The 57,671-nt window shown below is 64.1% G+C and carries 42 protein-coding genes and 4 tRNA genes (2 of these 46 only partly in view); 35 read left to right on the forward strand and 11 right to left on the reverse strand.

The annotated features are described in order from the left end of the window. The 8 genes from SR858_RS11735 to SR858_RS11770 all read left to right on the forward strand — a co-directional run. Nucleotides 1-1,215 carry the 3' portion of an Hsp70 family protein gene (locus tag SR858_RS11735; RefSeq protein WP_019920979.1) on the forward strand. It extends 48 nt beyond the left edge of the window, so the window shows 1,215 of its 1,263 coding nt (coding positions 49-1,263); its start codon lies off the left edge, out of view; its stop codon occupies nt 1,213-1,215. Continuing rightward, nucleotides 1,208-1,843, forward strand: a complete 636-nt coding sequence (locus SR858_RS11740) for a 3'-5' exonuclease (RefSeq protein WP_019920980.1) — start codon at nt 1,208-1,210, stop codon at nt 1,841-1,843. Before SR858_RS11735 ends, SR858_RS11740 begins: the two co-directional genes overlap by 8 nt. Before the next feature lie 110 nt (nt 1,844-1,953). Then, a complete protein-coding gene (locus tag SR858_RS11745; RefSeq protein ID WP_019920981.1) occupies nt 1,954-3,372 on the forward strand; it encodes a tetratricopeptide repeat protein in 1,419 nt (472 codons plus the stop codon). A 166-nt stretch (nt 3,373-3,538) separates the two neighbouring features. Next, nucleotides 3,539-4,180 carry a methylamine utilization protein gene (locus SR858_RS11750; RefSeq protein WP_019920982.1) on the forward strand — a complete coding sequence of 214 codons (642 nt, stop codon included), beginning with the start codon at nt 3,539-3,541 and terminating at the stop codon, nt 4,178-4,180. Between the two features lie 10 nt (nt 4,181-4,190). Further along, nucleotides 4,191-6,611, forward strand: a complete 2,421-nt coding sequence (locus SR858_RS11755; RefSeq protein WP_019920983.1) for a putative bifunctional diguanylate cyclase/phosphodiesterase — start codon at nt 4,191-4,193, stop codon at nt 6,609-6,611. 101 nt (nt 6,612-6,712) lie between these two features. Beyond that, nucleotides 6,713-8,860: a prolyl oligopeptidase family serine peptidase gene (locus SR858_RS11760; RefSeq protein ID WP_084669865.1), complete on the forward strand. Its 2,148-nt coding sequence runs from the start codon at nt 6,713-6,715 to the stop codon at nt 8,858-8,860. A 72-nt stretch (nt 8,861-8,932) separates the two neighbouring features. After that, complete coding sequence (locus tag SR858_RS11765) at nt 8,933-10,465, forward strand: ATPase domain-containing protein (protein WP_019920985.1); 1,533 nt, start codon at nt 8,933-8,935, stop codon at nt 10,463-10,465. Beyond that, nucleotides 10,446-12,152 (forward strand): response regulator, encoded by a 1,707-nt coding sequence (locus tag SR858_RS11770; protein ID WP_019920986.1) that lies wholly within the window; start codon nt 10,446-10,448, stop codon nt 12,150-12,152. The genes SR858_RS11765 and SR858_RS11770 overlap by 20 nt, the downstream gene beginning before the upstream one ends. A gap of 19 nt (nt 12,153-12,171) precedes the next feature. Here SR858_RS11770 and SR858_RS11775 read toward each other — a convergent pair whose 3' ends face one another. Beyond that, nucleotides 12,172-12,747: a helix-turn-helix domain-containing protein gene (locus SR858_RS11775; protein WP_019920987.1), complete on the reverse strand. Its 576-nt coding sequence runs from the start codon at nt 12,745-12,747 to the stop codon at nt 12,172-12,174. Between the two features lie 213 nt (nt 12,748-12,960). Between SR858_RS11775 and kbl the strand changes: the two genes are divergently transcribed. Genes kbl through SR858_RS11790 form a run of 3 tightly spaced genes read left to right on the forward strand, consistent with a single transcriptional unit; the run spans nt 12,961 to nt 16,625 of the window. Beyond that, complete coding sequence (kbl, locus tag SR858_RS11780; protein WP_019920988.1) at nt 12,961-14,172, forward strand: glycine C-acetyltransferase; 1,212 nt, start codon at nt 12,961-12,963, stop codon at nt 14,170-14,172. Nucleotides 14,173-14,203: 31 nt separating this feature from the next. Beyond that, on the forward strand, nt 14,204-15,202 hold the full coding sequence (locus SR858_RS11785) for an NAD-dependent epimerase/dehydratase family protein (protein WP_019920989.1): 999 nt from the start codon (nt 14,204-14,206) through the stop codon (nt 15,200-15,202). A 37-nt stretch (nt 15,203-15,239) separates the two neighbouring features. After that, nucleotides 15,240-16,625, forward strand: coding sequence for an L-serine ammonia-lyase (locus SR858_RS11790; protein ID WP_019920990.1), 1,386 nt, complete (start codon nt 15,240-15,242; stop codon nt 16,623-16,625). Between the two features lie 6 nt (nt 16,626-16,631). On the opposite strand, the gene SR858_RS11795 is transcribed toward SR858_RS11790, so the two are convergent. Then, nucleotides 16,632-19,391, reverse strand: coding sequence for a putative bifunctional diguanylate cyclase/phosphodiesterase (locus tag SR858_RS11795; protein WP_019920991.1), 2,760 nt, complete (start codon nt 19,389-19,391; stop codon nt 16,632-16,634). A 236-nt stretch (nt 19,392-19,627) separates the two neighbouring features. Between SR858_RS11795 and thrC the strand changes: the two genes are divergently transcribed. From thrC to moaD, 3 genes are read left to right on the forward strand one after another with little or no spacing between them, the layout of a single operon-like run. After that, on the forward strand, nt 19,628-21,106 hold the full coding sequence (thrC, locus tag SR858_RS11800; protein WP_019920992.1) for a threonine synthase: 1,479 nt from the start codon (nt 19,628-19,630) through the stop codon (nt 21,104-21,106). Nucleotides 21,107-21,114: 8 nt separating this feature from the next. Beyond that, nucleotides 21,115-22,338 (forward strand): molybdopterin molybdotransferase MoeA, encoded by a 1,224-nt coding sequence (locus tag SR858_RS11805; protein ID WP_040377688.1) that lies wholly within the window; start codon nt 21,115-21,117, stop codon nt 22,336-22,338. Beyond that, complete coding sequence (gene moaD / locus SR858_RS11810) at nt 22,338-22,592, forward strand: molybdopterin converting factor subunit 1 (protein WP_019920994.1); 255 nt, start codon at nt 22,338-22,340, stop codon at nt 22,590-22,592. Before SR858_RS11805 ends, moaD begins: the two co-directional genes overlap by 1 nt. Here the strand turns inward: moaD and SR858_RS11815 are convergent. Continuing rightward, nucleotides 22,589-22,828 carry a hypothetical protein gene (locus SR858_RS11815; protein ID WP_019920995.1) on the reverse strand — a complete coding sequence of 80 codons (240 nt, stop codon included), beginning with the start codon at nt 22,826-22,828 and terminating at the stop codon, nt 22,589-22,591. The genes moaD and SR858_RS11815 overlap by 4 nt on opposite strands. 33 nt (nt 22,829-22,861) lie before the next feature. Between SR858_RS11815 and SR858_RS11820 the strand changes: the two genes are divergently transcribed. After that, nucleotides 22,862-24,145, forward strand: a complete 1,284-nt coding sequence (locus tag SR858_RS11820) for a TIGR03862 family flavoprotein (protein WP_040377581.1) — start codon at nt 22,862-22,864, stop codon at nt 24,143-24,145. A 63-nt stretch (nt 24,146-24,208) separates the two neighbouring features. Here the strand turns inward: SR858_RS11820 and SR858_RS11825 are convergent, their stop codons facing one another. The 5 genes from SR858_RS11825 to hpnC all read right to left on the reverse strand — a co-directional run bounded on the left by SR858_RS11825 (nt 24,209) and on the right by hpnC (nt 28,952). Continuing rightward, the gene (locus SR858_RS11825; protein ID WP_019920997.1) at nt 24,209-25,015 is read right to left on the reverse strand and encodes a head GIN domain-containing protein; all 807 of its coding nucleotides are present in this window, start codon (nt 25,013-25,015) and stop codon (nt 24,209-24,211) included. 10 nt (nt 25,016-25,025) lie between these two features. Further along, nucleotides 25,026-25,634: a DUF1700 domain-containing protein gene (locus SR858_RS11830; protein ID WP_154819807.1), complete on the reverse strand. Its 609-nt coding sequence runs from the start codon at nt 25,632-25,634 to the stop codon at nt 25,026-25,028. Between the two features lie 147 nt (nt 25,635-25,781). After that, nucleotides 25,782-27,242, reverse strand: a complete 1,461-nt coding sequence (gene hpnE / locus SR858_RS11835; protein WP_019920999.1) for a hydroxysqualene dehydroxylase HpnE — start codon at nt 27,240-27,242, stop codon at nt 25,782-25,784. After that, nucleotides 27,229-28,062, reverse strand: coding sequence for a presqualene diphosphate synthase HpnD (gene hpnD, locus SR858_RS11840; protein WP_019921000.1), 834 nt, complete (start codon nt 28,060-28,062; stop codon nt 27,229-27,231). The genes hpnE and hpnD overlap by 14 nt, the downstream gene beginning before the upstream one ends. A gap of 38 nt (nt 28,063-28,100) precedes the next feature. Further along, nucleotides 28,101-28,952 carry a squalene synthase HpnC gene (gene hpnC / locus SR858_RS11845; RefSeq protein ID WP_019921001.1) on the reverse strand — a complete coding sequence of 284 codons (852 nt, stop codon included), beginning with the start codon at nt 28,950-28,952 and terminating at the stop codon, nt 28,101-28,103. Nucleotides 28,953-29,117: 165 nt separating this feature from the next. On the opposite strand from hpnC, the gene SR858_RS11850 reads away from it, so the two are divergent. From SR858_RS11850 to SR858_RS11905, 12 genes are all read left to right on the forward strand, one after another. Continuing rightward, nucleotides 29,118-30,251: an efflux RND transporter periplasmic adaptor subunit gene (locus SR858_RS11850; RefSeq protein WP_322534573.1), complete on the forward strand. Its 1,134-nt coding sequence runs from the start codon at nt 29,118-29,120 to the stop codon at nt 30,249-30,251. Beyond that, nucleotides 30,248-33,355 carry an efflux RND transporter permease subunit gene (locus SR858_RS11855; protein ID WP_019921003.1) on the forward strand — a complete coding sequence of 1,036 codons (3,108 nt, stop codon included), beginning with the start codon at nt 30,248-30,250 and terminating at the stop codon, nt 33,353-33,355. Before SR858_RS11850 ends, SR858_RS11855 begins: the two co-directional genes overlap by 4 nt. Before the next feature lie 170 nt (nt 33,356-33,525). Further along, nucleotides 33,526-33,612: transfer RNA gene (locus SR858_RS11860), tRNA-Leu, on the forward strand. 31 nt (nt 33,613-33,643) lie between these two features. Next, nucleotides 33,644-34,984, forward strand: coding sequence for a trigger factor (gene tig / locus SR858_RS11865; RefSeq protein ID WP_026637126.1), 1,341 nt, complete (start codon nt 33,644-33,646; stop codon nt 34,982-34,984). Nucleotides 34,985-35,107: 123 nt separating this feature from the next. Further along, a complete protein-coding gene (gene clpP / locus SR858_RS11870) occupies nt 35,108-35,746 on the forward strand; it encodes an ATP-dependent Clp endopeptidase proteolytic subunit ClpP (RefSeq protein WP_019921005.1) in 639 nt (212 codons plus the stop codon). A 159-nt stretch (nt 35,747-35,905) separates the two neighbouring features. Next, nucleotides 35,906-37,174 carry an ATP-dependent Clp protease ATP-binding subunit ClpX gene (gene clpX, locus SR858_RS11875; RefSeq protein ID WP_019921006.1) on the forward strand — a complete coding sequence of 423 codons (1,269 nt, stop codon included), beginning with the start codon at nt 35,906-35,908 and terminating at the stop codon, nt 37,172-37,174. A 280-nt stretch (nt 37,175-37,454) separates the two neighbouring features. Next, a complete protein-coding gene (lon, locus tag SR858_RS11880; protein WP_026637127.1) occupies nt 37,455-39,866 on the forward strand; it encodes an endopeptidase La in 2,412 nt (803 codons plus the stop codon). A 215-nt stretch (nt 39,867-40,081) separates the two neighbouring features. Further along, nucleotides 40,082-40,354: an HU family DNA-binding protein gene (locus SR858_RS11885; protein WP_019921008.1), complete on the forward strand. Its 273-nt coding sequence runs from the start codon at nt 40,082-40,084 to the stop codon at nt 40,352-40,354. Nucleotides 40,355-40,407: 53 nt separating this feature from the next. Beyond that, nucleotides 40,408-40,483: transfer RNA gene (locus SR858_RS11890), tRNA-Val, on the forward strand. 53 nt (nt 40,484-40,536) lie between these two features. Further along, nucleotides 40,537-40,613: transfer RNA gene (locus tag SR858_RS11895), tRNA-Asp, on the forward strand. Nucleotides 40,614-40,660: 47 nt separating this feature from the next. After that, nucleotides 40,661-40,737, forward strand: a tRNA-Asp gene (locus tag SR858_RS11900). Nucleotides 40,738-40,976: 239 nt separating this feature from the next. Continuing rightward, nucleotides 40,977-42,887, forward strand: a complete 1,911-nt coding sequence (locus SR858_RS11905) for a SurA N-terminal domain-containing protein (protein ID WP_084669915.1) — start codon at nt 40,977-40,979, stop codon at nt 42,885-42,887. Between the two features lie 64 nt (nt 42,888-42,951). Here the strand turns inward: SR858_RS11905 and mnmH are convergent, their stop codons facing one another. Together mnmH and SR858_RS11915 are read right to left on the reverse strand one after the other, a co-directional pair. Next, nucleotides 42,952-44,013 (reverse strand): tRNA 2-selenouridine(34) synthase MnmH, encoded by a 1,062-nt coding sequence (gene mnmH / locus SR858_RS11910; protein WP_019921010.1) that lies wholly within the window; start codon nt 44,011-44,013, stop codon nt 42,952-42,954. Continuing rightward, nucleotides 44,010-44,645 (reverse strand): arylesterase, encoded by a 636-nt coding sequence (locus SR858_RS11915; RefSeq protein ID WP_154819841.1) that lies wholly within the window; start codon nt 44,643-44,645, stop codon nt 44,010-44,012. Before SR858_RS11915 ends, mnmH begins: the two co-directional genes overlap by 4 nt. Nucleotides 44,646-44,691: 46 nt before the next feature. Between SR858_RS11915 and SR858_RS11920 the strand changes: the two genes are divergently transcribed. Genes SR858_RS11920 through chrA form a run of 3 tightly spaced genes read left to right on the forward strand, consistent with a single transcriptional unit; the run spans nt 44,692 to nt 48,175 of the window. Beyond that, a complete protein-coding gene (locus tag SR858_RS11920) occupies nt 44,692-45,420 on the forward strand; it encodes an ABC transporter ATP-binding protein (RefSeq protein WP_019921012.1) in 729 nt (242 codons plus the stop codon). Between the two features lie 14 nt (nt 45,421-45,434). After that, nucleotides 45,435-46,979, forward strand: a complete 1,545-nt coding sequence (locus SR858_RS11925) for a hypothetical protein (RefSeq protein ID WP_019921013.1) — start codon at nt 45,435-45,437, stop codon at nt 46,977-46,979. Then, the gene (chrA, locus tag SR858_RS11930) at nt 46,976-48,175 is read left to right on the forward strand and encodes a chromate efflux transporter (protein ID WP_019921014.1); all 1,200 of its coding nucleotides are present in this window, start codon (nt 46,976-46,978) and stop codon (nt 48,173-48,175) included. Before SR858_RS11925 ends, chrA begins: the two co-directional genes overlap by 4 nt. Here the strand turns inward: chrA and SR858_RS11935 are convergent. Then, nucleotides 48,168-49,949 (reverse strand): NAD(P)H-hydrate dehydratase, encoded by a 1,782-nt coding sequence (locus SR858_RS11935; RefSeq protein ID WP_019921015.1) that lies wholly within the window; start codon nt 49,947-49,949, stop codon nt 48,168-48,170. The genes chrA and SR858_RS11935 overlap by 8 nt on opposite strands. A gap of 96 nt (nt 49,950-50,045) precedes the next feature. Between SR858_RS11935 and SR858_RS11940 the strand changes: the two genes are divergently transcribed. The 5 genes from SR858_RS11940 to SR858_RS11960 form a co-directional block, all read left to right on the forward strand. Further along, entirely contained in the window at nt 50,046-53,681 is a 3,636-nt protein-coding gene (locus SR858_RS11940; RefSeq protein ID WP_019921016.1) for a hydantoinase B/oxoprolinase family protein, read from the forward strand. Then, nucleotides 53,678-55,735 (forward strand): hybrid sensor histidine kinase/response regulator, encoded by a 2,058-nt coding sequence (locus SR858_RS11945; protein ID WP_019921017.1) that lies wholly within the window; start codon nt 53,678-53,680, stop codon nt 55,733-55,735. The genes SR858_RS11940 and SR858_RS11945 overlap by 4 nt, the downstream gene beginning before the upstream one ends. Nucleotides 55,736-55,897: 162 nt before the next feature. Beyond that, nucleotides 55,898-56,671 carry a PEPxxWA-CTERM sorting domain-containing protein gene (locus SR858_RS11950; protein ID WP_019921018.1) on the forward strand — a complete coding sequence of 258 codons (774 nt, stop codon included), beginning with the start codon at nt 55,898-55,900 and terminating at the stop codon, nt 56,669-56,671. 9 nt (nt 56,672-56,680) lie between these two features. Further along, the gene (locus SR858_RS11955) at nt 56,681-57,493 is read left to right on the forward strand and encodes a sterol desaturase family protein (protein ID WP_019921019.1); all 813 of its coding nucleotides are present in this window, start codon (nt 56,681-56,683) and stop codon (nt 57,491-57,493) included. A 110-nt stretch (nt 57,494-57,603) separates the two neighbouring features. After that, on the forward strand, nt 57,604-57,671 hold the start of the coding sequence (locus tag SR858_RS11960) for a hypothetical protein (protein WP_157094826.1). 82 nt of this gene lie beyond the right edge of the window; the window shows 68 of its 150 coding nt (coding positions 1-68); it begins with the start codon at nt 57,604-57,606; the stop codon falls past the right edge of the window.

Consider the following 57,671-nt stretch of genomic DNA (forward strand, 5'->3'; position numbering starts at 1 on the left):
GGTTGGGTACGTCCCGGCCACCCCGTGATGCTCGGCCTGGAAGACGGCAAAACCACCTTGCCGTCGGTCGTGTTCTTTAACGCCGACGAGGAAGAAGTCAAGTTCGGCCGCGCGGCGCTGGCCGATTACCTGGCCGGCTACGAGGGCCGCCTGATGCGCTCGCTTAAAAGCCTGCTCGGCACCAGCCTGATCGACGGCCAGACCGAGGTCGGTGGCCGCGCGCTGCCGTTCCGCATGTTGCTGGCGCAGTTCATCGGCGAGATCAAGCACCGCGCCGAGCGCGCCGCCGGCCGCCAGTTCAATTCCGCCGTGTTCGGCCGCCCCGTGCATTTCATCGACGACAGCGCCGCCAACGACCAGCTGGCCGAAGACACGCTGGCCGAGATCGCCCGTTCGGTGGGCTTTACCGACATCGCCTTCCAGTTCGAGCCGATTGCCGCTGCGTTCGATTACGAGTCGCAGATCGACCGCGAAGAACTGGTGCTGATCGCCGACATCGGCGGCGGTACGTCCGACTTCTCGCTGGTGCGCCTGTCGCCCGACCGCGCCAAAAAGGCCGAGCGGCGCGACGACATCCTCGCCAACGGCGGCGTCCACATCGGCGGCACCGACTTCGATAAATACCTGAGCCTGGCTGCAGTGATGCCGCTGCTCGGTTTCGGCAGCAAGCTGCGCAACGGCAGCGAAGTGCCATCGAGCTACTTCTTCAACCTGGCCACCTGGCACACCATCAACCAGGCTTACACCAAGAAGATGTGGACCCAGCTGGCCGACCTGCTGCGCGATTCGGCCGAACAGGAAAAACTGGGCCGCCTGCAACGCCTGATCGACGACCGCGCCGGCCACTGGCTGGCGATGAAATCGGAAGAAGGCAAGATTGCGCTGTCCGGCGCCGAGCGCCACCTGCTGGAACTGGACCGCCTGACGCCGGCGGTGTCGATCGAGCTCGACCGCACTCGCTTCGACGACGCCATCAGCCACCTGGTCGGTTCGGTGGAAACCACCGTGCTCAACCTGCTGCGCGACGCCGGTGTCACGCCGGACCAGGTCGATACCGTGTTCTTCACCGGTGGTTCGAGCGGCGTGCGCATGCTGCGCGAGCGCATTGCGGCGCTGGTGCCGGGCGCGCGCAAGGTCGAGGGCGATCTGTTCGGCAGCATCGGCGCCGGCCTGGCGCTCGATGCGGTGCGCAAGTTTGGCGGCGCCCATGCTTGACCAGCCGATCGTGATGCTCGACTTCGAGACCACCGGCCTCTCGCCCGTGATGGGCGACCGCATCACCGAGGTGGCGGCGCTGCGCATCGTCGGCGGCGAGGTGGTCGAGCGTTATGTTTCGCTGATCAACTGCAATGTGCGCATCCCGTCGTTCATCACCGGACTGACCGGCATCACCCAGGCCATGGTGGACGGCGCGCCGCCGGTGCACCAGGTGCTGCCGGAACTGCTGGACTTTATTGGCGGCGACACGCTGTCGGCCCACAACGCCAGCTTCGACGAGAAATTCCTGCTGGCCGAGGCCGCGCGCCTGAACCTGCAGGCGCGCCACCAGTCGCTGGTGTGCTCGCTCAAGCTGTCGCGCCGGGTGTTTCCGCAACTGCCCAGCTACAAGCTGGGCCAGCTCTCCAGCCAGCTTGGCATCCGTTTCAAGAGCGCGGCCCACCGGGCCGAGTCCGATGCCGAGGTGGCCGCCCAGGTGCTGATCCATATCGGCAAGCATATCGGATCCACGTACGGCATCGCTGCCGTCGATCCGGCGCTGCTGGTGTCGGTCAACAAGCTGGCCGCCGCGAAGGTTCACCAATTTCTCCTGAAACAGCAATTGGCATCCCGTGCGACTCTCTAAGCCTCTCTAGCCGCAACGGTCCCGGACTCGTTTGACTCCGCGCAAACGCCGGACTCGGGCGGGTTTTACACTTTAGTCAACTTTGTTGCAAAGATGACTAGAGGTGTGCCATGAATAACCAACGCTCGGCCAGGGATGGCTACGACAGTTACCTGTGGTACCGGTCTGCCGCCGAGCGTGGCGACCCCTATGCCCAGTTCAACCTCGGCCTGCTCTACAAGCACGGACGCGGCGTGGCCCGCGACGACCGCCAGGCCGCGCAGTGGTTCCTCAAGGCGGCGCTGCAAGGGCTGGCATTCGCCCAGAACCATCTTGGTGTGCTGTACTACAACGGGCGCGGCGTGCCGCCCAGCGACCGCGCCGCCGTGCGCTGGTTTCGCCGCGCAGCCGGCCAGGGCGACGCCTCGGCCCAGCAAAACCTGGCCCTGATGTATAAAAAGGGGCGCGGCGTGCCGCGCAGCGACGAAGCCGCACTCTCTTGGTGTTACCTGGCGTCCGAACAGGGCGTGGCCAGCGCCCAGACCCTGCTGGGCCTGGCCTATTCCAGGGGCATCGGCGTACGCCGCAACGACGCGCTGGCGCTGGCCTGGTTGCGCAAGGCGGCGCTGCAAAACCATGCCGGCGCCCAGCTCAACCTGGGCCTGATGTACAAGAAGGGGCAGGGCGTGGCAAGCTGCGACCGCCAGGCGCTGGCGTGGCTGCGGCAAGCTGCTGCGCAAAACCACCCGGTCGCGCAGCGCCTGGTCGGCGTGGCCTATGCCGAAGGCCAGGGCGTGGCGGCCGATCCGCCGCGCGCGTTTGCCTGGCTGCTGCGCGCGGCCGAGCAGGAAGACGCCGACGCCCAGTTCAACCTCGGCATCCTGCTCGCCAGCGGCCGCTCCGGCAAGGGAGGCGAAATCATGCGCGACGACGAACTGGCATTTTCCTGGTACTACCGCGCCGCGCAGTCGGGGCACATGCTGGCCCAGTACAACCTGGCCGGCATGTATGCTCGCGGACGCGGCGCGGCCCGCGACGACGCGCGCGCGCTGGCCTGGTACCTGCGCGCGGCGGAGCAGGGGGCAGCGAGCGCCCAGTTCAACGCGGCAGTGATGTACGCCAACGGCCAGGGTACGCCCCGCGACGAGGTCCGTGCCGTGCTGTGGTACCGGCGCGCGGCCGCCCAGGGCGATGCCAGCGCCCAGAACAACCTGGGGGTGATGTACGCCAGCGGCCAAGGCGTGCCGGCGGACGAGCGCCTGGCCGCCAACTGGTACGCGCGCGCCGCGCGCCAGGGCCACGTGCTGGGGCAAATCAACCTGGGTGCCATGTATGGCAGCGGGCGCGGCGTGGCGCGCGATGCGGCGCGCGCTTTCATGTGGATGTGCCTGGCGGCGGAAAAGGGCGAGGCGGCAGCAATCACCAACTGCGCCAGGATGGCGCCGGCCATGAGCGCGGCGGCCATGGCGCGGGCGCAGGAATTGCTGCGGCGCTGGCGCCTGCGCCAGCCTGCGTGCGTTCCGCCGCAGGCGAAAATGCGTGGCCGGTGAGGGGAGTTACAACTATCGGCCTGCTAGCGTCTGTGACAGCGCGAACCATTTTGCGACACATTTCACCTTCGATCGCGCATTTTCGTCCGCATCGGCGTAACTATTGCCATGATGCATCTCCCAGGCGCTACAATGGGTGATCACGTTTTCACACTCCGGGTAAGCCATGCGACGTTTTACGAGCCGCGCTGTCATCGCCAGCGTCCTGACGGGTAGTTGTGCCGCCGCCAGCGCCACCGGCGTGGCGGTGCAAGTGCAGGACGCCACCGGCAAGCCGCTGCCCGACACCGTCGTGTACCTGGAGCCCGAAGGCGGTTTTGGCGCCGGCAAGGCGCCGGCGGGCGCCGAGATCGAGCAGAAGGGCCTGAAGTTCCTGCCGCTCGTGACCGTGGTTCAGACCGGCGCCAGGATCAATTTCCCCAATAACGACAAGGTGCGCCACCACATCTATTCGTTCTCGCCCGCGCACAAGTTCGACCAGAAGCTGTACTCGGGCCAGGCCGCCACGCCGCAAGTGTTCGACAAGGCCGGCACCGTGGTCCTGGGCTGCAATATCCACGACAAGATGCTGGCCTACGTAAAAATCGTCGACACGCCGTACTTCGCCAAGACCGATGGCGCCGGCGCGGTGCGCATCGAGCTGCCGGCTGGCGGCAAGTACACGGTGCGCGCCTGGCACTACAACACCGTGGGCGGCGCCACGCCCGAGCAGGTGGTGCTGGTCAAGGCCGGCGACGCGCTCGCCACCGCCATCTTCAAGCTGCCGATGAAACCGCCGGCGCCCGCTGACGGCGCGGCGTCGATGTAGAGGGCACCGCATGCGCTTAGCATTTCGCAGCCTGGAGAGCCGCATCGTCACCTTGTTCCTGGTGCTGATCGTGGCGGTCCAGGTGATCGGCCTGCTGGTGATCCAGCGCGGCATCGACAACAACGCCCGCCAGGCCATCGCCGGCGAATTGAATAACGGTACCAAGGTGTTCGGCCGCCTGCTGGAACAGAACGCGCAGAACCTGCGTTTCGGCGCGCGCTTGCTGGCGCGCGACACGGCCTTCCTGGCCGCCATCGGCAACAACGAGGAGGGCGACCGCGCCACCATCGAATCGGCGCTGGCCAACAGCGGGCGCCGCATCAAGGCCTCGATGACGATGCTGGTCAACAGCGAACGCCAGCTCAGCGTCTCCACCAATGCCGCCCAAGCCGGCGCGCTGGCAAAAATCGTCGATGGCATGCTCGATGCGGCCGAGGCGGCGGACGGCGCCAACGGCATCGCCATCGTCGAACGCCGCCCGTACCAGGTGGTGGTGATGCCGGTCAAAGCGCCGATCACCATCGGCTGGATCGTCATGACGTTCCCGATCGACCGCCAGTTGGCCAACGAGATGCGCGAAGTGACGTCGCTGCACGCCACCATCGCCACGCGCGACCAGGCGGGCCAGTGGCTGCCGGCCGGCTCCACCTTCCTGGCGTCGTCGGCGCAGGCCGTGACCGCGCAGTTGCAGGCGCTGCCGGGCAACGCGACGGCGGGCAGCACGTCGTTCGACCTCAACGTGGAAGAAAACCGCTACAGCGCGCGCCTGCTGCGCATCGGCGAGGACAACGGCCAGTTCGCCGGCGTGATCCTGGCCCGTTCGATCGACGAGGCCACCGCTGAATACCGCCGCCTGGAGCATTGGCTGATCCTGCTCACGCTGGGCGGCATCGCCATTTCCACGATTGCCATCGTGATTACCGCCAAGCGCATTGCCCAGCCGATCAGCGAGCTGGCCGCCACCGCCCGCCGCCTCGAGCAGGGCGACTACAAGGGCGACATCGACACCAGCCGCGCCGACGAAATCGGCGCGCTGGCCGGCGCGTTCGACTCGATGCGCGAATCGATCGCCAAGCGCGAGCAGGAAATCCGCCGCCTGGCGTACTGGGACACGCTGACCAACCTGCCCAACCGCGCCCAGTTCCTGCTGCTGCTCAACGACGCGCTGGCAGATGCGCGCCGCCGCGAGGAGGCCGTGTTCGTGCTGATGATGGACCTCGACCGCTTCAAGCACGTCAATGACGTGATGGGCCACAGCTTCGGCGACGCGCTGCTGCGCCAGGTGGCCAGCCGCCTGCAACTGCTGCTGGTCAACCGCCTGCAGTCGTCGGCCCAGGTGGCGCGTCTGGGCGGCGACGAATTCGCGGTGCTGCTGCCGGCGTCTGACCTCGACGCGGCGCAGCGCATGGCTGGCGAGATCCTGCAAACGCTGGAAGCGCCGCTGTCGCTCGACGACCAGACCGTCGATATCGGCGCGGGCCTCGGCATTGCCGGCTACCCCGAGCATGGCAACGACGGCGAGGCGCTGCTGAGCATGGCCGAAGTGGCGATGTACACGGCCAAGACCCGCAACGATGGCGCCGTGGTGTACGACACGGCGATGGACAAGTCCAGCGACAAGAGCCTGTCGCTGCTGACGGAGCTGCGCAATGCCATCGAGCGCAACGAGTTCCGGCTGTTCGTGCAGCCCAAGATCATGCTCGACACGGGCCAGGTGGTGGGCATGGAGTCGCTGGTGCGCTGGGTGCACCCCGAGCGCGGCAACGTGTTCCCCGACGAGTTCATACCGTTTGCCGAGCAGACCGGCTTTATCCGCCTGCTGACGCGGTGGGTGATGGAAAAGTCGGCGGAGCTGTGCCAGCAGCTGGCAGCGCAGGGCCATCACCTGAAGGTGTCGGTGAATTTGTCCACCCGCGATTTGCTGGACCAGGACTTGCCGGTCAAGTTCGCCGACCTGCTGGCGCGCCATCGCCTGTCACCCGCGTCGTTCTGCCTGGAGATCACCGAGAGCGCGATCATGGACGACCCGGTGCGCGCGCAGACCACGCTCGAGCGGCTGTCGAACATGGGCGTCGATCTGTCGATCGACGATTTCGGCACCGGATATTCGTCGCTGGCTTACCTGAAGCGCTTGCCGGTCAACGAGCTGAAAATCGACAAGTCGTTCGTGCTGAACATGGAGAACGACGAGGGCGACACCAAGATCGTCCGCTCGACCATCGACCTCGGTCACAACATGGGCTTGCGCGTGGTGGCCGAGGGCATCGAGAGCGAAGCCGTGTGGCGCCTGCTGGCGGAACTGGGCTGCGACCAGGGACAGGGCTATTTCATGAGCCGGCCGATTCCCGGCGACCAGCTGGTGGCGTGGCTGGAAAAGTGGCAGGCGCCAATTGCGGTGCCTGCGGCGGTGCCTGGTTACCTTACCGAATAAAAGTTTCTCTACAGGCATGCCTGGCGTGTCATATTTGTCACACTTCAGGCTATGATCTGGTTGCCGAACACATCCGTTCTGTTCAAAAACCAAGGATCGCAATGCCACGACGACTGACCCTCTTAGCTTCCCTGATCTTGACGCAAGGCGCCGCCCTGGCGCAAACCTGCAACGGCAACTGGCCGGCCATGGACTACCCGGTTACGCGCACCGTGGAGCAGCAGGATAATTACCACGGCGCCACCGTGGCCGACCCGTACCGCTGGCTGGAAGACGCCAACAGCGCCGATACTGCCGCCTGGGTGCAGGAACAGAACAAGCTCACGCAAGGTTACCTGGCACAGATTCCCGGCCGCGACGCCATCAAGGCGCGCCTGACCAAGTTGTGGAACTACGAGCGTTTCAGCGTGCCGTTCAAGGAAGGCGGACGCTATTTCTACAGCCGCAATGACGGCCTGCAAAACCAGGCCGTGCTCTACACCATGAAGTCGCTGGCCGACATGCCGAGATTACTGCTCGACCCGAACACCCTGGCCGCCGACGGCACCGTGGCGCTGGCAGGCCTGGCGGTCAGCCCCAACGGCAAATACCTCGCGTACAGCACCGCCGCCTCCGGCTCGGACTGGAACGAGATCCGCGTGCGCGATATCGAGTCCGGCAAGGACGTGGCCGACCATATCAAGTGGGTCAAGTTCTCGAACACCGCCTGGCTGCACGACGGTTCCGGCTTCTTCTACAGCCGCTACGACGAGCCGACCGAAGCAGGCAAGCTGGCCGCCGTCAACTACTTCCAGAAGCTGTACTTCCACAAGATCGGCACGCCGCAAAGCGCGGACACGCTGGTGTACGATCGCCCGGACAACAAGGACTGGGGCTTCTCCGCCCAGGTCACCGAAGATGGCCGCTTCCTGGTGATCACCGCCTCGCAGGGTACCGAGAACAAGAACCGCGTGTTTTACAAGGACCTGAAACAGAAGGACGGCAAGGTGGTCGGCCTGCTGGAAGATTTCGACGCCGCCTATAATTTCGTCGGCAACGACGGCCAGGTGTTCTACTTCCACACCGAGCGCAACGCGCCGCGCGGCCGCATCGTCGCCATCGACGTGAAAAAGCCTGCGGTATTGAGCTGGAAGCAGATCGTGCCCGAAAGCGGCAGCACGCTGGTCTCCGCATCGCTGGTCAACAACCAGCTGCTGGTGGACTACCTGAGCGACGCCCACAGCCTGGTCAAGGTATTCGACCTGCGCGGCAAGCCGCTGCACGACGTCAAGCTGCCGGGCCTCGGTACCGCCTCGGGCTTCTCGGGCAAGCGCACCGACACCGAGACCTTCTATTCGTACACCAGCTTTACCACGCCTTCCACCATCTATCGCCACGACCTCAAGACGAACAAGAGCAGCGTCTATCGCCAGCCCAAGGTGGACTTCGACCCGGCCGGCTATGAAACGCGCCAGGAATTCTTCACCAGCCGCGATGGCACCCGCGTGCCGATGTTCATCGTCTCGAAGAAGGGCATCAAGTACGACGGCAGCAACCCGACCTATCTGTACGGCTACGGCGGCTTCAACGTCTCGCTCACGCCCACCTTCTCGGTGGCCAACCTGGCCTGGCTGGAAATGGGCGGCGTCTATGTGATGGCCAACCTGCGCGGTGGCGGCGAGTACGGCGAATCGTGGCACGAGGCGGGCACCAAGCTGAAAAAACAGAACGTATTCGACGACTTCATCGGCGCGGCCGAATGGCTGGTGTCGCACAAGGTGACGTCGCCGTCGAAGCTGGCGATCGGCGGCGGCAGCAACGGCGGCCTGCTGGTGGGCGCGGCGATGACCCAGCGTCCGGACCTGTTTGCGGCGGCGATTCCGCAAGTGGGCGTGCTGGACATGCTGCGCTTCCATAAATTCACGATCGGCTGGGCCTGGACGTCCGACTACGGCTCGTCCGACAACGCCGACGAGTTCAAGGCGCTGGTTAAATATTCGCCGCTGCACAACCTGAAAAAAGGCGCATGCTACCCGGCGACCATGATCACCACGGCCGACCATGACGACCGCGTGGTGCCGGCGCACAGCTTCAAGTTTGCTGCCGCCGCCCAGGCTGCGCAAGCGGGCCAGCCGGGCGCCGCGCCGATCCTGATCCGGATCGACAGCAAGGCGGGCCACGGCGCCGGCAAGCCGACCACCAAGCAGATCGAGGAAGTGGCCGATCGCTGGGGCTTCCTCACCCGCGCCTTGCACATGGATGGCAAGTAAGGTTCGATAGCGAACATAAAAAATGTTGTGGTGGAATTACTATTGGTCATAGTTTCCACCACTGCCGATTTTATGACGACTCCTCCGACCCATGACACTGCCATCGCCACGCGCAGCAAGCGCCAGCCCACCACGCGTATTTCGACCGGCATCCATGGTCTGGACGACATCCTGTGCGGCGGCTTGACGGCGCAGCGCGTGTACCTGGTGGAGGGCTCCCCGGGTACCGGCAAGACCACGCTGGGCCTGCAGTTTCTGCTCGAGGGCGTGGCGCGCGGCGAGACCGGCTTGTACATCACGCTGTCGGAAACCGCCGATGAACTCGATGCCGTGGCGGAAAGCCACGGCTGGGACATGGCTGGCATCGACGTGTTTGAGCTGGTCAACGATACCTCGCTCGATCCCGAGGCGCAGCAATCGGTGTTTCATCCGTCGGAAGTGGAACTGGGCGAGACCACGCGCAGCGTGATGGAACGCGTCAATGCGCTCAAGCCCTTGCGCGTGGTGTTCGACAGCCTGTCCGAGATGCGCCTGCTGGCGCAAAATCCCTTGCGCTACCGGCGCCAGATCCTCGCGCTCAAGCAGTTTTTCTCGCAGCGCGACTGCACCGTGCTGCTGCTCGACGATAAATCGAATACGCCCGACCAGCAGCTGCACAGCCTGGCCCATGGCGTCATCAGCCTCGAACAGATCGCCCAGGAATTCGGCAAGGAGCGTCGCCGCGTCAACGTGATCAAGATGCGCGGCACCAAGTTCCGTGGCGGCTACCACGACTACATCCTCGAGACGGGCGGCCTGAAAATCTTCCCGCGCCTGGTGGCCGCCGAGCACCATCGCCCGTACAGCGCCCACGTCAGCTCCACCGGTTCCGACGGTTTCGATGCGCTGCTGGGCGGCGGCCTCGCTTCCGGCACCAACACCCTGATCGTCGGGCCGTCAGGCATCGGCAAGACCACCATGTCGGTGCGCTGCCTGCTGTCGGCGCTCGAACGCGGCGAAAGGGCGTCGTTCTACCTGTTCGACGAGGGACTGGGCACCTTTTTTGCCCGCGCAGCCGCGCTCGGAATGGAACTGCGCAGCTACGCCGAGAGCGGCCAGCTCAAGATGCACCATATCGATCCGGCCGAACTGGCGCCGGGCGAATTCGCCCAGATGCTGCGCGACGCCGTCGAGGGCGCGAACGTCAAGTTCATCGTCATCGATAGCCTGAACGCCTATTTGCAGGCCATGCCCGGCGAGCATTTCCTCACCTTGCAGATGCATGAACTGCTGTCGTACCTGAACCAGCAGGGCGTGACCACGGTGCTGGTACTGGGCCAGCACGGGGTGATCGGCGAGGTGCGCACCGACGTCGATCTCAGTTACATGAGCGACACCACGGTGCTGGTGCGCTTTTTCGAATCGAACGGCAGGCTGCGCCGCGCGCTCACGGTGATCAAGAGCCGCACCGCCGACCATGCGCTGACCATACACGAGCTGGTGCTGGGCAGCGGTGGCCTGGCCATCGGCCCGGCACTCGAGGGTTTCGAGGGCGTGCTCACCGGCCTGCCCACCTACCGCGGCGCCACACCCATGATGGCGACCGATGCCGATGTCCGCGCCTGATTCCGCCATCGAGGAGCGGATCCTGATCCTCGCGCCCCATGGGCGCGACGCCGAGGTGATCCACCAGGTCTTGCTGCGCGACGGGTTTGCCGGCGGCGCGGTGGCCAATGTGGAAGCGCTGGTGGCCGGCCTGCAGCATGGCGCCGGCGCCTGCGTGATCGCCGAGGAAGCACTGCGCGACTCCAGCGTCAAACACCTGCTGGCTTGGCTCGGCACCCAGGAGCCGTGGTCCGATTTTCCGTTCGTGGTGCTGGTGGCCAGGGGCGGCGGTCATACCCAGGCCGCGCGCAGCACGTTCGACCAGCTGGGCAACATCATCCTGCTCGAACGTCCGCTCAATGCCGAGACCTTGCGCAGCGCCGCCGCTTCCGCGCTGCGCGCGCGGCGGCGCCAGTACGAGTCGCGCCGCATCCTGGCCGAGCGTACGCTGGCCTCCGACAGCCTGCGCGACAGCCGCGCCGAACTGCTGCAATTGAACGAGACGCTCGAATCGCGCATCGAAGAACGCACGCGTGCGCTGGCGCAGGCCAACGACCGCCTGATGAACGAAGTGATCGAACGCGAACGAGTGCAGCTGGCCATGGTGCAGTTGCAGAAAATGGAAGCGGTCGGTCGTCTCACGGGCGGCATCGCCCACGATTTCAACAACCTGCTCAATGTGATCCAGGGCAGCATGGACCTGATCCTGCTGCTGTCGCAAGACCCCCATGCGCGCAATAAGGCCGAGGTGGCGCGCCGCGCCTGCGAGCGTGGCGGCAAGCTGACCAGCCAGTTGCTGGCGTTCTCGCGCAACCAGCGCCTGAACCTGCGCGCCACGCCGGTGCGCGCCATGTTCGACGGTGTGCGCGAGCTGATGGCGACGTCGCTGGGCAGCGGCGTGAAGCTGGTGTTCGACGTGGCCGACGATGTGGGCCTGGTCATGGCCGACACCAACCAGATGGAAATGGCGCTGCTCAACCTGGCCATCAACGCGCGCGACGCCATGCCCGGCGGCGGCAGGCTGGCGGTAAGCGCCAGCGTGGCCAGTGCGCCGGAAGGGCTGCTGCCGCCGGGCCGTTACTGCCGCATCGCCGTGACCGACAACGGTCCCGGCATCGACCCGGCCATCATCGGCAAGGTGTTCGAGCCGTTCTTCACCACCAAGAGCGTGGGCAAGGGTACCGGCCTGGGATTGAGCCAGGTCTATGGCATGGCCCAGCAGTCGGGCGGCACGGCGCGCATCGTGGGCGCCGACGGTGGCGGCACCACCATCGAGATCTGGCTGCAACTGGCGCAGCATGCCGAGGCGGAGGCGAACGCGCCGCTGGCGATCGCCCCCAAGCCGGCCGGCGCCGGTGTGCGCATCCTGGTGGTGGAAGACGACAAATCCGTGCGGCAGTCGATGGTGGAACTGCTCGAGACGCTGGGCTACCAGGTGAGCCAGGCCGACGACGGCGAAGCGGGCCTGCGCGAACTCCGGCGCGCCAAGCCGCACCTGATGATCACCGATTACCTGATGCCCGGCATGACCGGCGCCCAGCTGGTCGCTGCCGCCAACATCGAGTTCCCCGGCCTGCCCATGATCATCGCCACCGGCTACGCCGACATGGAGGCGATCGACGCCGTCATCGGCGCCAACACCGTGCTGCGCAAACCGTTCCACCTGGGGCAACTGGCGGCGACCGTCGATCAGGCGTTGCGGCGGTAGGGCCGGCTTTTACTGGCGTTCAGCGGTGGATCACCACCATCAACGCCTTCGCCTCGGCCTTGCCCACGTTGCGGATCACGTGCTGCATATCGGCCGGGTAGCGTGCCGTGGCGCCCAGTTTGACTTTTTTCTTGTCCGCGCCAACTTCCACTTCCACCGAGCCATGCAGCAGGGTCAGGTGTTCCTGGGCGCCGGGGTCGTGGCCTTGCGAGGCCAGTTCCCCGCCCGGGGCCAGGGTCAGTTCGTACCATTCGTATTTGCCGGCCAGTTCCATCGGGCCGAGGATGCGCAGCACGTAGCCGGCGTGGTTGCCGGGCAGGGTGGGGGTTTCGTGGGCTTCCAGCACGCGGATGGTGGCGGTTTCCTTTTCGGCCGAAGCCAGCAGGTCGCCGATCGGCACGCCCAGCGCGTTGGCCAGGCGCCAGGTGATGGCAATCGTCGGATTGGCCTTTTCGCGTTCGATCTGCGAGAGCATCGACTTCGACACACCGGCAATGCGCGAGAGATCCTCGAGCGTGAGGCCGCGCGCCAGGCGCAGGCGTTGCAGGGCGGCGCCGACTTCGGGCGGGGCGTTCGTCGAAACAGGTGTTTGCATTGTTTTATTCGGCGGATGGACTAAATTGCGGATGAATCTGCCGGCAACCGGCGGCTATTTCCGCATGGTTCCGGCTTGCGCAGTGCACTGGTTCTCTGTAATATCCACTATATTGAATTTTAGTTCGACATAGCGAATTTCTGCCGAGGCAGTGAAAACGTGTCGCAATCGTACCATACCCGCTACCCCAGAACCATCAGACAAGGGACCACCATGAGCATCGACGCCAAAAACACCTTCTTCACCGGCCTGCAGCATACCCTCGACCAGTTGCGCAGCGATGGCCTGTTCAAGCCGGAGCGGGTGCTGGCGTCGCGCCAGGGCGCCGAAGTGGTGGGCCAGGACGGCCGCACCCTGATCAATATGTGCGCCAATAACTACCTCGGTTTGTCGGGCGAAGCGTGGGTGGCGCAAGCCTCGATCGACGCCACCGAACAATACGGCTACGGCCTGTCGTCGGTGCGCTTCATCTGCGGCACCCAGACCGTGCACAAGCAGCTGGAACAGGCGATTTCCAAGTTTCTGGGCACCGAAGACACCATCCTGTACGCAGCGGCTTTCGACGCCAACGGCGGCTTGTTCGAGCCGCTGTTCGACGAGAACGACGCCATCATTTCCGACGCGCTCAATCACGCATCGATCATCGACGGCATCCGCCTGTGCAAGGCTGCGCGCTTCCGCTACGCCCACAACGACATGGCCGACCTGGAAAAGCAGCTGCAGGCGGCCGCCGGCAAGCGCCATAAAGTCATCGTCACCGACGGCGTGTTCTCGATGGACGGCACCATCGCCCAACTGGACAAGATCTGCGACCTGGCCGACCAGTACGGCGCGCTGGTGATGATCGACGAATGCCACGCTTCCGGCTTCATGGGCGCTACCGGCCGTGGCACGCACGAACACCACAACGTGATGGGCCGCATCGACATCATCACCGGCACGCTGGGCAAGGCCCTGGGCGGCGCCATGGGCGGTTTTACGTCGGCGCGCAAGGAAGTGATCGACATGCTGCGCCAGAAATCGCGTCCTTACCTGTTCTCCAACACGCTGGCGCCGTCGATCGCCGGTGCTTCGCTGGCAGTGCTCGAGCGCCTGTCGCAATCGACCGAATTGCGCGACCGCCTGCACCTGAATACTGCCTATTTCCGCAAGGAGATCGAGCGCATCGGCTTCACCATCAAGCCGGGCACGCACCCGGTGGTGCCGGTGATGCTGTTCGACGCACCGGTGGCGCAAAAGTTCGCTGCCCGCATGTACGAGCTGGGCGTGCTCTTGTCCGGCTTCTTCTATCCGGTAGTGCCGATGGGGCAGGCGCGCGTGCGCGTGCAGCTGTCCGCCGCCCATACCCGCGAGCAGCTCGATACGGTGCTCAAGGCCTTCGAGCAGGCCGGCAATGAACTTGGCCTGCTGAACCAGGCAGCGTAAAACCAATAATATGCACATCGTCAGGAATCACATGAACATCACTACCCCAAGCGCCGAACGCATTCACGCCGAACGTATTCTCGTCATCGGCGCCAACGGCCAGATCGGCAGCGAACTGGTGGAGGCGCTGGCCGCCAGCCACGGCGCCGACAACGTCTTCGCCGCCGACATCAGCCCCACCAACCTGTACAACGCGGCGCGCTACCTGACGCTCAATGTGCTCGACAAGGAAGCGCTGTCGGCGCTGGTCACCAGCGAAGGCATCACCCAGGTGTACCAGCTGGCGGCCATGCTGTCGGCCACCGGCGAGGCAGCCCCGCTCAAGGCCTGGACCCTGAACATGGACGGCCTGCTCAACATCCTGGAAGTGGCGCGCGAGCGCGGCGCCATTGGCAAGCCATTGAAAGTGTTCTGGCCGTCGTCGATTGCCGCCTTCGGCCCCAACACCCCGGCGGTGAACACGCCGCAAACCACGGTGATGGACCCGACCACCATCTATGGCATCAGCAAACTGGCCGGCGAACGCCTGTGCGAGTACTACTTCATCAAGTATGGTGTCGATGTGCGCAGCATCCGCTATCCGGGCATCATCAGTTTTAAATCGCCTCCGGGCGGCGGCACCACCGATTACGCCATCGCGATCTTCCACTCGGCGCTGCGCGGCGAACGCTACGAATGCTTCCTCGGCCCGCACACCACGCTGCCGATGATCTACATGCCCGACGCCATCCGCGCCACCATCGAACTGATGGAAGCGCCAAGCGAACAGGTGAAAGTGCGCTCGTCCTACAACGTGGCCGGCGTATCGTTCAACCCGGAACAACTGGCCGCCGCGATCACCCGCGCGGTACCGGACTTCAAGATCGGCTACCAGCCGGACAGCCGCCAGGCGATTGCCGACTCGTGGCCGCAAAGCCTCGACGACGCCGTGGCCACCGCCGACTGGGGCTGGAGGGCGCGCATCGGCATCGACGCCATGGTGGCCGACATGCTGGCCAACGTTAATGTCCAGCTTGGTCAGGCCGCGTAAATTTAACCATCATATAAAACTACAACGAGAGACACTGATGGACATGAGCGTATTCGATCTGTTCAAGATCGGCATAGGACCGTCGAGTTCCCACACGGTGGGACCGATGGTGGCGGCGCGCCGCTTTTTGCTGGACTGCGCGCCGCTCGATGACGCCGTCAGCGTCACCGCCGAGCTGTATGGCTCGCTGGCGCTGACCGGCGTGGGCCACGCCACCGACAAGGCGGTGATCCTGGGCCTGATGGGTGAAACCCCGCAGGGCGTGGTGCCGACGCAGGTCGATGCGCAACTGGCCGCCGCCGAAGCGGCCGGCCAGCTGGCGCTGCTGGGCGGGCACATGGTGCCGTTCAAGCGCGGCGTCAACCTGGTCTTTCACATGGCCGAGTCGCTGGCCGAGCACCCGAACGGCATGCGTTTCACGCTCACCCGCGCCGACGGTTCGACCACCAGCAAGGTGTATTACTCGGTGGGCGGCGGCTTTATCCGCGAGGAAGGGGAGGCGCAGCAGGCGGCGCCCGATACCGCGCGCCCCGTGCTGCCATACCCGTTCGACACCATGGACCAGCTGCTGGCGCACGGCCAGGCCAGCGGCCTGACGATTCCGCAGATGTTGCGCGCCAACGAGTGCGCGCGCCTGGGCAACGCCGAACTCGATGCCGGCATCGACCGCATCTGGCACGTCATGCGCGACTGTATCAACCACGGCCTGGAAACCGCCGGCATCCTGCCGGGCGGCCTGCAGGTCAAGCGCCGCGCGGCGCGGTTATGGCAGCAGGCGCAATCGAATGTAGTGCCGGCGAATCACCTGCCGCACGACGCGCTGCACCAGGTCAGCCTGTACGCGATGGCGGTCAACGAGGAAAACGCTGCCGGCGGGCGTGTGGTCACGGCGCCCACCAACGGCGCGGCCGGCATCATCCCGGCGGTGCTGCGCTACTACGCGGAGGACTGCAAACCAAGCGATCCGGTCACCGGCATCCGCGACTTCATGCTCACGGCAGCCGCCATCGGCATGCTGTGCAAGCGCAACGCGTCGATCTCGGGCGCCGAAGTCGGCTGCCAGGGCGAGGTGGGCGTGGCGTGCGCGATGGCCGCTGCCGGCCTGGTGGCGGCGCTGGGCGGCACCAACCTGCAAATTGAAAACGCCGCCGAAATCGGCATCGAGCATCACCTGGGCATGACGTGCGATCCGATCGGCGGCCTGGTGCAGATTCCGTGCATCGAGCGCAATGGCATGGGCGCGGTCAAGGCAATTACCGCCGCGTCGCTGGCGCTCAAGGGCGACGGCACCCACTTCGTCAGTCTCGACGAGGTGATCGAGACCATGCGCCAGACCGGCGCCGACATGCAGGCCAAGTACAAGGAAACCTCGCTGGGCGGTCTCGCCATCCACGTCATCACCGTCAACCACGCTGCCTGCTGAATTTTCTCAGAGCAGTTTGCCACCTTCGAGCAAGCCCTGGAACTCCAGCGGCGCCACGGGCTTGCTGAAGTAGTAACCCTGCATTTCGTCGCAATGCTGCTGCTGTAAAAACGCCAGCTGCTCCGCCGTCTCCACTCCCTCTGCAATCGTCTTCAATCCCAGGCTCCGCGCCATGTTGATGATGGCGCTGACGATCGCCTTGTCCTCGGCATCGGTGCTGATGTCGCGCACGAACGACTTGTCGATCTTCAATTTATAAACCTTGAATTTCTTCAGGTGGCTCAGCGACGAGTAACCGGTGCCGAAGTCGTCGATCGACATCCGTATGCCGCGCTCGTGCAGGTGATTCATCATGGTGATTGCGCCCTGCGGGTCGTGGAGGGCCACGCCTTCGGTCAGTTCCAGCTCCAGGTACTCGGGCGGCAGACCTTCCTCGAACAGGATTTGCGACACCAGTTCCGGCAGGTCGGTGTTGCGGAACTGGGTGGCGGACAGGTTCACTGCCATCACCAGCGGCGCCAGGCCCGCGTCGAGCCACGCCCGCGCCTGGCGCACCGCCTGGCGCAGCACCCAGGCGCCGATCTGCAGTATCAGGCCGCTGTCTTCGGCGGCGGGGATGAATTCTACCGGCGAGATGTCGCCCAGTTCCGGCGTACTCCAGCGCAGCAGCGCTTCGGCGCCGACGATGCGCTGGTCGAGTAGCGACACCTGCGGTTGATAGACCACGCGCAGCTGGTCGCGCTCGATCGCATAGCGCAGCAGGTTGACCAGCTGCAGGTGGCGCGCCGCACGCAGGTGCATGGCGGCGGTAAACAGGCGGTAGTCGTGGCGGCCGGCGCGCTTGACCTGGTACATGGCGGCGTCGGCGCGCTGCAGCAGGTTTTCCATGTCGTCGCCGTCGTCGGGGCACAGCGCGATGCCGATCGACGCCGTCACTTTCAGATCATGGATGCCCACCCGGAACGGCTGGGCGATCAGTTCCATCACGCGCCGCGCCGCATCGGTGGCTTCCTGGGCGCCGGCGCCTTGCAGCACGAAGATGAATTCGTCGCCGCCCAGGCGCGCCACCATGTCGCCCTCGCGGATCGCATGGCCGAGGCGCTTGGCCAGCTCGCACAGCAGCCCGTCGCCCACGCTGTGGCCCAGCGAGTCGTTGATGTCCTTGAAATGGTCGAGGTCCAGCATCATCAATGCCAGCGGCGTGCGATGAATGCGTGCGCGTTCCAGCGATTGCAGCGTGTGCTCCTGCAATTGGGCGCGGTTGGGCAGGCCGGTGAGGGTGTCGAAGTGGGCCAGATACTGGATGCGCTGGTCGGTCTGTTCGCGCTGGCGTTCGCGGTCGAAGTTTTTCAACGCATAGTCGATGTCGCTGGCCATCTCGATGAACAGCGACTGCACCTCGGGGTCGAAGGCGCCGGTCGCGGTGGAGTAGGCCGAGAAAAAACCCGTGATGGCGCCGTCGCGATGCAGCGGAATCGACATGGCTGCACGCCAGCCGCAGCGCTCGAAATGCTTGCGCCACTGCGGCGACTGCGGCGTCTGCCCGAAATCCTGGCACCAGAACGGCGCGTCGTCGCGATACGCGGCGGCGACCGGGCCGCGACCTTCCGGCAGTGCCGGATCGACCGAGATATGCTGTGCATTGAGGTAGTCGATATGGTCACCGGCGCCGGCCACCGGCGTCACCCGCAGCGATGCGGGATCGATCAGGCCGATCCAGGCCAGCGACATGCCGCCGTGCGAGACCACGGCGTCGCACACGCTGTCGAACAGCTCCTGCTCGTCGCGGCTGCGCACGATGGCCTGGTTGCACTGGCTGAGCGCCGCGTACAGCTTGCCCAGGCGCCGGGCCCGGGCCAGGGCGTCGGTGCGTTCCTGGTCCACCCGCACCAGGTTGTGGCGGGTTTCGGCCAGCCATGCCAGCACGCTGTCGCGCGCATGGTCAGGTACCGGCGGCGGTTCGGTGATGTCGCCGCGCCCCAGTCGGCGGATCTCCTGCTGCAACTGGTCCACCGAGCACCCCAGGGTGGCATCGAGCCGGCGCTTGGCGCGCCACAGCAGCGCTACCAGCACCAGCGCGAACAGGATGAAGCCGAGGCGCGCGCCATTGGCTTGCAGCGCCGTGTTCTGCACCGCGCGCAGGGTACGGTGTTCCACGCTCTCGGTCACCTGGGCAATCGGCAGCATGATGGCGGCCTTGGCGCGGTGGTAGCTGGCATCGAACAGCATGGCGCGGGCGGCAGCGAGCGCGTCGGGATCGTCACCGCCGAAGTCGCGCATGGCCAGCGCCTTGTTCTCGATCCCGGTCAGGCGGTCCGATTCGTCCTTGGCGCGCGTGAGCAGGCGCAGTTCTGCCGCCGTAAAGCCGGCCTCGCGCAGCAGGTCCATCAGGGGCACGGCGGCGCCGGGCTGGCGCGGACGCCGGCCGCTTTCGACGACCAGGTCCCAATACACATTGTCGTAGCCCTGCGGGCGCGGCGCGCGGCCGTCGCGGATGTCGATGATTTCCTGGTAATGGCGGCGGTATTGCGGATCGCCGGTGACCACGTAGCTGCGCGCCATGCGGGTGAGGTCGTCGGAAGACTGGCGCAGCTCCTCGATCAGCGTACGCGAGGCGTAGCGCTGCTGGTTGGCGTGGTCGATGCGCTTTTCGGTCCAGACGTAGAGCAGGAAGGCGATGGTGACGACGAACAGGGCGCCGAAACAGGCCCACAGGATGTTGACGAACTGCCTGGGCGCGGGCTGACGGGAAACTGGCAACTTCATAATGAATGGCGGCAGGCGCCTTGAAACCCTGGAAAATCTGACGTATGCAGTATATTGCCTCAAAGACAGCGAGGCCAGCGCACGCATGCTGAAATGCCCGGCGGCGTGCGTGCGGGGCCTTTCAGTACGCCATAAAACAACGATCTTCACCGCAATCGCCGTGGCGCACTATAATATCCGCTCATTTTGCAGCGTTCCGCCATTTTGTTGCCAGTACAACCGGACTTCTCTCATCTATGCAATACGTCTCTACCCGCGCCGCCTCTTCGCCGGCCGCATCGTCGAACTCCCAACAATTCTCGGACATTCTGCTCGGCGGTCTGGCCACCGACGGCGGCCTGTTCCTGCCGGCCGAGTACCCGCAGGTGACCGGCGCCGAAATCGATGCCTGGCGCAAGCTGTCGTACGCCGAACTGGCGTTTGAAATCCTGCGCAAATTCGCCACCGATATTCCGGAAGCTGACCTGCGCGCGCTCACCGCCAAAACGTATACGCAAGAGGTGTACTGCAACGCCCGTCCCGATGACGACGCGGCGCGCATCACGCCGCTGCGCGTGCTGGAAGAGGGCAATGGCACCAAGTTGATGCTGCAAGCGCTGTCGAACGGCCCCACGCTGGCGTTCAAGGACATGGCCATGCAACTGCTGGGCAACCTGTTCGAATACGCGCTGGCCAAGCAGAAGGCGGAACTGAACATCTTCGGCGCCACCTCCGGCGATACCGGCAGCGCGGCCGAATACGCGATGCGCGGCAAGCAGGGCATCCGCGTGTTCATGCTGTCGCCGCACGAAAAAATGAGCGCGTTCCAGACCGCCCAGATGTTCAGCCTGCAGGATCCCAACATCTACAACATCGCCATCGAAGGCGTGTTCGACGACGCCCAGGACATGGTCAAGGCGGTTTCGAACGACCTCGACTTCAAGACGCGCCACAAGATCGGTACCGTCAACTCGATCAACTGGGCCCGCGTAGTGGCGCAGGTGGTGTACTACTTCCGCGGCTACCTCGAAGCGACCACGGCAAACAACCAGAAAGTGTCGTTCACGGTCCCGTCGGGTAACTTCGGCAATATCTGCGCCGGCCACATCGCCCGCATGATGGGCCTGCCGATCGACAAGCTGGTGGCCGCCACCAACGAAAACGACGTGCTCGACGAATTCTTCCGCACCGGCGTGTACCGCGTGCGCAAGTCGTCCGAGACCTATCACACCAGCAGCCCGTCGATGGACATCTCCAAGGCGTCCAACTTCGAGCGCTTCGTCTATGAACTGGTGGGCCGCGATGGCGACCGCACCCGCGCGCTGTTCCACAAGGTGGAAACCCACGGCGGCTTCGATCTGTCCGGCAAACCGGGCAGCGACGGCGACGAGTTCAAACTGGTGTCCAAGTACGGCTTCAAGTCGGGCAAATCCACCCACGACGACCGCCTCGACACCATCCGCGACGTGGCCGACGACTACGGCATCGTGATCGACACCCACACCGCCGACGGCATCAAGGTGGCGCGCGAACACCTGCAACCGGGCGTGCCGATGATCGTGCTGGAAACCGCGCTGGCCGCCAAGTTCAACGAGACCATCCTCGACGCGCTGGGCGAAGACGCCGAACGTCCGCAAGGCTTCGAAAATATCGAGGACCTGCCACAGAAATTCGTGGTCATGAAGGCCGACGTGGAGGCGATGAAAGCCTACATCGCCGCCAACACCGGCCTGTGAGCGGCGCCATGCACGCCCCCAAGCCGATGCTGACCATGGCCGAGGCGCTGGCGCAGATGCTGGCCGCCGCCCGTCCGGTGGCCGACATCGAGACCGTGCCCACGCTCGAGGCCAACGGCCGCGTGCTGGCCGAGGCCCAGGTCTCCGGCATGAACGTGCCCGGCCAGGACAACACGCAGATGGACGGCTACGCCGTGCGCGCGGCCGACTGCATCAGCGGTCACGCCGTGCTCAAGGTGTCGCAGCGCATCCCGGCCGGCCGTGTCGGCCAGCCTTTGCAGGCCGGTACCGCCGCGCGCATCTTCACGGGCGCGCTGATTCCCCAAGGGGCCGATGCAGTCGTGATGCAGGAGCAGTGCGAAGTGGGCGGCGCCGACGGCGACACCGTCATCATTCGCCACACGCCGAAAGCGGGCGAGTGGATACGCCGTGCCGGCGAAGACATCACCAGCGGCAGCACCATCCTGCCGGCCGGCGCGCGCCTGCGCAGCCAGGAGCTGGGCCTGGCCGCATCGGTCGGCCTGGCAACGCTGCCGGTGCGGCGCAAGCTGCGCGTGGCCGTGTTCTTTACCGGCGACGAGCTGACCATGCCCGGCGAACCGCTGGCGCCCGGCGCCATCTACAACTCCAACCGTTTTACGCTGCGCGCGTTGCTGGAAAACCTCGGTTGCGAGATCACCGATTTCGGTATCGTGCCCGATACACTGGATGCCACCCGCGCCGTACTGCGTGACTGCGCCAATGGCCACGACCTGATCATCACGTCGGGCGGGGTGTCGGTGGGCGAGGAAGACCATGTCAAGCCGGCCGTGGAGGCGGAAGGGCGCCTCACCATGTGGCAAATTGCCATCAAGCCCGGCAAGCCGCTGGCGTTTGGCGAAGTGGGGCAGGCCGCCTTCGTGGGCTTGCCCGGCAACCCGGTGTCGAGTTTCATCACGTTTTTGATGTTCGTGCGGCCGTTCATCCTGCGCCTGCAAGGCGTGCAGGGCACGGTGGCGCCGCGCGCGTTTACCATGCGGGCGGACTTCAATCTGCCCAAGGCCGACCGCCGCAACGAGTTCCTGCGCGCGCGCATCAACGCCGGCGGCGGGCTGGAACCGTTCCGCAACCAGAGTTCGGGCGTGCTCACGTCCACCGTCTGGGGCGACGGCGTGATCGACAATCCCCCCAACCGCACCATCGCCGAAGGCGACCTGGTCCGGTTCATCCCGTTCAGCGAGTTGATGTCCTGATGGCGGTTACCGTAAAATTTTTTGCCAGCGTGCGCGAAGCCGTGGGCGTTTCCAGCGACACCCTGGTTCTGCCGGTGGAAGTGGCCACGGTGGGCGACCTGCGCGAGCACCTGTCCGCGCGCGGCGCCAACTGGCGCGGTGCGCTGGCCAGTCCGGCATTGCGCATGGCCTGCAACCAGGTGATGTGCGATGCCGCCACCCCGGTGCCGGACGGCGCGGAAGTGGCGTTTTTCCCGCCGGTGACGGGCGGTTAGCGCTCGCCCGGCCTGGTGCCGGCGCCGACGTCGTCGCAGCTGGCGCATGGCAACGCCAGGCGGTAGCGGCGCCAGTGACCGTACGTAAAAATTCCGGCGGCGGCCATGGCCCACAGCGCGGCGCTCAGGTAATCGTCGCGCGTGGTGGAGCCCTTGAACCATTCCGCGGCGGCCAGGATCGCGAACAGCGGCAACGCTGCCAACAGGTAGCGTTTCAGCCAGAACAATGCGCCCATGCAGTCTCCCTCTCATTTTGATTATTGAACACCATGCAGCCTAGTGTGCCATCTTTTCGCGTCGCCGTCATCGGCGGCGGCCCGGCGGGCCTGATGGCCGCCGAAACCCTGGCGCAGGGCGGGGCGCAGGTCGATGTGTACGATGCCATGGCCTCGGTCGGCCGCAAGTTCCTGCTGGCCGGTCGCGGCGGCATGAACATCACCCACGCCGAGCCGTATGCCGATTTCGTCACCCGCTATGGCGCGCAGGCCGCGTCGCTGCGCCCGATGCTCGACGCTTTCGGCCCCGAGGCCGTGCGCGCGTGGATCCACGGCCTCGGTGTGCAGACCTTTGTCGGCAGTTCCAACCGGGTGTTCCCTACCGATATGAAGGCCGCACCCCTGCTGCGGGCCTGGCTGCACCGGCTGCGCGAGCACGGCGTGCGGTTTCACATGCGCCATCGCTGGACGGGCTGGCGCAGCGCCGACGGCGCGCTGGTATTCGAGACGCCCGATGGCGAGTTGACCGTGCGGGCCGATGCCGTGGTGCTGGCCCTGGGCGGCGGCAGCTGGGCGCGGCTCGGCTCGGACGGCGCCTGGATTCCGCTGCTGCAGGCGCGTGGCGTGGCGGTAGCGCCCCTGGTTCCGGCCAACTGCGGCTTCGACGTGGACTGGAGCGCGCATTTCAGCGAGCGTTACGCCGGCGAGCCGCTGACCACGGTGGCAATCACCTCGGTCGGTGCGGACGGGCGCGAGTTCCGCCGCCAGGGCCAGTTCGTGGTGACTGCCGGCGGCGTGGAGGGCAGCCTGATTTATGCGCTGTCGGCCGCGATGCGCGACCAGATCGCCGCCAGCGGCCACACGACGATGTATCTCGACCTGCTGCCCGACCTGGTGCCGGAACGGGTGCTCGATGAAGTGGCGCGCCCGCGCGGCGCCCGTTCGCTGGCCAGCCACCTGCAAAGCAGGCTCGGCCTCAAGGGCGTCAAGGCGGGGCTGCTGCGCGAGTGCCTCGATAAGGAATCGTATGGCGATCCGCACTTGCTGGCGCACGCGATCAAGCGCCTGCCAGTGCGGCTCGTGCGTCCGCGCCCGATCGACGAGGCGATCAGCAGCGCCGGCGGCGTGATGTGGCAGGCGCTCGATGGCGCCATGCTCAAGGCTGCGCCGGGGGTGTTCGTGGCGGGCGAGATGGTCGATTGGGAGGCGCCGACCGGCGGCTATCTGCTCACCGCGTGCTTTGCCAGCGGCATGGCGGCGGGCCGCGACGCCCTGGCATGGCTGGACAACCCGCACGGCCAAGCAGGCGACTGCCCCGCAGAACTGCTGAACCGCTGATCCTGTTTGCGCCAAGTCCTGAAGCGGTAATCCTGTCGCGGTCGGGTACTGCGGCGCTGGAGCTTACTCCCAATGCACCGAACCCGACCCCTTGCGGCTGATCTCACGCTGATCCGGGTTGCCGTACACGGTCAGGTTGCCGCTGCCCTGCAACTCGAGATTGGCAGCTTTGCGGGCGAATACGTGGCCGGTGCCCGAACCCTTGAGCAGTACTTCCACCCGGTCCGCCGCCAGGTGGCGCGCGTCGAGCGTGCCGGAGCCGGCCAGCTGCATCTCCATCACCTGGCAGCTGCCGGCGGCCGTGATGCGGCCCGAACCCAGCAATTCCAGTTCCACGTGCTGGCCGCTGCCGGCATTGAGCGCAAGGTTGCCGCTGCCATGCACGGCCGCACTGAGCTTGCGATAGCGGCCGTTGAAGGCCACATCGCCCGAACCCTGCAATTGCAGGTCCATGCGCTCACCGTTAAAGCCGCTGACCTTGACGTTGCCGCTGCTGCGCACCGAGAGTTCCTCCAGTTGCGGCAGCACCAGCTCCACCTGCAAGCGGTGGCGCGGGTTAAGCAACATGCCCTTGGTGCCGATGTGCAGGTCGCGGCCGTCCTGCTCGGTGCCGATATTGGCCAGCGAGCGCTGCTCGCCGCGCACCTTGAGCGAGGCGACAGGGCCCTGGGTCAGTATCAGGTCGATCGGGCCGGTGATATCGACCACCGTGGCCATGGCGTTGATGCTGCGGGTTTCGCTCGACAGCGAGCGGCCGGCGCTGCTGGCCGGGTTGGCGGCGCCGTACGATTTCAGCATGCTGTAGGTGATGCCGATCAGCACGAAGGAAAACAGCAGCAGGCTGAAGCCGATTTTCATCAGGGAACGCATGGTGGGCCTCTCAGTGTCCGCGCAGCAGCGAGACGTTCATGGCGGCGTAGCGGCGCATGCCCACTACCGTGTAGCGGGTGAGCACGATGCAGACCAGGCACAGGCCGATGCCGCCCAGCACCAGTCCGAGGCCGATCAGGGTCTGGGTGGTGCGGGCGCCACCGTCGAAATCGGTGGTAATCGTCATGTCGCCGGTGGCCACGGCTTCGGCGCGGTCCCAGATGCGGGCGTTGCGGCTGCCGGTAGCAGCATCGTTGCCGGCGCCGCCAGCGTCGGCGTCGCGGAACACCTGGATGCCGCGCCCGGTGATCGCCACTTTCCAGCCCATGGCCTCTTCTTCCTCTGCGCGCGTATCGAAGCGCGAATTGGTCAGCGCCATCACCTGGCGGATCGGGCCTTGCAGCGCCAGTTCGTTTTGTCCCGACAGGCCGCTGGCCGTCACTGCCACGCCACCGATGTAAAAACTGAACGCCGACAGGTACACCGCCAGCAGCAGCGACGCATACACCGCCGCCGGAATCACCATGAACAGGTTAAAGATGGCCAGACCGATGGCCGAGCCGACGGTCCGGATGATGTGGCGCGGCGGTGACGGTTGGCGCGAGGAATCGGGTTTCATGATGGTCAATAGTTGTTGCTGTCGATGTTGGCACTGTACGCAAGAGCGCCGCGCCGCGCCACAGGCATGTGACAGTCTGCGTAAATGGCGGTACAGGCGACCCGCCAGCGCGCCAGGCCGCATGCTGCCCGACCGGGGCGCAGGCGGTCAGGCACCGTTGAGCAGGCGCGCAGCCGCCACGCCGCTGCGCACGGCCGATTCGATGGTGGCCGGATAATCGCTGGCCGTGTAGTCGCCGGCCAGCACCAGCCCGGGCAAACCGGTGGCATTGGCAGGTCGTACCAGGCCCGGGGTGCTGGCATGGGTGGCGCGTTTTTCCGTGATCACCTTGAACCATTGCGGCCGGCCCAGGTCCGGGCGCTGGAAGGCGACCGCCAGTTGCACCGCCACGGCTTCGGCCAGCAAGTCCTGCTGTTCCGCTGCGGCGCTGGCCGACGCGCTGATCACCACGGCCAGCAGGCCGGCCTGGGCTGGATCGAGCTGGCCGCGGTCGAACACGAACTGGCCCCACTCGTGGTTGTCGGCATCGTCCAGCAGGGCGTAGAAAGGCAAGTCGAGCCGGATATCGGGCGCGAATTGCAGGTAAACGGTGGTGATGGTTTCCGGTTCCAGTGCGATCAGGCTGGCGCAGGCAGCGCTGGTGTCGCAGCCGGCGATGCCGTGCAGCAGTGCCGCTGCCTGGTTGGGGCCGGTCGCCACCACCACGCCGTTGAAATAGGTGCTCCACATGCCGCCCACGGCCGCGCCGCTGATATCGGCCTGCCACAGCCGGCCTTCGATCGAGCGCAGCGCCTGTACCTTGGCGCCGGTGCGCACCGAGCCGCCGTTCGCCTCGATATATTTGGCGGCCGCCTCGGGCAGCAGCGCCGAGAGGTCCACGCGCGGCACCAGCATGTCGGATGCGGCGCGGCGCGCGCCCAGGCTGTCGCGCAGCACGGCCAGGAACACCTGCGCGGAAGCGCGTTCCGGCGGCGTATTGAGCGCGGCCAGGCAGAGTGGGCGCCACAGCAGGCGGGTCAGGCGCGGGGTTTGATCGTAGCGTTCGAGCAATTCGGCCACCGTGCAATCCTGGTGCAACTGCCAGCCCATCCAGCGCGCGGTCGATGAAAAGCGCAGCAGGCTCAGCTTGTCGGCCCGGTCCAGACCCTGGCTGCGCAGCAGCGCCACGGCCAGGTGCAGCGGCGCCGGCAACGGCAGGGCTGGCGCAACGAAATCCATGCCGCCCGGGCCGCCGGCCACGCGCGGGTAGCGCATCTGTAGCGGCAGCTTCAACAGTGCCTGGGCCGGGTCGACGCCAACCAGTTGCATCACGCGCAAGGTTTCGCGGTAGGCGCCCAGCAGGATGTGCTGACCGTTGTCGAGCAGTTTGCGGTCGGTTTCGATGCGGCGCGCGCGTCCACCAAGCACGCGGGCCGCTTCGAACAGCGTGACCTTGAAACCGGCGCGCGCCAGTTCCACGGCCGCCGTGCAGCCGGCCCAGCCGCCGCCGATGACGGCAACGCTGCGGCTGATATCGGAATCTCCCTTGGTGACAAGGCGCTTTTCAGCCGCGTTGTCAGCTGCATTGCTGCCCGGTTGATCAGCCACGGCGCCGTCAGCCACGGACATAGGTCTTCCACGCCAGCCACAGTTTGCGGATCGGCGTGAGCGAAATGCGCTGGGTCAGCACGTGGTAGCCGTCGGCCTGCACTTCGTCGAGCAGGGTGCGGTAGATGGCGGCCATCATCAGGCCCGGGCGCTGCGCGCGGCGGTCCTGCCTGGGCAGCAGCGCGAACGCATCGTCGTACGCTTGCTGGGCGCGCGCCACCTGGAACGCCATCAATTGCTCGAACTTCTCCGAGTGGCGGGCGTTGAGCAGGTCGGCGGCGGTGACGCCGAATTGTTGTAATTCGTTCACTGGCAGGTAGATGCGGCCCTTGCGCGCATCTTCGCCCACGTCGCGGATGATGTTGGTGAGCTGGAACGCGTGCCCCAGTTTTTCCGCGAACTGCAGGGTTTGCGGCGTGGTGACGCCGAAAATGCTGGCCGACAGGATGCCCACCACGCTGGCCACGTGCCAGCAATAGCGCGTGAGCGCGGCGTAGTCGAGGTAGCGGGTCTGGTTCAGGTCCATCTCCATGCCGTCGATGATGGCTTGCAAGTGTTCCTGCTTGAGGTCGTACACCGCGAGATGCGGCTGCAGCGCTTGCGTGACCGGGTGCGACTGGCGGCCTTCGTACATGCCGGCGATTTCCTTGCGCCACCATTCCAGCTTGATGCGGGCGACCGACTCGTCGGTGCAATCATCGACGGTGTCGTCCACCTCGCGGCAAAATGCGTACAGGGCAGTGATGGCGCGACGACGCTCCGGCGTGAGAAACAGGAAGCTGTAGTAAAAACTGGAGCCGCTTTGCGCGGTCTTTTGCTGGCAGTAGTCGTCGGGGGACATGAATAAAAAAGCAAGGTTGGCCTATCGAAGCCGCTATTTTATAGTGTCGCGCCCTGTAACGGGGCCGATTTCATCCTTTGCTTCATGCGTACGGCCGACCAGAACACGCCCACCCAATCGCGCCGGTCCAGCTTGGGCCGGTGGCGGAACACATCGTATTGCACGCGCTCGATCTCATCGAGAATTTTCAGGCCGCCTTGCACGACCATGCGCAGTTCGAAGCCGATGCGGCCCTTCATGCGCAGCGCCAGCGGCGCACCGCCCAGCATCAGGGCGCGCGCGCGCGTGACCTGGAACTTCATCATTGCGCGCCAGCGCGCACGCGCATCGACGGCATCGAGCGCGCCGGGCAGGACGGCGTAGCGGTTCAGGTCTTCCAGCGGCAAATAAATGCGCTCCTTGTGCAGGTCGATCGCCACGTCCTGCAGGAAGTTAATCAATTGCAGCGCACTGCAAATGGCGTTCGAGTCGCGCAAGTTTTCTTCGGTGGCCTGCCCGTACAGGTGCAGCATCAGGTGCCCGACCGGGTTGGCCGAACGCGCGCAGTAATCGAGCAGGGCGCCGTAGGTGGCGTAGCGGTGCACCGTCACGTCCTGCTTGAAGGCGGACAGCAGCGCGTACATGGGCGCGAGCGGCAAGTCGTACTCGCGCACCACCACGGCCAGCCGTTCGAACATGGGGCTGTGGTCGGTGGCGCCGTCGGCGATGCGGTCGAGCGCAGCTTCGTAGGCGGTCAGGTCCGCCAGGCGCTGTTCCGGCGTGGCGTCGCCCTCGTCGGCCAGGTCGTCGGCGCTGCGGGCAAATGCATAGATGGCCTCGACGGCCGGGCGTAACCTTTTCGGCAATAAAATGGAAGCGACAGGGAAGTTTTCGTAGTGTTCTACCGACATGTAGTGTTGACCCAAAGCAAAATTGGCAAATTTCCGGATTAAATGACTTAAAAGTCATTTGCAAACCAGTTTGCTCGGCATATAATTAATTAACGGAAAGTCATTTATTTCCAACCCGTAATGGTAGTGCCTCAAGCCGCTCAGAGCAAGGAAAAGGAAAGTATCGTGGTCTCCTCCAGATTTCCCCGTTTCACCCCTCGTATTTCCACCATTTATATCGCAGTTGCGTGTGCAGCGCTTGCGGCGTGTTCCAAGCCGGTCGAAAAGACCGAGGATATCCGCCCGGTACGGGTAATGGTGCTGGCCGGCAGCGATGTCGATGTCAATGCCGAGTTCGCCGGCGAGGTGCGGGCGCGGGTGGAATCGCGTCTCGGTTTCCGCGTGGGCGGCAAGATCGTCAGCCGCAAGGTCGATGTCGGCACGCTGGTCAAGCGCGGCCAGGTGCTGATGGCGCTCGATCCCCAGGATCTGAAACTGTCGCAGGCGCAGGCCATGGCCGCGCTGCGTTCGGCGGAAACCAGCCGCGACCTGGCCAAGGCCGACGCACAGCGCTACCGCGAGTTGCGCGGCAAGAATTTTGTCAGTCAAGCCGTGCTCGACGAAAAGGAATCGACCCTGCGCGCGGCGCAAGCCTCGGTCGATGCCCAGCAGGCGCTATACAGCGGCCAGTCCAACCAGGCGGCCTACGCCACCTTGACGGCCGATGTCGATGGCGTGGTCACGCAGGTCGATGCCGAAGTGGGGCAGGTGGTGTCGCCCGGTACGCCGGTGGTGCAGGTGGCCAAGGCCGGCGAAAAGGAAATCGTCATTGGTTTGCCGGAAGACAAGGTCGATGCGCTGCGCCAGATCACCGATGTGCACGTGCGGCTGTGGGCCGACCCGGGCCGCTCGGTCGCCGGCAAGATCCGCGAAATTTCGCCGGTGGCCGATCCGGCCACGCGCACCTACACCGCCAAGGTGACCGTGCCCGACACGCTGGACGCCAGGCTGGGCATGACCGCCGTGGTGCAGTTCGCTTCGCGCACGGCCACGCCGCAGATCAAGGTGCCGTTGACGGCGCTGTTCCACGAGAAATCCGCCACCTCGGTGTGGGTGGTGGAAAACGGCGCGGTCAAGCTGGTGCCCGTCACCGTGGCGGGCGCTGCCGGCAACGACCTGGTACTGTCCGCCGGCGTCAAGCCGGGGCAGTCGGTGGTCACTGCCGGCGTCAACCTGCTCAAGCCGGGGCAGAAAGTGACCATCCTTGGTAACGACGTGCCGGTGGCGCCATCGAAGGCAGTGGCCGGGGCCGCCAAATGAAAGGTGGCTTCAACCTCTCGCGCTGGGCGCTCGAACATATTCCACTGACGCGTTACCTGATTGCAGTGTTGCTGATCGGCGGTGCGCTTGCCTACAGCAACCTGGGCCAGGACGAAGACCCTCCGTTCACTTTCCGCGCCATGGTCGTGCGCGCCATGTGGCCGGGCGCGACCGCGCTGCAAATGGCCGAACAGGTCACCGACAAGCTGGAAAAGAAGCTGCAGGAAACCCCGGGCATCGATGAAATCAGCAGCTATTCCAAGCCGGGCGAGACGCTGATCATTTTGAAACTGCGCGAATCGACCTCGCCCAAGGATGTGTCGCAGTCGTGGTACCAGGTGCGCAAGAAGATCGGCGATATTGCCGGCACCTTGCCGCCGGGCGTGGTCGGACCGTTCTTCAACGACGAGTTCGGCGACACCTATGGCTCGATCTTCGCGCTGTCCGGCGACGGCTTCAACTATGCCGAGGTGAAGGAATACGCCGATTTCGTGCGCCAGCGCCTGCTCAAGGTGCCCACGGTCGCCAAGGTGGAGCTGTTCGGCGTACAGGATGAAAAGCTGGTCATCGAGTTCTCGCACAAGAAATTCGCCCAGCTTGGCATCCCGATCGAAACCATTGCCAACCAGATCGCCACGCAAAACAGCGTGGAATCGACCGGCGTGCTGGTCACGCCCACCGACAACCTGCAAGTGCGGGTGACCGGCGCCCTGAAAACGCCGAAAGACCTGGAACAGCTGGAACTGCGCGCCAACGGCACCACGTTCCGCCTCGGCGATTTTGCCACCGTCAAGCGCGCCTACCAGGATCCGCCGGGCGACAAGATGCGCTTCAATGGCAAGGAGGTGATCGGCCTGGGCGTGTCGATGGAGAAGGGCGGCAACATCATCGTTCTCGGCCAGAACATGGAAAAAACCGTGGCCGAGATCAAGGCCAAGCTGCCGGTCGGCATCACGCTCGAACGCGTGTCCGATCAGCCCGAGGCGGTCAAGGCGTCGGTGGGCGAGTTCGTCCACACGCTGATCGAAGCGGTGCTGATCGTGCTGGCGGTGAGCTTTGTCGCGCTCGGTTTGCACACCAAGCCGTTCCGCCTCGACGTGCGGCCGGGCCTGGTGGTGGCGCTGTCGATCCCGCTGGTGCTGGCCGTAACGTTTCTATTCATGCGCATGCTCGATATCGACCTGCACAAGATTTCGCTTGGCGCGCTGATCATCGCGCTGGGCCTGCTGGTCGATGACGCCATCATCGCAGTGGAAATGATGGTGCGCAAGATGGAGGAGGGCATGTCGCGCTTCGATGCGGCCACGTTCGCCTACACGTCCACTGCGATCCCGATGCTGACCGGCACCCTGATCACGGTGGCGGGCTTCCTGCCGATCGGCCTGGCCAAGTCCACCGCCGGCGAATACACGTTCTCGCTGTTCTCGGTCAATGCCCTGGCACTGATCATTTCGTGGGTGGTGGCAGTGACGTTTACGCCTTACCTGGGCTTCCTGCTGCTCAAGGTAAAGCCGCATGCCGACGGCCACAGCGAGCATGATATTTTCGATACGCCCGGTTTCCGCCGCTTCCGCGCCGTGGTCAACTGGTGCGTGGAGTTCCGCAAAACCACCATTGCCGCGACCTTGCTGGTGTTTGCTCTCGGCATCTACGGCTTCAACTTCATCGAGAAGCAGTTCTTCCCCGATTCCAGCCGGCCGGAATTGATGGTGGAGCTGTGGACGCCGGAAGGAACCAGTTTTGCCGCCAACGAGGCGCAGGTAAAAAAATTCGAGGCATTCGTGACGAAATTGCCGGGCGTGGTCAGCGTGACCAGCTACGTCGGTACCGGCAGTCCGCGCTTCTATCTGCCGCTCGACCAGATATTCCCGCAGACCAATGTGTCGCAAATCGTCGTGCTGCCCAAGGACCTGGCGGCGCGGGCGGCGCTGCGTGACCAGATCACCAGGGTCTTCGAAAAAGATTTCCCTGAAGTGCGCGGCAGGGTGAAACTGCTGCCGAACGGCCCGCCGGTGCCTTACCCGGTGCAGTTCCGCGTGACGGGGACCGAGGTGGCCAAGGTGCGTGCGATTGCCGACCAGGTCAAGGACATCATGCGCGCCAATCCGAATGCGATCGGCGTCAATGACAACTGGAACGAGTCGGTCAAGGTGCTGCGCCTGGACCTGGACCAGGACAAGATGCGCGCGCTGGGCGTCACGTCGCAAACGGTGATGCGCGCCGCCAACACCATTTTGTCCGGCACCACGGTAGGGCAGTTCCGCGAGGATATCCGGCTGATCGACATCCAGATCCGCCAGCCGATCGAGGAGCGCAACACGATTTCCGTGCTCAACGACACCAATATCCCGACCGCCAGCGGCAAGTACGTGCCGATCAGCCAGCTGGCGCGCGCGCATTTCGTGTGGGAGCCAGGCGTGGTCTGGCGTGAAGGGCGCGAATGGGCGATCACCGTGCAGGCCGACGTGGGCGACCATATCCAGGGGCCGACCGTGTCGAGCCAGATCGAACCGGAACTGAAAGCATTGCGCGCGGCCTTGCCGGCCGGCTATGCGATCACCATCAAGGGGGCGGCAGCCGACAGCGGTACGGCCGAAGCATCGATTGCGGCCAACTTGCCACTGGCGATCTTCATCATCTTCACGCTGTTGATGTTGCAGCTGCATAGTTTCTCGCGGGCGCTGCTGGTGTTCCTGACCGGGCCGCTCGGCGTGGCCGGGGCGGCGCTGGCCTTGCTGCTGCTGGGCCGGCCGCTGGGCTTTGTCGCCAACCTGGGCATCATCGCACTGTTCGGCATGATCATCCGTAACTCGGTGATCCTGGTGGACCAGATCGAGCAGGACATTGCTGCGGGCCACGATCCGTGGACCGCGATCGTCGAATCGGCCGTGCGCCGCTGCCGGCCGATCATACTGACGGCCGCTGCCGCAGCACTGGCGATGATCCCGTTGTCGCGTTCGGTATTCTGGGGGCCGATGGCGGTGGCCATCATGGGCGGACTGATTTTGGCGACGGCATTAACGCTGTTGTTCCTGCCGGCGTTGTATGCGGCGTGGTTCCGCGTCAAAAAGCCGCTTCCGACACCTGCTAATAGCGTGGAATAGCGGGAAAATAAGCGAAAAATGGTGCATTAATCCGGTTGGTTTAAAAAACACCACATTTCACTAAAAAACCCGTTAGAATATCGCGTTGAAGTTGAAAGCCCCCGAGTCTACCGGGGTAAGGGCGACCGTTTTCACTTACGGGTCGCCCTTTGCTTTTGTGCAAACATGCCGCGAGGATGGCGAAATTGGTAGACGCACCAGGTTTAGGTCCTGACGCCAGCAATGGTGTGGGGGTTCGAGTCCCCCTCCTCGCACCAACTGTATTATATTTTTTTGGACGATTTTTACATGGCAACTGCAGTCGAAACCTTGGGCAAACTCGAACGTCGTATCACGATCTCCTTCCCGCTGACCGAAGTCCGCGCTGAAGTAGAGAAGCGCCTGAAAGTGCAAGCCAAAACGGCTAAAGCACCAGGCTTCCGTCCGGGCAAAGTACCTATGAAAATGGTCGCAGCACAATTCGGTTATCAGATCGAAACCGAAGTGCTGAATGATAAAGTTGGCCGTGCTTTCAACGACGCCGCGAACGAAGCCCAACTGCGTGTTGCCGGCTACCCGAACATCCAGCCGAAGGAAGAGTCGCCAGCCGGCGTGCTGTCCTTCGACGCGACTTTCGAAGTTTACCCTGAAGTGCAGGTCGGCGACCTGACCACCGTGGAAATCGAAACCGTCAAAGCTGACGTCACCGACGTCGAAATCGACAAGACCATCGACATCCTGCGCAAGCAGCGCGTGCACTTCCACACCAAGGGCGAAGCTGGCGAACACGGCGACGGCGGCGAGCCAGTTGCCGCCAACGGCGATCGCGCTACCGTTGACTTCGTCGGTTCGATCGACGGCGTTGAATTCCCAGGCGGCAAAGCTGAAGACTACCCGTTCGTGCTGGGCGAAGGCCGCATGCTGCCGGAATTCGAAGCTGCCACCATCGGCCTGAAAGTTGGCGAAGCCAAGACCTTCCCACTGGCTTTCCCGGAAGACTACCATGGTAAAGACGTGGCCGGTAAAACCGCCTCGTTCACCATTACCCTGAAAAAACTGGAATGGGCGCACCTGCCGGAAGTTGACGGCGAGTTCGCCAAGTCGCTGGGCGTGGCTGACGGCGACATCGCCAAAATGCGCGAAGACATCAAAGTCAACCTGGAACGCGAAGTCGCTGGCCGTGTGAAAGCACGCAACAAGGAAGCCGTCATGGATGCGCTGGTGAAAACCGCCACCCTCGACGTGCCACAGTCGCTGATCGCCCAGGACACCGAGCGCCTGGCCGAAATCACCCGCCAGGACATGGCGCAGCGCGGCATGAACGTCAAGGACGTGCCATTCCCACCTGAACTGTTCGCGGACAAAGCCGAGCGTCGCGTACGCCTGGGCCTGATCCTGTCGCAACTGGTCGGCGAAAACAACCTGCAAGCCCAGCCTGAGCAAGTCAAAGCGCAAATCGAAGACTTCGCCCAAAGCTACGAAGACCCACGCGAAGTGCTGAAGTACTACTACAGCGATCGTCGTCGTCTGGCTGAAGTCGAAGCCCTTGTTTTGGAAGAAAACGTCGTCAACTACGTGCTGGGCCTGTCGAAAACTTCGGCCAAAGGTATTGCCTTTGACGAACTGATGGGAAGCAACGCACAAGCGTAATCCAGCTAGGCTAGAATAGAGTGCAATCGGCGGCGCAAGCATCGTCGTTCCGCGCAAGCGGGGCGATATCGCTGACGCCGCCGTTCCTCCCTCTGGGCCCTAGCTGCTTCACAAGGAAAAAGAATGACTGGTTATATTGGTAACGCCGACCGTAATCCTGCACTGGACACCCAAGCCCTTGGTTTGATTCCGATGGTGGTCGAACAAAGCGGCCGTGGTGAGCGCTCGTACGACATCTACTCGCGCCTGCTCAAGGAACGCGTGATCTTCCTCGTTGGCCCTGTCAACGACCAGATGGCCAACCTGATCGTGGCCCAGCTGCTGTTCCTGGAAAGCGAAAATCCTGACAAGGACATCTCGCTATACATCAATTCCCCTGGCGGTTCGGTATCGGCCGGCCTGGCGATCTTCGACACCATGCAGTTCATCAAGCCTGAAGTATCCACCCTGTGCACCGGCATCGCTGCGTCCATGGGCGCCTTCCTGCTGGCTGCCGGCGCCAAGGGCAAGCGCTTCTCGCTGCCTAACTCGCGCGTCATGATTCACCAGCCTTCCGGTGGTTCGCAAGGTATGGCGTCGGACATCGAAATCCAGGCCAAGGAAATCCTGTATCTGCGCCATCGCCTGAACTCGATCATGGCTGACCGCACCGGTCAATCGATCGAACAGGTCGCCAAAGATACCGATCGCGACCGTTTCATGTCGGCCGAAGAAGCGGTAGAGTACGGCATTATCGATCAGGTACTGACCAATCGTGCCTGATCTGCGGGCTTCGCGATCTCCGCAATATCGCTGACGAATTGCCATGAAACGCCCGGGCGATCAAACGTTCGGGCGTTTCGTTTTTATTTCGGGTAGCATGTGGCTTAGCGGACATTTCTGCATTCATGCTTGCCTCCTGTAACTAGAGAAAATTGCCCCATGTCAGACAAAAAAACCTCCAGCGGCGAAAAATTACTGTACTGCTCGTTTTGCGGCAAGAGCCAGCACGAGGTAAAGAAATTGATCGCCGGGCCGTCGGTGTTCATCTGCGACGAGTGCATCGATCTGTGTAACGACATTATCCGCGACGAAACTTCGGCCGTGGAATCGGTGACCGGCGCCAAGTCGGACCTGCCCACCCCGAACGAGATCAAGGATCTGCTCGACCAGTACGTGATCGGCCAGCAAACGGCCAAGCGCATCCTGTCTGTGGCGGTGTATAACCACTACAAGCGCCTCAAGCACCTCGGGAAAAAAGACGATATCGAACTGGCCAAGAGCAACATCTTGCTGGTCGGTCCTACCGGCTCGGGTAAAACCCTGCTGGCGCAAACCCTGGCGCGCATGCTCAACGTGCCATTCGTGATCGCCGACGCCACCACCCTGACCGAAGCCGGTTACGTGGGTGAAGACGTGGAAAACATCATCCAGAAGCTGCTGCAAAGCTGCAACTACGATGTGGAAAAAGCCCAGCGCGGCATCGTCTACATCGATGAGATCGACAAGATTTCGCGCAAGTCCGACAATCCGTCGATCACCCGCGACGTGTCGGGCGAAGGCGTGCAGCAGGCGCTGTTGAAACTGATCGAGGGCACCATGGCCTCGGTGCCGCCACAGGGCGGTCGCAAGCATCCTAACCAGGACTTCGTGCAGATCGACACCACCAACATCATGTTCATTTGCGGCGGTGCGTTCGACGGCCTGGCCAAGGTCATTTCCAACCGTTCGGAAAAATCGGGCATCGGTTTCTCGGCCAGCGTGAAGAGCAAGAAAGAGCGCAGCAACAGCGAAGTGATGCTCGATGCGGAACCGGAAGATCTGATCAAGTTCGGCCTGATTCCCGAACTGGTCGGCCGTCTGCCGGTGGTGGCTACCCTGGCCGAGCTGACCGAAGAAGCGCTGATCCAGATCCTGGTCGAGCCAAAGAACGCGCTGGTCAAGCAATACGCCAAGCTGCTCGACATGGAAGGCGCCGAGCTGGAAATTCGTCCAGCCGCCTTGCACGCGATCGCCAAGAAAGCGCTGGCGCGCAAGACCGGCGCCCGTGGCCTGCGTTCGATCCTGGAACACGCGCTGCTCGATACCATGTACGAGCTGCCGAATGAAACCAATGTCGTAAAAGTGGTTATTGATGAAAATACCATTACCAGCGGCGCCAAACCTTTATTGATTTACCAGGAACAGGCTAAAGCCTCTGGTGAGAATTAATTAAGAGGTGCACACTTATCTCGGATCGATGTAAAAATCTTTTCGCATCCTCCGGGCCAGGCGGTACAATTTAAATCAAGACAGAGCAGGCTTCCATCGAAAAGCCACGCGTGACAGCAGCTGTTGCGCGTGGCTTTTTTTATTGGATTATCAGCGAGACCGTCACGTGACTACGCTCCGGGCAATATTCTTTCATCCGTAGTATTATTTCTTGTAGTTCGGTCTTGTGATTGGGCAGACCATCGCCACATCATCTTCACGCTTTCACATAAGGTACGCCATGACAACTTCCAAATTAACAGAGCAAACTCAACTGCCGTTATTGCCGTTGCGGGATGTCGTCGTTTTTCCGCATATGGTGATACCGCTGTTCGTAGGACGCCCGAAATCGATCAAGGCGCTGGAAGCCGCAATGGAGCAGGGCAAGAGCATCATGCTTGCTGCGCAAAAAGCGGCTGCCAAGGATGAACCTTCTGCTTCCGATATCTACGAAATCGGCTGCGTGGCCAATATTCTGCAAATGCTCAAGCTGCCGGACGGCACCGTCAAGGTGCTGGTCGAGGGCGCCCAGCGCGCACGCATCAACAAGATCACCGACACGCCGACGCACTTCGTGGCCGACCTGACGCCGCTCGACTCCGAGCTGGGCGACGATTCGGAAATCGAAGCGATGCGCCGCGCCATCGTTCAACAGTTCGACCAGTACGTCAAACTGAACAAAAAGATTCCACCTGAAATCCTCGCTTCGCTGTCGGGCATTGACGACGCCGGCCGCCTGGCCGATACCGTGGCTGCGCACCTGCCGCTCAAGCTCGAGCAGAAACAGGTCATCCTTGAAATCTTCAGCGTGGCCAAGCGCCTCGAGCACCTGCTGGGCCAGCTCGAAGGCGAGCTCGACATCCTGCAAGTGGAAAAACGCATCCGTGGCCGCGTCAAGCGCCAGATGGAAAAATCGCAGCGCGAGTACTACCTGAACGAGCAAGTCAAAGCCATCCAGAAAGAACTGGGCGAGGGCGAAGACGGCGCCGACCTGGACGAACTCGAGAAGAAAGTCGCGCTGGCCAAGATGCCGAAGGAAGCGCTGGACAAGGCCACTGCCGAGCTGAAAAAACTCAAGCTGATGTCGCCGATGTCGGCCGAAGCCACCGTCGTGCGCAACTACATCGACACGCTGGTGAGCCTGCCATGGAAGAAGAAATCCAAGGTCAACAACGACCTGTCGAACGCCGAGAAAGTACTGGAAGGCGAACACTATGGCCTGGACAAGGTCAAGGAACGCATCCTGGAATACCTCGCGGTGCAACAACGCGTGGACAAACTGAAAGCACCGATCCTGTGCTTCGTCGGCCCTCCGGGCGTGGGTAAAACCTCGCTGGGCCAGTCCATCGCCCGCGCCACGAACCGCAAGTTCGTGCGCATGGCCCTGGGCGGTGTGCGCGACGAGGCCGAGATCCGCGGTCACCGTCGTACCTACATCGGCTCGATGCCGGGCAAGGTGCTGCAATCGCTGTCGAAAGTCGGCGTGCGCAACCCGTTGTTCCTGCTCGACGAGATCGACAAGATGGGCGCCGATTTCCGTGGCGATCCGTCGTCGGCCCTGCTCGAGGTGCTGGACCCGGAACAGAACCACACGTTCTCGGACCACTACATCGAGGTGGACTTTGACCTGTCGGACGTGATGTTCGTGGCCACGTCGAACTCGTACAACATTCCGCCGGCGCTGCTCGACCGCATGGAAGTGATCCGCCTGTCCGGTTACACCGAAGACGAGAAGACCAATATCGCGCTGCGTTACTTGCTCCCTAAACAGATCAAGAACAACGGCCTGAAGGAAGAGGAAATCTCGGTATCGGAAGCCACGCTGCGCGACATCATCCGCTACTACACCCGCGAAGCCGGTGTGCGGTCGCTGGAACGCGAAATCTCGAAGATCTGCCGCAAGGTCGTCAAGATGCTGCTGCTGAAAAAGTCCGACAAAAAAGTGCTGGTCACCCCGAAAAACCTGGACAAGTTCCTGGGCGTGCGCCGCTACGATTTTGGCGTGGCCGAGAAAGAAAACCAGATCGGTCAAGTCGTTGGCCTGGCCTGGACCGAAGTGGGCGGCGATCTGCTGACCATCGAGGCCGTGTCGATGCCGGGTAAAGGTGGTGTTATCCGCACCGGTACCCTGGGCGACGTGATGAAAGAGTCGATCGAAGCGGCCCGCACCGTGGTGCGCAGCCGTGCCAACCGCCTCGGCATCAAGAACGAAGTGTTCGAGAAGAGCGACATCCACATCCACGTGCCGGAAGGTGCAACGCCAAAAGACGGTCCTTCGGCCGGCGCGGCGATGACGGTGGCGATGGTGTCGGTATTCACGGGCATTCCGGTGCGCGCCGACGTGGCCATGACGGGCGAGATCACGCTGCGCGGCGAAGTATTGCCGATCGGTGGCTTGAAAGAAAAACTGCTGGCGGCCCAGCGCGGTGGCATCAAGACCGTGCTGATCCCCGAGCAGAACGTCAAGGATCTGGCCGACATTCCGGACAACGTCAAGAACAAGCTCGAGATCGTGCCGGTGCGCTGGATCGACAAGGTGCTGGAAGTGGCCCTGGAACGCCAGCCTGAACCGCTGACGGAAACCGCGCCGGTGGAGGCAGTGGCTGCTGCCGCTGCCAAACCGGACGGCCAAACGGAAGTGGTAAAGCACTAACACTTATTCGTTTTTAGTATCTTGTTTTACCAAAACAGGCGCTTTTATGGCGCCTGTTTTTTATTTTTACCTACTTTTCTACAGTGCCAACCTTGACAGGGAAGTACGCTGGCTTGTTTAATACGGCCTGAGATTTTTCTCGGCCGCGATTTATCAAATGCATCAACGATAAATCGACGGGCTAAATGTTATAACTTATGTGACGGGGAACTGCTTTGAATAAGACTGAATTGATCGACCATATCGCTACTTCCGCTGATATCTCGAAAGCTGCTGCTGCGCGCGCGCTGGATGCCGTAATCGACGGCGTGACCACCACCCTGCAAAAGAACGACAGCGTGACCCTGGTCGGCTTCGGTACCTTCTCCGTGAGCGAACGCGCCGCCCGTACCGGCCGCAATCCGCGCACCAAGGAAGAGATCACCATTGAAGCGGCAAAAGTTCCTAAATTTAAAGCTGGCAAAGCTTTGAAAGATGCTGTAAACTAACGGACTTCGGTGAGCAGCCAAGGTAACAAAGCTGCTTGCGATGGCAAAAACTGGGGCGGTTAGCTCAGTTGGTAGAGCGGAGCCCTTACAAGGCTTAGGTCGGGAGTTCGAGCCTCTCACCGCCCACCAGGGTTTGCAAAATGTAGTGCCTTGTAGTACAATGTTGCACCTAGTAAGTTGCTGGAGCGGTAGTTCAGTTGGTTAGAATACCGGCCTGTCACGCCGGGGGTCGCGGGTTCGAGTCCCGTCCGCTCCGCCAGCACCTTGTTAGATTGTGCAGCAAAAGCAGTAAGTGGAAGTACCAAAGGAGCGGTAGTTCAGTTGGTTAGAATACCGGCCTGTCACGCCGGGGGTCGCGGGTTCGAGTCCCGTCCGCTCCGCCAAGAACAAGATACCCCGCAGCTAGTAATAGCTGCGGGGTTTTTCTTTTGTCCGTTATATTTCGCCAAGATAATCTTAAATCTGATTAATTTCAGCTTAAACACGAGCTCGCCGTCCATAGCAAGCTGCCATGATTACCCTTGCTATAGAGGTGTGTGCGCTGTAAAATCCGGTGGAATTGGCGGACGCGAGTTCGCCATTTTTGTATGTGCAAGTCCCTATCAATCCGAATTGGCTGACCATGTTTGAATTTATTCGTAATCATCAACGTTTGATGCAGATTCTCCTGGCGATCATCATCGTCCCGTCGTTTGCCTTAGTCGGTCTCGAAAGCTACAAAGGTTTTGGCGACGATGCGACCACCATCGCCAAAGTCGGCGGTCAACCGCTGACCCAGCAAGAATTTGACAACGCCTTGCGCAACCAGCTCGACAGCTACCGTCAGCGCATGGGCGAGCAGTTCGACCAGAAAATGTTCGACACGCCCGAGTTCAAGCAAAACATCCTCGACCAGTTGATCGCCGAACGCGCGATCGGCGTCGAAGTGACCCGTTCCAACCTGACCATCAGCGATGCTCAACTGCAGCGCGCGATCATGGACCTGTTTGGCGGCGCAGCCAACTTTGACATGGAGCGCTATAAAGCCATCCTGGCCTCGCAAGGCTTGACACCAGCCATGAACGACGCCCGCATGCGCCGCGACATGGCCCTGCAACAGCTGGGCGGCGCCGTGCAAAGCACCGGTTTCGCGCCGCGCGCGGTCGCGACCACGCTGTCGAACATCGGTTCGCAAGAGCGTGAAGTGCAGGAACTGGCGCTGCCGATCACCGAGTTCGTGCCGCAAGTCAAAGTGACCGATGCCATGGTCAAGGCGTTCTACGACAAGAACAGCAAGTTCTTCGAAATCCCGGAACAAGCGAAGATCGAATACGTTGTGCTCAACAATGACGCCGTGCTGAGCCAGGTAAAAGTGACCGATGCCGACATCGCCAAGTACTACGATGCCAACCAGGCTGCGTTCACCACCCCGGAAAGCCGCCGTGCCGCGCACATCCTGGTCGCACTGAAAAAAGGCGCGAGCGCTGCCGACGTGGCAACCGCCAAGGCCAAGGCCGAAGCGATTGCTGCCGAAGTGCGCAAAACGCCAGGCGACTTCGCCAAGATCGCCAAGGCCAAGTCGGAAGACCCTTCGTCCGAGCAGGGCGGCGACCTCGACTACGTGACCAAGGGCAGCCTGCCGGCGCCACTGGAAGCTGCTGTGATGAAGCTCAAGCAGGGCGAGATCAGCGATCCGGTGCAGTCGGACTACGGTTTCCACGTGCTGACCGTGACCGAATTGAAGCCTGCCGTGGTCAAGCCGCTGGAATCGGTGAAAACCGACGTGGCCGATGCACTGAAAACCTCGCAAGCGTCGAAAAAATACTCGGAAATGGCTGAAGTGTTCACCAACACCGTGTACGAGCAATCGGACAGCCTGAAGCCGGCTGCCGACAAGCTGGGCCTGAAAATCGAGACTGCCAGCAATATCTCGCGCACGCCGTCGCCGCAAGCTGGTCCTGCGCCGTACAACAACGCCAAGTTCCTGACCGCGCTGTTCTCGAACGACTCGATCACCAAGAAGAGCAATACCGAAGCGATCGAAGTGGCGCCAAGCACCCTGGTTGCCGGCCGTATTGTCGAGTTCAAGCCGGCCTCCAAGCGTCCGCTGGCCGAAGTCGACGCGGCGATCCGCCAGCGCGTGACGATGGAAGAAGCCGCCAAGCTGGCCAGCAAAGCCGGCGCCGAGAAACTGGCTGCCGCCAGGAAGGCTGGCGACGCCACCGGTTTCGGTCCTGCCAAGCTGGTGTCGCGCAGCAAGCCGGAAGGCTTGAACGGCGTGGCCCTGCAAGAAGTGATGAAGGCCGATACCAGCAAGCTGCCAGCCTACGTGGGCGTGGAACTGCCAGGCATGGGTTACAGCGTGTACCGTATCGGCAAGGTGCAGCAGCCTGTCGAGCAGGACGCCGAGCGTCGCAAGCAAGAAGCCGAGCAGATCGGTACCATCATTGCCCAGCAAGAGATGTACGAGTACATCGAGCTGCTCAAGCAGCGCGCCAAGGTCAAGATCCTCAAGCCTATCGTCACCACCACCGTGACGGAAGTTAAAGAGTAATCAGCAACATGTAAAAAGGGCCGCGTTCATCACGCGGCCCTTTTTTATTGCGCCTGCAAAAACCTCAGTGCACGTTCTCGATCAGCCAGCGCGCCCCGGACAGGAAATCGGCGGCGCCGATATCGCCAAGCGCCAGCGGCACAGCATCGCCATACCGCACGAAATTGCGGTCGATCGAGCGCAAATAGGCGGGATCGTAATGCTCGGCCAGTAATTCATCGACCAGCTGCGGCATGGCGCCGCTGTCGGCCATCGATTGCCAGCGTCGGATCTTTTCCTTGCCATGCAAGGCCGTCAAATGTTCGAGTTGTGCATTCAAGGTCGCCGGACTGACCAGGAAATGCGCATAGTCTTCCATCAGCAGCCGCACGCGGTCGGCGCGGCTCAATGTGAGCGCGATGCAGTCGGCGCCGCGCATGGTGTCCATCAATGCGGCCGGCACGCGCAGGTTGCCGACTTTTTTGCTTTCCGATTCCACGAACACCGGCAGTGCCGGGTCGCAGCGGCGCAGGCAGTCCCAGATGCGGGTTTCGAACGCTTTCTGGCTCGGCTGCGTCTGGCTGGGCAAGTGGCCCAGCACCGAGCCGCGGTGCGCGGCCAGTTGCTCCAGGTCCAGCACTTGCGCACCTTGCGCGGCCAGCACTTCCAGTAAACGGCTCTTGCCGCTGCCGGTGGTGCCGCAAATCACCTTGAAGCGCAGTTGCGGCGCCAGTTCCAGGGCGGCATTGACCTCGGCGCGAAACGCCTTGTAGCCGCCGTCGAGCTGGACCACGGGCCAGCCGACCTTGGAGAGGATGTGGGCCATCGAGCCGCTGCGGTTGCCGCCACGCCAGCAATACACCAGCGGGCGCCATTCGCGCGGTTGCTCGAGCCACAGTTGCTCGATGTGGCTGGCGATATTTTTCGCCACCAGCACCGCGCCGAGCTTCTTGGCTTCGAATGCGCCGATCTGCTTGTACATGGTGCCCACCCGAACACGCTGCTCGTCGTCGAGCACCGGCGCGTTGATGGCGCCGGGCAGGTGGTCCTGCGCGAACTCGCCCGGGCTGCGGGCGTCGATGATGGCGTCGAAGCTGGCCAGTTGAGGCAGGACGTCGTTGATGCCGAGTACTTCCGGATATTTCATTTTGCCTTGATCGATTTTTCCAGCACGGGCCAGATATTGTTGAGAATGGTAGGGTGCGCTTCAGCCAGCGGGTGCAGGCGGTCGGGCTGGAACATCTCGGTTTTCTCGGCCACGCCGTCGAGCATGAACGGCACCAGCGGCGCTTTCAGCTCGCGGCTCAGGGTGCCGTACATGGCGTAGAATTTGTCGGAATAGTCGCGGCCATAGTTGGGCGGAATGCGCATGCCGACCAGCATCACCTTGGCGCCGGACTTGCCGGCAGTATCTGCCATGGCCTTGAGATTGGCCTGGGCGGCAGCTACCGGCAGGCCGCGCAGGCCGTCGTTGGCGCCCAGTTCGATCACCACCAGCGCCGGCTTGTGCCTGGTCAGCAGGGCCGGCAGGCGGCTACGGCCGCCGCTGGTGGTCTCGCCGCTGACGCTGGCATTGACGATCTCGGCGTCGAGTTTCTGGTCTTTCACTTTCTTTTCGGCCAGCGCCACCCAGCCCGTGCCCCGCGCCAGGCCGTACTCCGCAGAGAGGCTGTCGCCGAGCACGAGGACGGTTTTTGGTGCAGAATGGGCGCTCGCCGCTACCGCCACCATGAGCCAGGCCGCCGCGACGTGTACACTCAGTTTCTTTGCTAACTTCATTTCCATATTGCGCATGCCTGATTTCCCTAAAGCGTCTTCCAATTTCGTGCCGGATGGTCCCGGATTCCATGCAGCCGATGTTACCGCCGCCAGTGCTGCGGCCAACCATGCCTCGGCCGCCATCGTCGTCAGCGGCCTCGCCAAGCGCGTGGCCGACGCCAGCGGCGAACTGACGATCCTGCATGAGGTCGATTTTACCGTGCAACGGGCGGAGACGCTTGCCATCGTGGGCGCGTCCGGTTCCGGCAAGTCCACCTTGCTCGGCTTGCTGGCCGGGCTGGACACGCCCAGCGCCGGCAAGGTGATCCTGGACGGCGTCGATATCTATGCTCTCGATGAAGACGGCCGCGCTGCGCTGCGCAAGGAAAAGCTGGGCTTTGTGTTCCAGTCTTTCCAGTTGCTGGCGCACCTGACCGCCCTGGAAAACGTCATGCTGCCGCTGGAACTGACCGGCGTGGCAGGCGCGCGCGACAAGGCCGAAGCGATGCTGGGCCGGGTGGGCCTGTCGTCGCGCCTCAAGCATTATCCCAAATATCTGTCGGGCGGCGAGCAGCAGCGCGTGGCGCTGGCGCGCGCGTTCGTCAGCGAACCGCCGTTGCTGTTTGCCGACGAACCGACCGGCAGCCTCGATGCGGCCACCGGCGAGGCGGTGATCCAGTTGATGTTCGAATTGAACCGCCAGCATGGCTCCACCCTGGTGCTGGTCACGCACGACCAATCGATGGCTGCGCGCTGCGGCCGCACGATCACGATTGCCGCGGGGCGGCTGGTGTGATCAGGAGAGCAAGCATGTCGATCGCATCTTTTAAAACATCCGCGCGCCGATTCGGCGCCGGTTCCTTGCTGGCCTTTGCCGTGGCCGCCGCTTATGCCCAGGGTCCGGCCCAGCGGCCGGCGCCGACGCCGGCACCGGCTCCAACCATGTCCGCCGAGCAGTGGCGCCAGGCCGCGGTCGCCGATGTCGAAGCTGCCTACCTGATCACGCTCGACGACCACCCGGGCACGGTCGATCCGGCCAACCCCGATTTTGCCCGTAATCTCGAAAAGGCACGCGAAGGCGGCCAGGCGCTGGCCTCCAGGGTGCGTGACGGCGCCGGCTATGCGGCCGCGCTGCAGCACTTCAACGCCTTGCTTGGTGATGGCCGTGCCGGCGTGGTGCTGAAGGACATGCCGCCGGCGGCGCCGCGCTGGCCCGGCTTCATCACCGCCTGGCGCGGCGACAATATGTTCGTGGCCGCCACCACGCCCGGCGGCCCGGCCGTGGGCGCGCGCATCGCCGACTGCGACGGCAAGCCAATCGCGCAACTGGTGGAAACCAATGTGTTCGGCTTCGGCCAGCGCAGCGGCGGTACCGGCCCGTGGTGGACGTTTGCGCCCGACGTCTTCATCGACCAGGGCAACCCCTTCATTACTTTGCCCGTCCAGTGCATCTTCATTGACGAAGGCCGCGAATCGCGCCTTACGCTCAGCTGGCGCGCGATGGACGAAGCGGCCCAGCGCCTGCGCGACGACAGTTTCAACGGTGTCACCCAGCCGATCGGCGTCAGCACGCCACGCTACGGCCTGCACTGGTTTGCGCTGCCCACGTTCCAGCCCAACGATACCGAGCGCACCGCTTACGGCGCCATGCTGGCCGAAGTGCAGGCCAACCGCCAGCGCTATCTCGACGCCAGCGCCGTGGTGATCGACCTGCGCGGCAACCAGGGCGGCGATGCCGTCTGGGGCCTGAACCTGGCGCGTGCGCTGTGGGGCGAGGCCCGCGTCAACCGTCGCCTCAAGGTGGCGCAGGCGCGCCAGGCGGTGCTGTGGCGCGCGTCGTTCGCCAACATCGCCCACACGTCGTTCGAAGCGGCAGACCTGTCCGAACAGCAGCGCCGCCAGCTGGATTACGATCCGGCCGTGGTCGCTCAAGGCATGCTGGCCGCCCAGTCCCGCGATGAAAAATTCTATCCCGATCCGGCCCGCCGCGACCCGGTCAGCGACAGCGACCGCGCCGAGAACCTGCCTGGCGATCCGGCCCCGTTCACCAAGCCTGTGTACGTGGTGGTGCCGGGCCAATGCACGGGCGCCTGCCTGGAAGCGCTCGACGTATTCTCGCTGTTCCCGAACACGAAATTGATCGGCGCGCCCAGCGCGGCCGATTCGTCGTACACCGACATCCGCCTCGAACCTTTGAAGTCGGGCCTGGCGTCGGTGGTGGTGCCGTCCAAGGTGGTGGTCAACCGCCCGCGTAGCGCCGCCACGTTTTACACGCCGGCCATCGTGGTCAACGACGTGGAATGGTCGCAGCGCGCCTTCCTGAAGGCCATCGAAGCGGACCTGGTGCGGCGTTGAACGACGCGCGCCACCGCTGGCGCGCGGGCTTGGGTGTGTTCGTGATTTTTTTGCGCCTGGGGCTGACGTCGTTTGGCGGCCCCATCGCCCATCTCGGCTATTTTCACGACGAGTTCGTGACGCGACGGCGCTGGCTCACGGCAGCGGACTACGCCGACCTGGTGGCGCTGTGCCAGTTCCTGCCCGGCCCCGCCAGCAGCCAGGTGGGCATGGCGCTGGGGCTCTTGCGCGCCGGGTACGCCGGGGCGTTGGCGGCCTGGGCCGGTTTCACCTTGCCGTCGGCCATCCTCCTGATCCTGTTTGCGCTGGGCATGGCCCGGCACGGCCAGCTGTTGTCGGCCGGTGTCGTGCACGGCCTGAAAGTCGTGGCGGTGACCGTGGTGGCGCAGGCGGTATGGGGCATGGCGCGTAAGCTGTGCACCGATCTGCCGCGCGTGCTGCTGATGGCCGGTGCCGCCGGTTGCGTGGTGCTGGCCCCGTCGGCGTGGGCACAGGTGGGCGTGATCGCTGCTGCCGGCATCATCGGGCTGCTGCTGTTCCGGTCCGGTGCCGGCGATCCGCCGGTGAGCTTGCCGATCATGATCGGCCGCCGCGCCGGCGCCCTGTGGCTTGCGCTGTTCTGCTCGCTGCTGATCGGCCTGCCGCTGGCGGTGCAATGGCTGCCGGGCCAACCGTTGGCCATGGCGGACGCATTCTATCGCAGCGGTGCGCTGGTGTTCGGTGGCGGCCACGTGGTGCTGCCGCTGTTGCAGGCCGAGGTGGTGCCCAGCGGCTGGGTGGGCAAGCAGACGTTCCTGGCCGGCTATGGCGCAGCGCAAACCGTGCCGGGGCCGCTATTCACGTTTGCGGCCTTTCTTGGCGCGTCGATGACGGTCGCGCCGTCGGGCTGGCTCGGCGGCGCGATCTGCCTGCTGGCGATTTTCCTGCCGTCGTTCCTGCTGCTGGCCGGCGCCTTGCCGTTCTGGCGTGACCTGAGAGGCAATCGTCGCGCCCAGGCGGCGCTGGCCGGCATGAATGCGGCCGTGGTGGGCTTGCTGCTGGCGGCCTTGTACGACCCGGTATGGACCGGCGCCATGCTTGGGTGGCGTGACCTGGCGCTGGCACTGGTTGCGCTGGCCGCGCTGATGTGGTGGAAGCTGCCGCCGTGGCTGGTGGTATTGGGTTGCGTTGCAGCAGGCTGGTTCTTGTTCAGCTAGCGAGCCGGTTCAGGGCAGTGCGGATCGCCGGCACCAGTTCGCCGGCCGTCATGCCGATCGGGCCGATGCCGCTGACCACCAGCGCATCGGCTGCCGCACCATGCAGCCACACTGCCGCCAGCGCAGCCGGCCACGGCGGGCAACCTTGCGCCAGCAGTGCGGCACAAACGCCGGACAACACGTCGCCGGTACCGGCCGTGGCCAGCGCCGGGTTGCCGGTGGGGTTGATCACGCAGTGGCCGTCCGGTGCGGCGATCACGGTGCCCGACCCCTTTAATACCACCACCGCCTGCAGGCGCGCGGCCAGCGTGCGTGCTGCGGCCACGCGGTCGGCCTGCACGGTGGCCACGGTGGCGCCCAGCAACCGCGCCGCTTCCAGTGGATGGGGCGTCAGCACGGCGTTCTTGTTGCGGTGGGCAAGGGCGTGCTGCAAGTGCGGGTCGCGGGCCAGCAGGTTGAGGGCGTCGGCATCGATCAGCAATGCGCTGTTGCTGGCGATGGCGCGCGCCAGCAGGTCTGCGGCCGCGGCCGAGTCGCCGAGGCCGGGGCCGATGGCCAGCGTGGCGCGCTCGAAGTCGTAGCCGTCGGCCAGGCGGCACATCAGTTCGGGCTGGCCGCTATCGGCTGGCAACGGATCTTCGGGAAACAGCACGTAGACGCGGCCGGCGCCGGCGTGTAGCGCCGCGCGTGCCGACAAGAGCGGCGCCCCGCGCAGGCCGGGTCCGCCCCCAATGACGGCAACATTGCCGTAAGTGCCCTTGTGGCCGCTGTGGCGCCGCGCATGCAGGTAGCCGGAGAACAGCTCCGGCTGGTTCAGATGCAGTGGCGTCGGCGGGAACAGCGCCGGGTCGATGTCCAGGTCCGCCACCTCGACGCTACCCGCATGGTCGCGGCCCTCGTTGGTGTGCAGGCCGGGCTTGTCGCCGATAAACGTGATGGTGTGGCTGGCGCGCAGCGCGATGCCGTCGGTCCCGACGATGGCGCCGGTGTCGGCATCGAGGCCGCTCGGCACGTCGAGCGCGAGGACCGGGCAAGGCAACCGGTTGACTGCTTCCACCAGTTGGCGCAGGCCGCCGGCGACGGGCCGCGCCAGGCCGATGCCGAACAGGCCATCGAGCACCAGTTGCCAGTCCGCCGCCTGCAAGGCTGCCGCCATAAATTCGTCGACGGTTGCCATTTGCCGGTCGGCCTCGGGCGGTGCCGCGTTGGGCAAACCGCCGACGATGAGGGCGCCGTTGCCGCCCGGCGCGCGACAGCTGCTGGCATGCGCAGCCGGCGGCAATGCCTCGACCAGGCGCGCGCCCGCTGCTGTCGCGCGCTGCCAGGCAGCGGCCCGTTCAGGCGACTGCGTGGCTGTGGGCGCGACGTGCCCCACGGTCACCGCAATGCCGGCCGCAGCCAGGTGGGCCGCAGCTTCCAGCGCGTCGCCGCCGTTATTGCCGGGCCCGGCCAGCACCAGTACCTGCTGCAATGCCAGTCCCGGTGCCGATCCCGGTGCCGATACATGCGCCGAACCTTGCGCCGGTGTCCGCGCCGGAACCTGCACCGATGCCTGCGCCGGACCCTGCGACGGTGTATGCGCCGTTTCCGGCACCGGTGCCCGGGCAGGGAGCCGCTCCGCTGTGCTGGCGGCAGCAGGCGGACAGGATAGCAGGCGCTGCGCGGCGCACGCTGCAGCGTGCCCGGCGCGGCGCATCAACTCGCCCTCGGGCAGCATGGCGGCGGCAGCGTGTTCGATGGCGCGGATGTCGGCAGTGCGGTAAAGTGGCTTCATGCTGTCATATTAACATCGGCAATGATGCAAGCCGTGTTGGGTAACGGACGGCACACGCACTACAATAGCAGCTACACCGATAGTTAAGAGGCATGCATGGATTGGCAATTCTGGATCGACCGTGGCGGCACTTTCACCGATATCGTGGCGCTGGCGCCCGATGGCCAACTGCGCACGCTGAAGCTGCTTTCCGAAAATCCCGAACACTATGCCGACGCCGCCATTGCCGGTATTCGGCAACTGATGGGGGTGGCATCGCACGAGGCGATCCCGGTTGAACGCATTGCCGCCGTCAAGATGGGCACCACGGTTGCCACCAACGCGCTGCTCGAGCGCAAGGGCGAGCCGACCGTGCTGGCGATTACGCGCGGTTTCGGCGACGCGCTGCGCATCGCCTACCAGAACCGGCCACGCCTGTTCGACCGCCACATCGTGCTGCCCGAACTGCTGTACACGGACGTGATCGAAATCGACGAGCGCATGGGCGCCCACGGCGAGACGGTCGTGCCGCTCGACCTGGCCACCGCGCGCGTGGCGCTGCAGGCGGCCTACGACAGGGGCTTGCGTTCGCTGGCCATCGTCTTCATGCACGGCTACCGCTACCACGCCCACGAAAACCGCGTGGCCGAGGCCGCGCGTGTCATCGGCTACACCCAGGTGTCGGTTTCGCACCAGGCCAGTCCCTTGATGAAACTGGTCGCGCGCGGCGACACCACCGTGGTCGATGCTTATTTGTCGCCGATCCTGCGCCGCTACGTGGACCTGGTGGCCCGCGAACTGCCGGGCGTGAATTTGCAGTTCATGCAGTCGTCCGGCGGGCTGACCGATGCCAGGGCGTTCCAGGGCAAGGACAGCATCCTCAGTGGTCCTGCCGGCGGCATCGTCGGCATGGTGCGCGCCAGCCAGCTGGCCGGTTTCGACAAGGTGATCGGCTTCGACATGGGCGGCACGTCCACCGACGTCTCGCATTTCTCGGGCGAGTTCGAACGCGTGTTCGAAACCCAGGTGGCCGGGGTGCGCATGCGCGCGCCGATGATGAGCATCCACACCGTGGCCGCCGGCGGCGGCTCGGTGCTGCACTTCGACGGCAGCCGCTACCGCGTCGGTCCCGACAGCGCCGGCGCCAACCCGGGACCGGCCAGCTACCGGCGCGGCGGCCCGCTGGCAGTCACCGACTGCAACGTCATGCTGGGCAAGATACAGCCCGAGCACTTTCCGCACCTGTTCGGCGCGGACGGCCGCCAGCCGCTCGACGCCCAGGCCGTGCGGGTGCGCTTCGTGGAACTGGCCGCGCGCATTGCCGCCGCTACCGGCAACCCCACCACGCCCGAACAGGTCGCCGAAGGATTCCTCGACATCGCGGTCGGCAATATGGCCAACGCCATCAAGCAGATCTCGGTGCAGCGCGGTCACGACGTGACCGATTACGCGCTCACCAGCTTCGGCGGCGCCGGGGGCCAGCACGCGTGCCTGGTGGCCGATGCATTGGGGATGAAAACCGTGTTCGTGCACAAGCTGGCCGGGGTGATGTCGGCCTACGGCATGGGCCTGGCCGACCAGTCCAGCATGCGCGAAGCGGCGGTGGAAGCGCGCCTCGACGAAGACACGCTGCCCGACCTCGAAGCGCGGCTGCACGCGCTGGGCCGGCAAGCCGGCGCCGACCTGCTGCACCAGGGCGTGGAGCACGAGCGCATCACCCTGATCGAGCGGGTGCACCTGCGCTACGAGGGCACCGACACCGCGCTGATCGTGCTGTTCGACCAGGCCGGTGGCGTCGCCGCCATGCGCGCGCAGTTCGAAGCCGCGTACCGCAAGCGCTATTCGTTCCTGATGCAGGGCAGGGCGCTGATCGTGGAGGCGGTGTCGGTGGAGGCGGTGGGCGCATCCGATGCGCCAGCCGAAGCCGGTCCTGTCGAGGCAATGACTGCTGCGGCGACCGCGCCGGCGCCCCGCGCCACCGTGCCGATGTACGCCGGCGGCCAGTGGCTGCAAACCGGCTTGTACCAGCGCTCGGATATTCACGCGGGCGCCTTGATCGACGGCCCGGCCATCATCGCCGAGGCCAATGCCACCACCATCGTGGAAGCGGGCTGGCGCGCCGAGGCCACGCCGCGCGGCCACCTGGTGTTGCGCCGCGTGGCCGCGCTGCCGGCGCGCCGGGCGATCGGCACCAGCGCCGACCCGGTCATGCTCGAGATCTTCAACAACCTGTTCATGTCGATTGCCGAGCAGATGGGTCTGCGGCTGCAAAACACCGCGTATTCGGTCAACATCAAGGAGCGGCTGGACTTCAGCTGCGCGATTTTCGACGCCGACGGCAACCTGATCGCCAACGCTCCGCACATGCCGGTGCACCTCGGTTCCATGGGCGAAAGCATCAAGACCGTGATGCGCGAAAATGCCGGCCGCATGCAGGCCGGCGACGTCTTCATGCTCAACGACCCGTACCACGGCGGCACCCACCTGCCCGACGTCACGGTGATCTCGCCCGTGTTCGACGAGGCCGGCGCCGAGATCCTGTTTTACGTGGGCTCGCGCGGCCACCACGCCGACATCGGCGGCACCACGCCCGGCTCGATGCCGCCCGATTCGCGCGTGATCGAGGAAGAGGGCGTGTTGATCAGCAATTTCAAACTGGTCGATGGGGCCAGTGCGGGCGCCGCAGGCGGCCGCCTGCGCGAAGCGGAAACCCGGGCATTGCTGGCCGGCGCCCGCCACCCGGCGCGCAACCCCGACCAGAACCTGGCCGACCTGCGTGCGCAAGTGGCTGCCAACCAGAAGGGCGTGGAAGAATTGCACAAGATGGTCGCCCATTTCGGCCTCGACGTCGTGCGCGCCTACATGGGCCACGTGCAGGACAACGCCGAAGAAGCGGTGCGGCGCGTGATCAGCGCATTACGCGATGGCAGCTACCGGCTCCAGCTCGACAACGGCGCGCAAATCGAAGTGAGCGTGACGGTCGATCACGATACCCGCAGCGCCGAGATCGACTTCACCGGCACGTCGCCCCAGCTTGACAACAACTTCAACGCGCCGTCGGCCGTGTGCATGGCAGCGGTGCTGTACGTGTTCCGCACCCTGGTCGATGATGAGATTCCGCTCAATGCCGGCTGCCTGAAGCCACTGCGCGTAATCATCCCGCCCGGTTCCATGCTCAATCCGCACTACCCGGCGTCCGTGGTGTCGGGCAATGTGGAAACGTCCACCTGCATCACCAACGCCCTGTACGGCGCGCTGGGTGTAATGGCGGCGGCGCAGGGTACGATGAACAATTTTACGTTCGGTAACGCCAAGTACCAGTACTACGAAACCATCAGCGGCGGCTCCGGCGCCGGTCCCGGCTTCGATGGCGTGAGCGTGGTGCAGACCAATATGACCAATTCACGGCTCACCGATCCCGAGATCCTCGAATTCCGCTTCCCGGTGCGGCTTGAGAGTTACCGCATCCGCGCCGGCAGTGGCGGCGCCGGTGAATGGCGCGGTGGCGACGGTGGCGTGCGCACGGTGCGCTTCCTGGAACCGATGACGGCAGCGATCCTGTCCAACAACCGTATTTATCCGCCGTTCGGCATGGCCGGCGGCCACCCCGGTGCGCTGGGCCGCAATACCGTGCTGCGCGCCGACGGCACCACGGAGCAGCTGGGCCACATCGGCAAGACCGATATGCAGGCCGGCGACGCTTTCGTGATCGAAACCCCGGGCGGCGGCGGTTATGGCACGGTGCTGCCATGATCATCGGTCAGGCGACGACTGGCCGTCCGGTGCAACTGACCAGCCCGATGGCGGCGCGGGTGTATGCCCACGACTGGGCAGGCACCGGACTGGGCGACATTGCCTCCTGGCCAGCCTCGCTGCGCGTCAGCGTGAACCTGATACTGGCCTCGGATTTCCCGTCGTGCCTGTTCTGGGGCCCGGACATGCTGATGATCTATAACGACGCCTACCTGCCGCTGATGGGCCAGAAGCCGGACGCGCTGGGCCGGCCGTTGGCGGTGGTGTGGAGCGAGATCTGGGACGACATCGTGCCCATTCTCGACCGCGCCTGGCAGGGCAGTTCCACGTTCATCGAGGATTTTCCGCTGATGGTCGATCGCGACGGCCAGATGAGGGAAGCGTTTTTCACATTCTGTTACAGCCCGGTGCTGGACGAACAGGGGATTACCGTCGGCATACTCGACACGGTGGTGGAAACCACGTCGAAGGTACTTGCCATGCGCGAAACGGCGCGGTTTTCCGCAGCACTCAAGGACGAGTTGCAGGTGTTGACCCAGGATCGCGACCGCATCTGGCAGCTCTCCAGCGACTCCATGGCGCTGCTCGACAGTGACAACACCATGGCAGCCATCAATCCCGCCTTCAGCCGCACGCTTGGCTGGAAAGAGGACGAGGTGGTCGGCACCGCAGTTGCGGCACTGGTTCACCCGCTTGAACGCGATGTCGTGGTGCAGCGCCTGGATGCGATACGCCATGGCCACGGTTCGCCCCGGCTGGAGGTTCGCATGCGCCACCGGAACGGCGAGTACGTCTACATGGACTGGACCAATGCGCTCAACGGCAATTTTCTGCTGGGGATCGGTCGCGACAGCACCGCCGAACGCGCAGCGGCCGAGGCCCTCAAGCGCACCGAAGCCGCGCTGCACCAGGCGCAGAAAATGGAAGCGCTGGGCAAGCTTACCGGCGGCGTGGCGCATGACTTCAACAACCTGCTGCAAGTAATCTCCGGCAATCTGCATTTGCTGTCGCACGTAGTGGCGGGCGACAGCCGCGGTCAGCGCTACGTCGAGAGCGCGCTGGGCGGGGTGCGGCGCGGGGCCAGGCTGGCCAGCTACCTGCTGGCATTCGGCCGGCGCCAGGCGCTGGCGCCGCGCGTGGTCAAGGTAGGCACGCTGATCGCGGCCATGGACGACATGCTGGCCCGCTCGCTCGGTGAAACCATCGAGGTGGTCACCGTGATCAGCCCCGGCACCTGGAGTACGCTGGTCGATACCACGCAGGTGGAAAACGCTGTGCTCAACCTCTGCATCAACGGCCGCGATGCCATGAACGGCCACGGCAGGCTGACCATCGAAGTGGGCAACGCCACGCTCGATGACCAGTACGCCCGGCGCCATGCCGACGTTCTGCCTGGCCAGTACGTGGTGATCGCGGTCACCGACACCGGCTGCGGCATGCCGGCCGAGGTGCTGAGGCAGGCGTTCGACCCGTTCTTTTCCACCAAGCCCGAAGGGCAGGGCACGGGCCTGGGACTATCGATGGTATTCGGCTTCGTCAAGCAGTCGGGCGGTCACGTCAATATCTACAGCGAAGTGGGCAGCGGCACCACGGTCAAGCTCTACCTGCCGCGCTCCCAGCAAGCAGAGGACAACTGCGCGGCGCGGCCGGACGCCGGCGCCGTGGTGGGCGGTAGCGAAACCGTGCTGGTCGTGGAAGACGACGAGGGCGTGCGCGACACCGCCGTCGAATTGCTCAGGCAACTTGGATATACAGTGCTGAAGGCGGCCGACGCCACCGCTGCCTTGAGCATTCTCGACAGCGGCATCGGCATCGACCTGTTGTTTACGGACGTGGTGATGCCAGGTCCGCTGCGCAGTACCGACCTGGTCAGGCTGGCGCGGCAAAAAACGCCTGGGCTGGCCGTGCTCTATACCTCCGGCTACGCGGAGAACGCGATTGTCCACGGCGGCCGGCTGGAGGCGGGTGTGCAGTTACTGGGCAAACCGTATTCGCGCGAGGCGCTGGCGCGCAAGGTGCGACAGGTGCTGAACTCGCCGTCCGAGCAAGAATAAATTCTCTGAAGTATTATTTTCTGCATATTTAAATTGTTTTTAGGATACTTTAGTTTTTTTTGATCCAGTTCTGGTAAGATCGCGCCTTGTCATCGAGCCGGCCCAAAAATCGCCGTCAGTTGCCCACTTACACTGCCTGTTAAATTTTTTGGAGCCTGCTTCATGCCCACCATGCGCCTCAAGTCCGTTTTGTTGTCCCTGTCTGCCGTTGCCGCCCTGAGCGCAGGCATGACCCACGCCGCGACTAACCTGGTCACCAACGGTAATTTCGACGACACCACTAACGGCAACAACAAGCGTTTGTCGGCGTCGCCGACCAACCAGGACGACCGCACCACGCTGTCGGGCTGGACCAGCACCAGTATCGAAGGCAACGGCGGTGGCTACAACTTCGTCCTGGACGCCAACACCGCCAAGACCTGGGACTCGGTCGTCTGGCTCAGGAGCGAAGTCGATGGCGTGAGCAACGGCTACGCATCGTCGGCGAACGGCGGCAATATCTTTGCCTCCGATGCACTGTACGGCCCGGGCACGCTGGCGCAAACCATCACCGGCCTGAAGCAGGATGCCTATTACCAGCTGACGTTCGACTACGCGCTGGCGCAGCAAGTCGGTTTCACCGGCGCCAACACCAATAACTTCTGGCACGTGATGTTTGGCGACCAGAGCGCCAACTCGAGCGGCCTGAGCATCACCAGCGGCGGCTTCAGCGGCTGGCAGACTGCCACCATGACCTTTCAGGCGTCCGGCACCAGCCAGGTGCTGTCGTTCCTGGCGCAAACCACCGCGCCTGGCGCACCGCCCTTCCTGTTGCTCGATGGCGTCAACCTGACCGCCGTACCGGAGCCAAGCACCTGGGCCATGATGCTCGGCGGTTTCGGCTTGATCGGTTTCCTGGCGCGCCGTCGCCAGCGTGGCAGCGCCGCACTGGCTTAAGCACTTTCCATGTCCGAGACATTGGCCGGGTTTGCCACCACCGCGCTGCGCCTGGCAGCCTGGCTGGTGCTGCTGACGGTAGTGTTCGTGCCATTGGAACGCTGGTTCGGTGCGCGCCATGCGCCCCGGCCGCGCCGCGAGCGTGTGCACGATATCGCGTATTACCTCATCAGCAGCATGGTGCCCATTGTCCTGCTCGGCGTGCCGACAGCCTTGCTGGCGGTGCTGGCCCAGCACGTGGTGCCGGAGGTGCTGACCGGCGCGATTGCCGGCCTGCCGCTGGCGGTGAAAGTGGCGCTGGTGTTCATCGTCGGTGAAACCGGGTTTTACTGGGGCCATCGGCTCAGCCACGAACTGCCTTGGCTGTGGCGCTTCCACGCGCTGCACCATAGCACCGAGCACATGAATTTCCTGGCCAATACCCGCACCCATCCGGTCGACATGGTGATCACGCGGCTGTTCGGACTGGTCCCGCTGTACTTGCTGGGTTTGGCCGGCCCCACCATGGCCGGTACCGCCGCGCCAGCCGCGCTGCTGGTGCTGGGCACCTTGTGGGGCTTCTTCATCCACGCCAACCTGCGCTGGCGCTTCGGTCCGCTGGAATGGCTGGTCTCCACGCCGGCCTTCCATCACTGGCACCACAGCCGCAACGAGCACATCAACCGCAACTACGCCTCGACCTTGCCGGTGCTCGACCGCCTGTTCGGCACCTATTATCTGCCGCGCCACTGGCCCGCCGAAGTCGGCACCGACACGCCGCAGCCAGCCACCCTGGCCGGCCAGTTGCTCGACCCGCTGGCGCCGGCCCCCAAAGCGCGCTGAGCTTTCCACACGGTACCGATGGTATCGGCTGGCGATACCATCGCCGCTGGACTTGATGACAACGTTGCTCCGCAGTACAGTCGGACTTTTATGCTGTGCTGGAGGTTACCTTGCATCGATTGAAAAAACTCTTGCGCGGGCGCTCGTCGGCCAACACGGCGGTGCTGTCGGCATTCTT

Source organism: Duganella zoogloeoides, assembly GCF_034479515.1.
Taxonomy (GTDB): domain Bacteria; phylum Pseudomonadota; class Gammaproteobacteria; order Burkholderiales; family Burkholderiaceae_D; genus Rugamonas; species Rugamonas zoogloeoides.

Excerpts from the sequence above, each read along its gene's own strand:
- SR858_RS11790 (WP_019920990.1), top strand. The coding sequence starts at position 15,240 with ATGGACATGAGCGTATTCGATCTGTTCAAGATCGGCATAGGACCGTCG.
- SR858_RS11830 (WP_154819807.1), bottom strand. The coding sequence starts at position 25,634 with ATGAAACCCGATTCCTCGCGCCAACCGTCACCGCCGCGCCACATCATC.
- SR858_RS11775 (WP_019920987.1), bottom strand. The coding sequence starts at position 12,747 with ATGCAAACACCTGTTTCGACGAACGCCCCGCCCGAAGTCGGCGCCGCC.
- SR858_RS11925 (WP_019921013.1), top strand. The coding sequence starts at position 45,435 with ATGTCGATCGCATCTTTTAAAACATCCGCGCGCCGATTCGGCGCCGGT.
- SR858_RS11765 (WP_019920985.1), top strand. The coding sequence starts at position 8,933 with ATGACGACTCCTCCGACCCATGACACTGCCATCGCCACGCGCAGCAAG.
- hpnE (WP_019920999.1), bottom strand. The coding sequence starts at position 27,242 with ATGTCCGTGGCTGACGGCGCCGTGGCTGATCAACCGGGCAGCAATGCA.
- SR858_RS11905 (WP_084669915.1), top strand. The coding sequence starts at position 40,977 with ATGTTTGAATTTATTCGTAATCATCAACGTTTGATGCAGATTCTCCTG.
- moaD (WP_019920994.1), top strand. The coding sequence starts at position 22,338 with ATGGCGGTTACCGTAAAATTTTTTGCCAGCGTGCGCGAAGCCGTGGGC.
- SR858_RS11820 (WP_040377581.1), top strand. The coding sequence starts at position 22,862 with ATGCAGCCTAGTGTGCCATCTTTTCGCGTCGCCGTCATCGGCGGCGGC.
- SR858_RS11795 (WP_019920991.1), bottom strand. The coding sequence starts at position 19,391 with ATGAAGTTGCCAGTTTCCCGTCAGCCCGCGCCCAGGCAGTTCGTCAAC.
- mnmH (WP_019921010.1), bottom strand. The coding sequence starts at position 44,013 with ATGAAATATCCGGAAGTACTCGGCATCAACGACGTCCTGCCTCAACTG.
- SR858_RS11815 (WP_019920995.1), bottom strand. The coding sequence starts at position 22,828 with ATGGGCGCATTGTTCTGGCTGAAACGCTACCTGTTGGCAGCGTTGCCG.
- SR858_RS11770 (WP_019920986.1), top strand. The coding sequence starts at position 10,446 with ATGCCGATGTCCGCGCCTGATTCCGCCATCGAGGAGCGGATCCTGATC.
- SR858_RS11750 (WP_019920982.1), top strand. The coding sequence starts at position 3,539 with ATGCGACGTTTTACGAGCCGCGCTGTCATCGCCAGCGTCCTGACGGGT.
- lon (WP_026637127.1), top strand. The coding sequence starts at position 37,455 with ATGACAACTTCCAAATTAACAGAGCAAACTCAACTGCCGTTATTGCCG.
- SR858_RS11915 (WP_154819841.1), bottom strand. The coding sequence starts at position 44,645 with ATGAAGTTAGCAAAGAAACTGAGTGTACACGTCGCGGCGGCCTGGCTC.
- clpX (WP_019921006.1), top strand. The coding sequence starts at position 35,906 with ATGTCAGACAAAAAAACCTCCAGCGGCGAAAAATTACTGTACTGCTCG.
- clpP (WP_019921005.1), top strand. The coding sequence starts at position 35,108 with ATGACTGGTTATATTGGTAACGCCGACCGTAATCCTGCACTGGACACC.
- thrC (WP_019920992.1), top strand. The coding sequence starts at position 19,628 with ATGCAATACGTCTCTACCCGCGCCGCCTCTTCGCCGGCCGCATCGTCG.
- SR858_RS11740 (WP_019920980.1), top strand. The coding sequence starts at position 1,208 with ATGCTTGACCAGCCGATCGTGATGCTCGACTTCGAGACCACCGGCCTC.
- SR858_RS11745 (WP_019920981.1), top strand. The coding sequence starts at position 1,954 with ATGAATAACCAACGCTCGGCCAGGGATGGCTACGACAGTTACCTGTGG.
- SR858_RS11935 (WP_019921015.1), bottom strand. The coding sequence starts at position 49,949 with ATGAAGCCACTTTACCGCACTGCCGACATCCGCGCCATCGAACACGCT.
- SR858_RS11955 (WP_019921019.1), top strand. The coding sequence starts at position 56,681 with ATGTCCGAGACATTGGCCGGGTTTGCCACCACCGCGCTGCGCCTGGCA.
- SR858_RS11785 (WP_019920989.1), top strand. The coding sequence starts at position 14,204 with ATGAACATCACTACCCCAAGCGCCGAACGCATTCACGCCGAACGTATT.
- tig (WP_026637126.1), top strand. The coding sequence starts at position 33,644 with ATGGCAACTGCAGTCGAAACCTTGGGCAAACTCGAACGTCGTATCACG.
- SR858_RS11855 (WP_019921003.1), top strand. The coding sequence starts at position 30,248 with ATGAAAGGTGGCTTCAACCTCTCGCGCTGGGCGCTCGAACATATTCCA.
- SR858_RS11945 (WP_019921017.1), top strand. The coding sequence starts at position 53,678 with ATGATCATCGGTCAGGCGACGACTGGCCGTCCGGTGCAACTGACCAGC.
- SR858_RS11760 (WP_084669865.1), top strand. The coding sequence starts at position 6,713 with ATGCCACGACGACTGACCCTCTTAGCTTCCCTGATCTTGACGCAAGGC.
- hpnD (WP_019921000.1), bottom strand. The coding sequence starts at position 28,062 with ATGTCCCCCGACGACTACTGCCAGCAAAAGACCGCGCAAAGCGGCTCC.
- kbl (WP_019920988.1), top strand. The coding sequence starts at position 12,961 with ATGAGCATCGACGCCAAAAACACCTTCTTCACCGGCCTGCAGCATACC.
- SR858_RS11805 (WP_040377688.1), top strand. The coding sequence starts at position 21,115 with ATGCACGCCCCCAAGCCGATGCTGACCATGGCCGAGGCGCTGGCGCAG.
- hpnC (WP_019921001.1), bottom strand. The coding sequence starts at position 28,952 with ATGTCGGTAGAACACTACGAAAACTTCCCTGTCGCTTCCATTTTATTG.
- SR858_RS11755 (WP_019920983.1), top strand. The coding sequence starts at position 4,191 with ATGCGCTTAGCATTTCGCAGCCTGGAGAGCCGCATCGTCACCTTGTTC.
- SR858_RS11950 (WP_019921018.1), top strand. The coding sequence starts at position 55,898 with ATGCCCACCATGCGCCTCAAGTCCGTTTTGTTGTCCCTGTCTGCCGTT.
- SR858_RS11940 (WP_019921016.1), top strand. The coding sequence starts at position 50,046 with ATGGATTGGCAATTCTGGATCGACCGTGGCGGCACTTTCACCGATATC.
- SR858_RS11825 (WP_019920997.1), bottom strand. The coding sequence starts at position 25,015 with ATGCGTTCCCTGATGAAAATCGGCTTCAGCCTGCTGCTGTTTTCCTTC.